Here is a 56718-nt window from a genome sequence, read left to right as displayed (position 1 = left end):
CGGACGGCCTGGCCGTCTTCGGGGTGACGGGCGACCGCCTGACGATCATCGGCCACCACGGCCACCAGCCCGGCGACGAGGGCCCCTTCTCCCACATGGCTCTGGACACCGACTACCCGGCCGCCGAGGTGGTCCGCACCGGTCGTGCCGTCTACCTGTCCACGCCCGAGCAGTACAAGGACCGCTACCCGGTCACCTGGCCGCTCGCCGCGCCCTTCGACCGGCAGTCCTGGGCGTTTCTGCCGCTGACCGTGGCCGGCCGCACCATGGGCGCCTGGATGGCGGCGTTCACCTATCCGGTGGCGTTCACGCCCGACGAACGGTCCGTGCTGACGACGGTGGCCCGCATGCTCGCCCAGGCCCTGTCGCGCGCCGAGGCCGCCGAGTCCGCGCGGGAGCTCACGGACGGCCTCCAGCGCTCGATGCTGCCGCAGCTCGGCCCCGAGATACCGGGCATGAGCGTCGCCGCACGCTATGTGCCGACCGGGGGCGGGCTCCAGGTCGGCGGCGACTGGTACGACATGATCCCGCTGCCCAACGGCCGGTTCGCCCTGGTCATCGGTGACGTCCAGGGCCATGACGTACGGGCGGCGGGCCTGATGGGCCAGCTCCGGATCGCGCTGCGGGCCTACGCCTCCGAGGGCCACCGCCCCGACGCCGTGCTCTCCCGCGCCTCCCGCTTTCTGCACGGCATGACGTTCGGCTCCCTCGACGAGGACCCGTCCGAACTGCGCTTCGCGACCTGCCTGTACGTCGAGGTCGACCCCACGACCGGCCTGCTGGACATCGCCCGCGCCGGTCACCCGGACCCGGCGATCCGCATGAGCGACGGCACGGTGCTGGCCCGCCCCACGGCCGGCGGCCTCCCGCTCGGCATCGACCCGGACGCCGACTACCCGACGACGAGGATCACCCTGGAACCCGGCGAGACCATGCTGATCTGCACGGACGGCCTGATCGAGACCGGCGGCCATGACCTGGAGACCGGCTGGAAGCGCATCCGCGCCATCCTGGAGGACCACGACGGCGACCTGGAGGCCCTCGCCGACGCCCTCGTCCAGGCCGTCCACGGCCCGTCCTCCCACCACTCCACCGGCCCGCTCGCCGACCGGCGCGAGGACGACATCGCGGTGCTGCTGCTGTGCCGGGAGGGGGAGGGCTGCGGCTGCGGTGACACGGTGGCCGTCCGGCCCACGATCCGGCGCACCATGCTCACCGTCGCGCAGGACGAGCCGGAGCGGGTCGCGGTGGCCCGTCAGCAACTGCGGGAGCTGCTGCACGACTGGACCTCCGAGGACCAGGTGGACTCGGCGGTCCTGCTCCTGTCCGAGATGCTCACCAACGTCCTCGTCCACACCGACGCCGACGCCCTGCTCCTCGCCGAGGTACGGGGCGCCTCCGGGGACCGCCGGATACGCGTCGAGGTCACGGACACCAGCGACGACCTGCCCCACAAGCGCCGCCCCGGGGAACTGGCGTCCTCCGGCCGGGGCCTGATCCTGATCGAGATGCTGGCTCAGGCGTGGGGCGTGGATCCGCGGGGCGAGGGGAAGAGCATCTGGTTCGAGCTCTACGAGGCGGAGGGCGCCGTGGGGGGCGTGGGTGAGGAGGGTCCGGACGGCTCGGACGGCGCCGGGGGTTCGGGGCGCTCCGGGGTGGCGTAGCGCTCCCTGAGTTCGTTGACGACGCCGAAGACGGCGGCGGTCAGGGGTACGGCGAGCAGCATGCCGAGGACGCCGGCCACGGAGGCTCCCGCGGTGATCGCCACCATGACGACGGCGGGGTGCATCTGCACGGTCCGGCTCTGGATCATGGGCGTCAGGACATGCCCCTCGAGGATCTGCACGGCGAGCACGATGGCAAGCACCCACAGCGCGATGACGAACCCCCGGTCGGCGAGCGCGACCAGCACCGCGACGGCACCCGAGATGAAGGCGCCGAGGTAGGGGATGTACGCCCCGACGAAGACGAGCGCGCCGAGCCCGACCGCGCCCGGCACGTCGAGGAAGACCAGTCCGACGGTGATGCAGAGGGCGTCGATGAGGGCGACGACGGTGGTCCCCCGCATGAACCCCTCCACAGCCAGGAACGCCCGCCGCGCGATGGCCTCCGCGACGTCCCCGGACCGGCCCGGGACGACGGCCCGCAGGGCACCGGCGGCCCGGTCGGAGTCCCGCAGGAAGAAGAAGACCAGCAGCAGCGCGAGTACGGCCATGGCGATGGTCTCGGCCACGACGCTGACCCCGCTGAGGACGCCGGAGGCGGCCGTGCCGCCGAACTTGGTGAGCAGTTCCCGGGCGTTGGAGGCGACGTCGTCCAGCGAGGTGCCGGCCGCCCCGAAGTGGTCGGCGAGATCCTGGGCCGCCTGCTTGAGCGCGGCGACGATCTGGTCGCCGGTGTCGACGATCGCGGCGACGACGATGTACACCGCCCCGCCGACCACAGCCACGACGGCGACGCAGGTGAGCCCCGCGGCGACGGACCGGTTCACCTTGGCCCGCACCAGCCGTCGGTGCAACGGCCTCAGTAGTGCCGTCCCGAGCAGCGCGAGCAGCACGGGCACGACCGCCGTACGGAACTCGTCGGCCAGCCGGATCCCGACGTAGACCACCCCGGCGACGAGCAACACGACGGCACACCAGGCGGCGAGCCGCCGGACGGGGTCGGGGAGCAGCGGGGTGGGGGCCTGCACGGTTCCAGCGGATCACGGACGGGGCGGGCCTGTCGTGTGCGGGCGGACCGGGCGGGTGACGGGCGGCGAAAGGCCCGGGGCCGCATCTCGAGGCCTTCCGTCCGTTCCAGCGCTCGTCGCAACACCCCGGTTCAGACCGGGCTCGTCCCCATCCGGCCCCGGCGAACCCCTACATTCCGCCCTCAGACATCCCGTGCACCGCCGGGATCGTGCCCAGCCGCCCCTTCTGGAAGTCCTCGAACGCCTGCTGAAGCTCTTCCCTGGTGTTCATGACGAACGGGCCGTAGTGAGCCATCGGCTCACGGATCGGCTGCCCGCCCAGAAGCACGACCTCCAGGTCCGGCGTGTGGGAGTCCTGCTTCTCGTCGGCGCGGACGGTCAGGGAACCGCCCTCACCGAACACCGCCGTCTGGCCCAGGTGGATCGGACGGCGCTCGGCACCGACCGAGCCCTTGCCCGCCAGCACGTACGCCAGCCCGTTGAAGTCCTCCCGCCACGGCAGCGTGACCTCCGCACCCGGCGCCACCGTCGCGTGGATCATCGTGATCGGCGTGTGCGTGATGCCAGGACCGGCGTGCCCGTCCAGCTCACCGGCGATGACGCGCAGGAGCGCGCCGCCGTCTGGGGTCGTGAGCAGCTGCACGTTGCCGCCGCGGATGTCCTGGTAGCGCGGCGCCATCATCTTGTCCTTGGCCGGCAGGTTCACCCACAGCTGCAAGCCGTGGAACAGACCGCCGGACACGACCAGCGACTCCGGCGGCGCCTCGATGTGCAACAGGCCCGAGCCGGCCGTCATCCACTGGGTGTCGCCGTTGGTGATGGTGCCGCCGCCGCCCTGGCTGTCCTGGTGGTCGAAGATCCCGTCGATGATGTAGGTGACGGTCTCGAAGCCGCGGTGCGGATGCCAGGGGGTGCCCTTGGGCTCGCCCGGCGCGTACTCCACCTCGCCCATCTGGTCCATCATGATGAACGGGTCCAGATGGCGGTAGTTGATCCCGGCGAACGCACGGCGCACCGGGAAGCCCTCACCCTCGAAACCGCTCGGCGCGGTCGTGACGGCGAGCACGGGACGGGCCACTGCCTCCGCGGGCGCGGCGACACGGGGCAGCGTCAGCGGGTTCTCGACGGTCACTGCAGGCATGTCGGTACCTCCTTGTGCGGCCAGTTTAGTTGAGCATTGAACTTTCTGCCACCCTCAACCGGAAAAGCCCACAGGGCATTCCCTCCGGGCACAGCCGAAGGCCGGCACCGCGGTGGGCGCCGGCCTTTGTCACGAGGACCCGGTGTTTCGGGAGCGGCTCAGTGTGCCAGGAAGATCCTGGCCACGGGGGTCAGACGGCGAGTTCGTGCTGCTCCTCGGGATTGCGGGCCGCCTCTGCCGGCTTGCGCCGGTCGTCCCGCATGACCAGCGTCGCCAGCAGCGCCGCCACCGCGACTCCGATCGCGCTGACCGTGAAGGTGGTGGACATCGAGGCGGTGAAGGCCTCGCGGGCGGCGGCGATCAGACCGGCGTCGCCACCGGCCACCGCACCGGCGATCGAGTGCCTCGCCGCCTCCGGCGTCCCCTCGGGCATCCGGTCGGCGAAGCCGCTCGACAGCAGCGAGCCGAGGATCGCGATGCCCAGCGCGGTGCCGGTCTGCTGGACGGTGTCGTTCAGGGCCGAGCCGACGCCCGCCTTGTCCTCGGGGATGGTGCCCATCAGCGCGCCGACCGCGGCCGGCATCGCCAGACCCGCGCCGAGGCCGAGGAGACCGAGCGCGACCGCCGGGACCGTGAAGCCGGAGCCGGCCGAGACCGTGGTCAGCAGGGCGAAGCAGGCCACCATCACCAGCATCCCCGCGAGGATCACCCACCGGTTGCCGTACCTGGCGGCGAGCTTGACGCCCACGCCGTTGCCGACCAGCGCCGCGATCGCCAGCGGCAGGAAGGCGAGGCCCGCCTTGAGGGGCGAGTAGCCGAGCACGAACTGCAGGTACTGGGTGAGGACCAGCAGCAGACCGCCGTTTCCGATCTGGACCAGGGCCAGGGACAGCGAACCGCCGCTGAAGTTGCGGTGCTTGAAGAGCACGAGCGGGACCATGGGGGACTTGGTGATGTTCTCCCAGACCACGAAGCCGGCCAGGGAGGCGAGCGCCACGGGCAGGGCAGGCGTCCACACCCCGTGCTGCGGGAGCTCGATGATCCACCACACCAGGGCCGTCATCCCGGCCGCCGACAGCACCGCGCCCAGCGGGTCGGCCTTCTGCCAGGGCGCCTTGGACTCCGGCATCAGCGTCAGACCGGCGACGACGGCGAGCGCCACGATCGGCACGTTGACGAAGAAGATCGACTGCCAGGAGAAGTGCTCGATCAGGACACCGCCGAGCACCGGGCTGCCGACCAGGCCGAGCATCGACACCGAGCTCCAGGCGGCCATGGCCTTGCCACGCTCCTCCTCGTCGAAGACGGTGATGAGGATGGACAGGGTGGACGGCATGATCAGGGCGCCGCCGACACCCATCGCGACGCGTACGGCGATGACCTCACCGGGGTTCGCGCACCAGGCCGCCGCCAGCGAGGCCGCCCCGAAGAGCAGCAGCCCGATCAGCATCACCTTCCGGCGGCCGAACCGGTCGCCCAGGCTGCCGGAGGTCAGCAGCAGGCCGGCGAAGACCAGGATGTAGGAGTCCAGGATCCACTGGGTCTGCTGGGCGCTCGCCCCGATGTCCCCGGTCATCACGGGCACCGCGACGGTCAGCGCCATGCTGTCGACGACCAGCACCAGTGTGCTCAGGCAGAGCACGATCAGGATCCACCAGCGGCGTGGATCACGCGTTCCCTTGACGTCCATGACGTTCCCCTCCCGAGTTCGTGAACACCGTTCCTTCGATGCGAACACTGTACGCACAGCGGAACAACGTTCGCAAGTCTTGATTCCTGTACGCTACTTGCGAACGACGTACGCAGAGAGTCGGACCTCAAGAAGCACGAGGGAGCACGATGGCCGCCAAGACCACGAAGCCGAGCCCGATCCCCTCCGTCTGGGCCCGCCCCCGGCCCGAGCCCGACCAGCCCACGCTGAACCGCGCCACGATCGTGCGCGAGGCGATCGTGATGCTGGACGCCCAGGGCGTGGAGGCACTGAGCATGCGCAAGCTCGCCACCCGGCTGAACGCCGGCGCCGCCTCCCTCTACCGGCACGTCGCCACCAAGGACGAGCTGATGGAGCTGGCCGTCGACGAGGTCGCCGCCGAGATCCACGTACCGCCGGCCGACGGCTCCGACTGGCGCGCGGCCGTCAGCGAGTCCGCGCACTCCTTCCGTACGACGGCGCTACGGCACCCCTGGCTGTCCTCGCAGCTCGGCCAGGCGGGGCTCGCCTACCTGGGCCCCAATCTCATGACCTACTCCGAGCGGCTGGCCGCCCTGTTCACGACGGCCGGATTCCCGGATCCCAACGGCGCGATCGACGCCGTTCTGTCGTACGTGATCGGGATGAGCACCACCGAGGCCGCCTGGCTCACCACGGTCGCCCGCTCCGGCGAGACGGAAGCCGGCTTCATCGCGCGGCTGATGCCCGCCGCGCAGCAGGCCGCCGCGGGCCACGAGCATCTCGCGCAGGGCTACGCCGGCACACAGCAGACGGCCACCACGGACCCGGCCGCCCTGCGGGACGCCAAGTTCGCCGCGGCCCTGGACATCGTCCTCGACGGACTGGCGCTACGGCTGGCGCGCTGAGGTCAGCCGTACATCCGGCGCATCGCGAACTCGACCATCTGCTCCACGGCCTTCGCGTCGAAGACCATGCGGTGTTCGCCCTCCATGTCGAGGACGAAGCCGTAGCCGGTGGGGAGGAGGTCGATCACCTCGGCGCCGGTGATGACGAAGTACTTGGACTCCTTGCCCGCGTACCGGCGCAGCTCCTTCAGCGAGGTGAACATCGGGATCACCGGCTGCTGGGTGTTGTGCAGGGCGAGGAACCCCGGGTTGTCGCCGCGCGGGCAGTAGACCTTCGACGTCGCGAAGACCTGCTGGAAGTCCTCCGCGGACATCTGCCCCGTGGTGAACGCCCGCACCGCGTCCGCGAGCGAGGGCGGGGACGGCTCGGGGTAGAGCGGCGGCTGCTGGCCGTATCCGCCGACTCCGCCGGCCATGGGCTGCTGCGGCGGGGCGTACTGCTGCTGTGCACCGACGTTCTGGTCGTAGCCGTACATGGGCGCAAGCGTACCGAGATCGGGGAGGACGGCGGGCGGCTACGGGGACGACGGCAAACCGACAGTGACCTGACAGCGACTCGACAGTCCACGCGCTGGTTTCCCACAGCTGCCGCTCCTAGCGTCTTTCCATGCGCCGAGACCACGCCGAAGAAGTCCACGAACACGACCGCGGCCTCTCCCACGACCTGCCGGTCCTCGCCCGCCGCCGCATGATCCGGCTGGTGGCGGGGGCGGGACTGATCCCGCTGGTGGGGTGCAGCTCGCAGGACGAGACCGCGGCCGCCCCCTCCTCCAAGGGTTCCGGGAGCGCCTCGCCGTCCGCCGGGTGCGCCACCATCCCGGACGAGACCGCGGGGCCCTTCCCCGGCGACGGCTCCAACGGTGTGAACGTCCTCAAGGAGAGCGGCGTCGTCCGCAGCGACATCACCCAGAGCTTCGGCGACTCCGCGGGCGGCACCGCCGAGGGCGTGCCCCTGACCCTCACGCTCACGGTCGTGGACGCCGCCTCCGGCTGCGGGACGCCGAAGAAGGGCGCCGCCGTCTACCTCTGGCACTGCGACCGGGAGGGCAATTACTCCCTGTACTCGGACGGCGTCACGGACGAGAACTACCTGCGCGGCGTCCAGGAGACCGACGACAAGGGACAGGTGACCTTCAGGAGCGTCTTCCCGGGCTGCTACGCGGGCCGCTGGCCGCACATCCACTTCGAGGTGTACGGCGGCCTGGCCGACGCCACGGCCGCCACCTCCATCACCAGCACCTCACAGCTCGCCTTCCCGAAGGACGTCTGCGACACGGTGTACGCCTCGGACGGCTACGAGGCGAGCGTGCGCAATCTGAGCGGCCTCTCCCTGGAGACCGACGGCATCTTCAGCGACGGATACGACCGGCAGCTGGCCGCGATGGAGGGGAGCGTGGCGCGGGGATACACGGCGACGCTGACGGTTCCGGTGTGACCTGTCACAGATTGCGGATCGGGGTTGCATCTTATTACTGGCGGGTAGCATCATCGTAGCTACTTGTTGGTACGTGAACTAGCGCGAGGATGCACACCCAGTGCCTCGCCGATCTCTCTAACGGAGCCGTCGCCATGGGGCACTACAAGTCGAATCTCCGCGACATCGAGTTCAACCTCTTCGAAGTACTCGGGCGCGACAAGCTGTACGGCACCGGCCCGTTCGAGGAGATGGACACCGAGACCGCGAAAAGCATCCTCGACGAGCTGACCCGCCTCGCCGAGAACGAGCTGGCGGAGTCCTTCGCGGACGCCGACCGCAACCCGCCGGTCTTCGATCCCGAGACGAACACCGCGCCGGTCCCGCCGTCCTTCAAGAAGAGCTACAAGGCCTTCATGGACTCCGAGTACTGGCGGCTGGGGCTTCCCGAGGCCATCGGCGGCACCACCGCCCCGCCGTCGCTGATCTGGTCGTACGCGGAGCTGATCCTCGGCTCGAACCCGGCTGTGTGGATGTACTCCTCCGGCCCGGCGTTCGCCGGGATCCTCTACGACGAGGGCAACGACGTACAGAAGAAGATCGCCCAGATCGCGGTCGAGAAGACCTGGGGCTCCACCATGGTCCTCACCGAGCCCGACGCGGGTTCGGACGTGGGCGCCGGCCGCACCAAGGCGGTCCAGCAGGAGGACGGCTCCTGGCACATCGAGGGCGTCAAGCGCTTCATCACCTCCGGTGAGCACGACATGGAGGAGAACATCCTTCACTACGTGCTCGCGCGCCCGGAAGGTGCCGGTCCGGGCACCAAGGGCCTGTCCCTCTTCCTCGTCCCGAAGTACCTCTTCGACTTCGAGACCGGCGAGCTGGGCGAGCGCAACGGCGTCTACGCCACCAACGTCGAGCACAAGATGGGCCTGAAGGCCTCCAACACCTGCGAGATGACCTTCGGCGACCAGCACCCCGCCAAGGGCTGGCTGATCGGCGACAAGCACGACGGCATCCGCCAGATGTTCCGCATCATCGAGTTCGCTCGCATGATGGTCGGCACGAAGGCGATCTCCACGCTGTCGACGGGCTACCTGAACGCGCTGGAGTACGCCAAGGAGCGCGTCCAGGGTTCCGACCTCGCCGCCTTCGGCGACAAGACCGCACCCAAGGTCACCATCACGCACCACCCCGACGTGCGCCGCTCGCTGATGACGCAGAAGGCGTACGCGGAGGGCATGCGCGCCCTGGTGCTGTACACCGCCTCCATCCAGGACGCGATCGCCGTCAAGGAGGCCGCCGGCGAGGACGCCAAGGCCGAGCACGCGCTGAACGACCTGCTCCTGCCGATCGTCAAGGGCTACGGATCCGAGAAGGGCTACGAGCAGCTCGCCCAGTCGCTCCAGACCTTCGGCGGCTCCGGGTTCCTCCAGGAGTACCCGATCGAGCAGTACATCCGCGACGCCAAGATCGACACCCTGTACGAGGGCACGACCGCGATCCAGGGCCAGGACTTCTTCTTCCGGAAGATCGTCCGCAACCAGGGCGCGGCCCTGAACTCGCTCGCCGAGGACATCAAGAAGTTCCTGGCGCTCGGTGAGGGCGGCGAGGAGCTGGCCGGCGCCCGCGAGCACCTCGCGAAGGCCGCCGTCGAGCTGGAGGCGATCGTCGGCCTGATGCTGACCGACCTCGCGGCCACCGAGCAGGACGTCAAGAACATCTACAAGGTGGGTCTGAACACCACCCGCCTGCTGCTGGCCTCCGGCGACGTCGTCGTCGGCTACCTGCTCCTCAAGGGCGCCGCGGTCGCCGCCGAGAAGCTGCCGACGGCCTCCTCGAAGGACAAGGCGTTCTACCAGGGCAAGATCGCGGCGGCGAAGTTCTTCGCGGCCAACGTCCTGCCGGGCGTCACCGGTGCGCGCAAGCTCGCCGAGGGCATCGACCTGGACCTGATGGAGCTGGACGAGGCGGCGTTCTAGGCCCCGGTTCCGGGCGCTCCTACCAGTCCGTTCCAGTCACTCACGGACAATCCACATCGCCCTTGCGAGGGCCCGCTCCCCTTCACCGGGAGCGGGCCCTCGCACGTCGTTAAGGTGAACCCCATGAGCGAACCCCCCCGCTTCGACCGCGGCCACACCGACGACCTCATGTCCTTCCTGGCGGCGAGCCCGTCGCCGTACCACGCCGTGGCGAACACCGCCGAAAGGCTGGAGAAGGCCGGATTCCGGCAGGTCTCGGAGACGGACGCCTGGGACGGGACGAGCGGCGGCAAGTACGTGCTGCGCGGTGGCGCGATCGTGGCCTGGTACGTCCCCGAGGGCGCGGCGCCCCACACGCCGTTCCGGATCGTCGGCGCGCACACGGACTCCCCGAACCTGCGCGTGAAGCCGCTGCCGGACGCCGGGGCGCACGGCTGGCGCCAGGTGGCCGTGGAGATCTACGGCGGACCCCTGCTCAACTCCTGGCTCGACCGCGACCTGGGCCTGGCCGGCCGGCTGACCCTGCGGGACGGTACGACCCGGCTGGTGAACGTGGACCGCCCGCTGCTGCGTGTCCCCCAACTCGCCATCCACCTGGACCGTTCCGTGTCCGCCGAGGGGCTCAAGCTCGACAAGCAGCGTCACCTCCAGCCCATCTGGGGCCTCGGCGACGATGTGCGCGACGGCGACCTGATCGCCTTCCTGGAGGAGACGGCCGGGCTGCCGGCGGACGAGGTCACCGGTTGGGACCTCATGGTCCACTCCGTGGAGCCGCCTGCCCACCTGGGCCGGGACAAGGAGCTGGTCGCGGGCCCGCGCATGGACAACCTGCTGTCGGTCCACGCGGGCGTGGCGGCGCTGACCGCGGCGGCGGCATCGGGCGCGGCCCTGCCCTCCATCCCGGTGCTGGCCGCCTTCGACCACGAGGAGAACGGCTCGCAGAGCGACACCGGCGCCGACGGGCCGCTGCTGGGCGGCGTCCTGGAGCGTTCGGTGTTCGCGCGCGGCGGCTCGTACGAGGACAAGGCGCGTGCCTTCGCGGGCACGGTCTGTCTGTCCTCCGACACGGGCCACGCGGTCCACCCCAACTACGCCGAGCGCCACGACCCCACGCACCACCCGCGCGTCAACGGCGGCCCGATCCTCAAGGTCAACGTCAACAACCGCTACGCGACCGACGGTTCGGGCCGGGCGGTCTGGGCGGCGGCCTGCGAGAAGGCGAACGTCCCCTTCCAGTCCTTCGTCTCCAACAACTCCATGCCCTGCGGCACCACGATCGGCCCGATCACCGCGGCCCGGCACGGCATCAAGACCGTCGACATCGGTGTGGCGATCCTCTCGATGCACAGCGCCCGAGAGCTGTGCGGCGCGGACGACCCGCATCTGCTGGCGAACTCCCTGGTGGCTTTCCTGGAGGGGTAGTTCCGCCGGGCGGGTAGTTCCGGCCCGGCGGGGTACCCGCCTCCGACCGGAACCACCGGACCAGGGAGGCGACACCTATGGGCCTCGGCGGATGCATCATCCTCATCGCCGCGGGAGCCATCCTCACGTTCGCGACCGACTGGGACATGGAGGGAGTCAATCTCGACCTGGTCGGCATCATCCTGATGATCGTCGGGCTGATCGGCGTCACGACGTTCAGCAGCATCGCCAGGCGCAGGCGCGTGGTGGTACCGCCCGCGACGCCGGTCGTCGGCGACGAGCCCCACCATCATCGGCGGGACGGGTACAGCGACGGTTACGGGGTCTAGGACCCAGGAGATTCGTTTCAGCTCGTCAGAAAAGCTCCGCGGCCGGGCGGGGCTTTTCGGGCAGGACTCACACAGCTTGGTAACTAACTCAGTAATGTACTGAGTTATGGACTTCACCGTTATCGCGCACGCCGTCGAGGTCGATCACGGGATCAAGCGGCTCTCCATGCGCTTCATCAAGAAATATGCCGCGCCGGAACGCCAGCGGCTGAGCGCGGAGTTGTGCGAGGAGATCACGAACGAATTCGAGAAGCTCGGCCTCATCACCTTGCCGAGACGGCTGCCGACCTCGGAGAACGAGTTCGTGTTCGTCATCGAGAAGAACAGCGCCCTGGGGCAGACCGTGGCGGTCGCGACGGCCTTCGCCCTTCTCGACAAGCTGGGCCAGGGGCCACTGCCACAGCTTTTCGACAACTACCCCGACGCGCGAGGCAACTTGATCCCGTAGCACCCATTCCCGGCGCAATTCGATCGCGATCGGGCCGGATCGAATGCGGTTCTGATCAAGTCCGATCCGATCGCACTATTCCTTTCCTCGGCCGAGCTCATGGCCAGTAACGTCTTAGATGCGTGACGCAAGGGGTTCCTGCAACGCGCGAGCACCGCCGTTGCCGCGGACGCTCCATCACATCTCTTGCTGTGCCATGGAGTAACCCATGAACACCTTCGCGAATCAGCCCCCTGCCCATGCCGCCGGCGGCGACGATCTACCCATATTTGCTAGAGCGAATACTCGTCCCGTCGGCGTCTATGTCGCCGCCCTCTCCGGGGACCGGAACCTGACCATGGCCGGGTGGCTGCGTATCGGCTTCGACGCCTTCGAGTCCAAGGCGGTCGCCGCCGCCTGGGCCGAGTTCCGCGAGCAGCTGCACACGGACCCCGCCCTGAACATCCGGCGCGGTGACACCCTTCGCGCCAGGAAACTCGCCGCCGGGCAGGGCAGGCCGCTCCCCCTCTCGACCAGGCGCGGACCCAACAGGGCCGAGCAGTGGAGATACCGGCAGGTCCTCCGGCGCGGACTGGCGACGATCGCCGAACTGCCCGACACCACGGTCGGCACCGCCCACGGACCGCACACGACCGGCGGAGCCGCTGCCAGGGCCCTCATCGAGCGTCTGTCGGCCCGTCACACCGCGGACGGCACGTCCGCGCTCGCGGTCATCCGTAGGAACACCGTCGCCACCTGGTACGACCTCGCCGCCGCCCCGTCGCCGACGTCCCCCGAAAGCCTGCCCTGCGCCGCGGCCGACACCGACGGCCTCCTGGAGGCCGCGGAGTTCGTCGCGTACTGCGCGTACCGGCACCATGCCCAGCAGCGCAACCGCCGTTTCCTGTCCGGCTGGTTCGCGGAGCTGCACCCCGGAGCCGAAGAGCCCCTTCTGCTCTGACCTCGTCTGCTCTGACCTCGCGTCACCGGGCCGCCGAGCGGCCGGGCTCCCAGGGCGGACTCCCCTCGCCGCGCCGCCCCCCGGCCGCTCCGTTCTCCCACCTCTCTCCCTCCTCGTTCATCGTCCCTCGCCCCGCTCTGCCCTCTCCTGCCTCACTCGTCCCTTGGAGGACGTCCCATGCCTTCCCAGGCCCCCCGCTCCTTCCCCGTGCAATGGGGCACCGAGTCCGTCCTGGTGTCCAACGTCGATCCCGTACTGCCGTCCACCTCTTCGGACGCCGACATCACGAAGGTCGTCGACGCGGGCAACGCCAACCCCATGGCCCTGCTACCGGAAGCCGCTTGGCAGGCCATCGCCCGCGCCACGACCGGCCCCGACGCGGTGGCCGTACAACTGCGACCCACCAGCGAGGAGCCCGCCGGGCTGTTGATGGTGGAGAACGTCGACGGTGCGACGCTGCGCTCGGTCGTCACCCGGGTCCATCTGAGCGAGTTGCTGCCCGGTATCCAGCCCCGTACCGGAATGGAGGTGATGGAGATCCCGGACCCCCAGGTCCAGGGGGTCACCGACGAGGGCCGGCCCTGTGCGATCGTCCGCTACCGGTATCAAAGCCCCGCGCACCTGCGGGACCACGTGTGGCAGACCATCCACGGGACCCTCTCGCTCAACAGCTACGCGCCCTCCGTCCTCTCCCGCAAGGTCACCCGCAGTCTGATCACCCACCCCGTCGAGATCGCCTTCGAGGACGGCACCGAGTCCTTCCATGCCCTGGTCGTCCGGGACGGCATCACCAGGCTCGCGAGCGCCTGGGCCGTGCTCGCCGGCCCCGGTGCCGAAGCCTCGGAGGCGGCGGCGCTCGCGGTGGACTCGCTGTTCGGCAGGACCGGGGCCGTCCGGCCCGCCGCGGGCACCGTCCCGCTCGGGCAGCAGCTGGCCGCAGCCAGGGAGAAGTGGCGCCGCACGCTCGCGGAGGAGTTCGCGCGGGAGATCGCGGTCGAGGAACCGGGGCTACGCGCGGCCCAGATCGCCCAGACCTATGTCCTGCCGGCCCAGATCGCCGTCGGCGCGGAAGGACACCCGGGCCACCTCCTTGCCGCCGAGGACATCTTCGACGACGCCATCCGCTCCGTACTGGCCTCGGTCCACGTGGAGTTCAAGCAGTGGGACGCGGCCGCCCAGAACGTCGAGGTCGCCACGCGTGCCCTCAAGCGCGTGATCCAGCTGGGAAGTTCGCAGGTGCGCAAGGACGATCTCCAGGTGGTGTACGGCGTGGCCGTGGGCCGTATCCCGGTGGCCGAACTCCCCGACATGGTCCCTGGAGACACGCCCCCGCCCGGCACAGCGCTCTGGCGCAGCGTCTACCTCGTGTACTGGCTGACCCGGCCGGAACTCCTGGACCACCTCAAGGACCAGGCCAAGGCCATCAAGGGTGGCAAACGCATGGGTCTGAAGGGGTTCGCCGAGCTCCTCGGTCCGTTGATCGACCTCCCGTGGCGCTCGCACAAGAAGCAGGTCACGACACAGGCCCGCAACGCCTGGAACAACGGTGGCGTCCTCACCTCCGACGTCCTCCAGGAGTGGACTCCCTGCCCGACGGAGGACTTCACCGACCTTGTGGCGCCGGCCATGGCAGGCGACATCGACGCCCGCTGCACCCTGGCCGTGGCCGGCGGTGTGGCGCTGATCGCCGACAAGCTACTCACCCGGAACGTCGGTTCGGCCCTGATGGCCCCCAAGGAAAAGGGCGGCGTCCCCTTCCGCGCCGACGTCAACCAGATCGTCGAGGACCTCTCGCAGCGGCACAACGAGCTGGGCCTGTGGACCCTCGCGCTGGCCGCGAACGGGTTCCGCAGCGACGCCCTGCCGGAGAACGCCGTCACCGCACGCCAGCTCATCCGCCAGGAGCGGACAGGGGACGTGGCCGAACCCCCCTACGTCCACTTCAAGGTCGACCTCGGCAGCGACGACAAGATCGAGCGCGACGGCGACGGTGTGCCCGTGACCCTGCACCAGTGGGACGTCGTGTGGGCCTCCAATCCCGAACGCGCGATCAAGGCTCACCCTCCGAAAGCACCCGTCGTCCCGTTCCCACACCCGACGTTCGAGACCGGTACGTCGGCCGCCACGCCGGACGCCACAGAGGCCGGTGCGGAGGCCGGTGCGGAGGCCGAAGCCCCAGGAACGGGCGCCGAGGCGGCAGGCGAGGCGGAGGCTGTCGAGCTGCCCCCGGCCGCGTCCGGGTACCTGGCCGGGCAGCAGGACGCCGCGCGGACGCCCCGACCCCCCAGCCAGCTCGCCGCCGAACAGCGACAGGTGCTGCGCCACAGCGTGACGGCCGCCCGGGACGCCCTCGATCGGCTGCACCTGCTCGAACCCGAGGTCGGCGCCCACACACCGATCGTCCCGCTCCCCGTCCTCGACGACCTCCACAAGCTGCTCATCGGCTTGCAGACGGACGTCGAGAACCTCCGCCGGAAGATCACCCACGACGTGGAGACCGACCTGGAAGGCGAGGACGCCCCGGTGGAAGCCGGAGTGTGAGCCCGAATCCCGCTGTCGGGCGTCCGCCGTGCACTGACAGTCAGGTCAGGGCGCGTCCGGTGGTCGCGTCCACATGGGCCGGTACCTCGTCGTGGCGGTCGCCGACGGTCAGGGTGCCGGTGGGTTCGAAGACGAGGATGGCGGCGGGGACGGAGGCGTACGGCTTGTGTTCGGTGCCGCGGGGGACCGTGAAGACGGAGCCCTCGGGGAGGACGACCGTGCGCTCGACCTGTGCCTGCACGTCGTACGGAGGGACCATGGCGCCGAGGTCGCCAACGCGGTCTCCCGGCGGCTGGTGTTCGCCGCGCACCGGGACGGCGGGCAGAGGCAGTTCGTGGAGCGGCCGGTGCCGGACGTACCGGACGAGTCGCCGGCACCGCTGCCGACCTGGGCGCAGGAACGACTGGGGGAGCCGCTGACGGTGGCGGACCTGGCGGCGCGGGCGGCGGTGTCGCCGGCCACTCTGCACCGCCGCTTCCGGGCGCAGCTGGGGGCGACGCCGCCTGCGTGGCTGACGGGGGAGCGGGTCGCGCCGGCGTACCGGCTGATCGAGCGCGGGGAGGAACGGCTGGACGTGGTCGCGGCCAGAAGCGGACTGGGCACCGCGGCGAACCTCCGCGCGCGCGTGCGGCGCGAGACGGGGCTCAGTCCGTCGGCCTACAGGCGGCGTTTCGGAGCGGGCGGCGGGGAACGCCTCGTGTCATGAGATTTCTCGTACGCGACCGGCTTCTCGGCTTCGGTGACGACTACTGGATCGAGGACGACCGGGGCAACAAGGTGTTCCTCGTCGACGGCAAGGCGATGCGGCTGCGGGACACCTTCGAGCTGAAGGACACCCAGGGGCGCGTCCTCATCGACATCCACCAGAAGATGTTCGCCCTGCGCGACACGATGGTGATCGAGCGGGACGGCGGGCCGCTCGCGACCGTCCGCCGCAAACGGCTGTCCCTGCTGCGCAACCACTACCGCGTGGCCCTGGCCGACGGCAGCACGGAACTCGACGTCAGCGGCAAGATCCTCGACCGGGAGTTCGCCGTCGAGTACGACGGCGAACTGCTGGCCGTCGTCTCCCGGCGATGGCTGCACGTCCGGGACACCTATGGCGTGGACGTCGTGCGGGACGACGCGGATCCGGCGCTGCTGATCGCGGTGGCGGTGTGTGTGATCCACCTCGCGGAGAAGGAGCGGGGGGACGGCTGAGGGCCCTGCGAGCTCAGCGGCGCGGTGCCGCCAGCCCCAGCATGCGGTCCTTGAGCGCCGGGAACTGATCCCGCGTCACCGTGACCTTCCCCGGGTCGAACTCCACGGTGAGCACCTGCTCCTCCGCGTCGGCCTGCGCCAGCACGTCGCCCCACGGATCGACCACGATCGAGTGACCGGCCTGCGGAACTCCGGAGTGTGTACCGGCCGTTCCACAGGCGAGCACGAACGCCTGGTTCTCCACCGCCCGCGCCTGAGCCAGCAGCGTCCAGTGCGCCCGGCGGCGCTCCGGCCAGCCCGCCGAAATGACCAGGGTCTCGGCGCCTGCGTCGACGAGGCCACGGAAGAGTTCGGGGAAACGGAGGTCGTAACAGGTGGCTACGCCCAGGGTGGTCCCGGGCAGACGGACCGTCACCAGCTCCTCGCCCGCGCCCATCAGCACGGCCTCGCCCTTGTCGAATCCGAAGCGGTGGATCTTGCGATACGCGGCCACCAGGTCGCCGGAAGGAGAGAAGACGAGAGACGTGTTGTACAGCGGCCCCTCAGGGTCCCGTTCCGGAATCGAGCCCGCGTGCAGCCACACGCCCGCGTCACTCGCGGCCTTCGCCATCGCCTCGTACGTCGGCCCTTCCAGCGGCTCGGCCTCGCGCCCGAACGCCTCGTACGCGAACGCCCCGGTGGTCCACAGCTCCGGCAGCACGACCAGATCGGCGGCCCCCGCCTGATCCCGTACCAGCGAGGCAATCCGCCTCCGACGCGATTCGACCGATTCGCCCTCGTCTACGGCAATCTGGAGCAAAGAGGCGCGCACACTACCACCGTCCTGGCATTCGAACCGTACATACGGGCCTACGATCGTCACACGAAAGCACTGCCGGGGTGCCTCACAGCAGCGTAACTTAGCGTTTCAAGACACCCGCCGACAGCCGCCGCCTCCCGCTGGCAACGCCGCCACCACCTGCCCGTGTACCGACCGCCGAGGGGTCCCGTTCCGTGAGTCTGCATCCCACCCTCCAGCCCTACGCCGACGCCTGGACCCACTCCATCGAAGCGATATCCGAGCTGGTGACACCGCTGGTGGAGGGCGAGTGGAACCGGCGCACCCCGTGCCCGGGCTGGTCGGTCCGCGACATCGTGTCGCACGTCATCGGCCTGGACTGCGAGATGCTCGGCGACCCGCGCCCCATCCACACCCTTCCGCGCGACCTGTTCCACGTCACCAACGACCACCAGCGCTACATGGAGATGCAGGTCGACGTCCGCCGCCATCACACGGCGCCGGAGATGACGTCCGAGCTTGAGTACACGATCATCCGCCGCAACCGGCAGCTGCGCAACGAGTCCCGTGACCCCGGCACGAAGGTGCGCGGCCCGCTGGGCGCGGAGCTCACCCTCGAAGAGTCCATGCGGGGCCACGCGTTCGACGTCTGGGCCCACGAACAGGACCTTCGCACCGCCCTCGGCCGCCCCGGCAACCTCGACTCCCCCGGCGCGCACGTGGCCCGCGACGTCCTGCTCGCCAAGCTCCCCGAGATCGTCGCCACCCAGGCCGCCGCCCCCCGCAGCTCGGCGATCGTCCTCGACGTCCACGGCCCGATCGAGTTCCTCCGCACGATCCGCGTCGACATCCAGGGCCGCGGCACCCTCGAAACGGCCCCCGCCCTCGGCCCCGCCGCCACCCTCACCCTCGACTGGGAGACCTACGTCCGCCTGGCCTGCGGCCGCGTCACACCGGAGGCGGTGGCGGACCGGGTGAAGGCGGAAGGGGATCCAGACCTGACAGCGGCGATCCTGCGGAACTTCCCGGTTACGCCGTAAGCAGCGCGAGCCGCGGGCCGAGGGGCGGCCGCACACCGTACGACGAAGGGGCCGGCCGCTGGGGAGCGGCCGGCCCCTTGTGGTGTGCGCCATCACGTACGCACCGATGCGTCGTCCTGGTAACTAGGCCCAGCAGCCGTTCACCGTCGCCGCCAGGCCGTCCAGGGCGTCCTTGGTGTCGGTCGGGTTCGCCGTGGAGCCGTTCTCGACGAAGGAGAACACCCTCCACTGGCCGTCCTCGCTCTGCGTCAGGCCGCTGAGAGCGACCGCGCCGGTGAGGGTGCCGGTCTTCGCACGGACCTTGCCGACGGCGCACTTGGAGTTCGCGTCGTCGAAGCGGCCGAACTCGGGGCCGAGGGTGCCGCCGGCCTCGCCGGAGACGGGCAGGCCGTTGAGGATGGAGCCGAGGGTGTGGAGGTTACGGGGCTGCGTCAGCAGCTCGAGGATCTGCGCGAGCGTGGCGGCGGGGATGCGGGTGGCCCGGGACAGGCCGCTGCCGTCGTACATCTCGAAGTTGTCGAGCGAGACGCCGTACCGCCGGCTCAGCACCTCGCGTACGACCTGCGTGCCGCCCTCGAAGGTGGCCGGGCGTCCCGCGCCCAGGGCGGTCATCCGCAGCAGGGTCTCGGCGATGTTGTTGCTGCTGGTCTTGAGCATCGTGTGCACGATCTCCGACAGCTTCGCCGAGGTGTGGCGTGCCACCGGTACGTCGGTACGGCTCGCCTTGGCGCGGGTGACGTCGCCGTCGACGGTGACCCCGCTCGCGGCGAGCTTCTTGGCGAAGACCTGCCCGGCGTCGATGGAGGTGTCCTGGACGCCGTGTCCGTCGACGACGAGGGCGCGCACCGGGGCGACGGAGTCGGGGTAGTAGCCGGCATTCCAGCCCTTGGCCAGAGTCGGTTCGGGGAAGAGGCTGTCGTCCACGGCGACCTTCACGGTGGTCAGGCCCGCGGCCTTCAGCCCGGCGACCGCGCTCTTCGCCATGTCGGCGAGGTCGTCGCTGGTCAGCGTACGGTCGCCGCCGCCGACGAGCGTGAGGGTGCCGTTGCCGTAGACAACGTTCGTGGTGAACCGGTGATTGGGGCCGAGCACGGTCAGGGCGGCGGTCGCGGTGGCGAGCTTGGTGTTGGACGCCGGCATCAGCGCGGTGGAGGCGTTGTGGTCCCACAGGGTGGTGTCCGTGCCCGCGTCGAGCACCACACCGCTGACATTGTCGCCGAGCCGCTGGTCGGCGACGCGGGTGTCGAGGTTCGCGACCATCTTCTGCTCGGCGGCGTCGAGGCCGCCGGTCTGGTCCGCGGCCGACGCGGCGGTGTTCTTGCCGGCGGCGAAGGCCGCGGGAGCGGCGAGTGTCGCCGAGGCGACGGGCACGGTCATGGCGAGCACGAGGGCCCGGCGGGTGCCCGTGCCGAGCTGCTTGGGCTTGCGGTGGCGGCGTCGGCCGCCGGGAACGAAAGCATTCGCCGCCTGCGGGGTCCGACGAGGCGCCTCCTGTTCGGGGAGCTCTCTGACGTCTGCGTGGGACATACGTGGTTCTCCAGGTGCTTCGGTGTGCAGGAAGCCGGCTGTGCAGCGCGGTCGACGGGGGGTGGATGCCCTCGATCCGGGACACGCGCGCGATGGGCATCGGCACCCCGCGGCCACGAGGTCGACCGACGCCACGGACGAGGCTCACACCTGGGGAATTGTTTGGCACGTGGTTCTCATCAGCGAAATCAATGGATCGGCCATCGGCGCCACCGGTGCTGAAAATCAATGCACGGCACCGGCACCGGGTGGCTAACGTGCCCACCATGACCACCACCGACATGGCAACCACCACCCCGGACGCCGCCGCCGGGCCCCCGCGCCTGACCCGCCTGGCCTTCCACAGCCCCTTGTCGGAGACCCGCGCGGACGCTCTCGTCCAGCGCCTCACCCGCACGACCCCCGCAACCGTCCTCGACATCGGATGCGGCTGGGGCGAGTTGATGCTGCGCGTCCTGGCCGCCACTCCGAACGCGACAGGGACCGGCATCGACATAAACGCCGACGACGTCGCCCGCGCCCGCCGCAACGCAGCGGACAGAGGGCTCCAGGAAAGGGCCGAGTTCGTCGAGGAATCGGCGACGAAAACCACCCGCGGCCCCGCCGACCTGGTGCTGTGCACCGGAGCGAGCCAGGCCCTGACCACGGCCGAACCACCCGGCCACACCCCCGAAGCCCTGAGCGAACTACGCCGCCTGGTGACCGACAACGGCCGTGTCCTGCTCGGCGAGGGCTTCTGGCAACGCATCCCGACCCCCGCCGAACTCGAGGGCATGTGGCCGGGAGCAGCCGCGACCGACCACCACGACCTCGCCACCCTTCTCGACCTCGCCGTCGCCGCGGGCTTCCGCCCGGAGTGGACGGAGACCGCGAACCTCGACGAGTGGGAGGAGTTCGAGTCGGCGTACCAGGCGGACGTCGAGGTGTGGCTGGCCCAGAACCCCGGCCATCCCCTCGCCGCCGAGACCCGCGACCGCCTCGACCGCCACCGCGCCCAGTGGATGAGCTACCGCGGGGTGCTGGGACTGGCGTACCTCACACTCGTCCCGGCCCTGTAGTACCGGAAGCCGCCGCCGGATCAGGCGGGAACGTGCACCGTCTCCACCCTGCTGGCGACCAGCCGTTCCCGCTCCCTGCGCGCCGCCCGCTTCCGCAGCCGCAGGATCTGGCTCACGCCCAGTGCCTGGAGGACGAACACCACCGAGAAGGCGACGGCGTAGTCGTCCCCGGTCGCGTCCAGCAGCACTCCGATCGCGAACAGCGTCGTCATCGAGGCCACGAAGCCGCCCATGTTGGTGATGCCGGACGCCGTGCCCTGCCGTTCCGGCGGGTTCGCCGGCCGGGCGAAGTCGAAGCCGAGCATCGAGGCCGGTCCGCATGCCCCGAGCACCGTGCACAGCACGATGAGCAGCCACATCGGCGCCGTCTCACCGGGCCAGGCCAGCGTCGTCGCCCAGAGCACCGCGGTCGCGCCGACCGTGCCGAGGGCCAGCGGCAGCCGCGCCTCGTGGTGCCGGGCGACGACCTGGCCGTAGACCAGGCCGAAGACCATGTTCGACAGGACGACGAGGGTGAGCAGTTCACCGGCGGTCGCCCGGGACAGCCCCTGCGCCTCCACCAGGAACGGCATCCCCCACAGCAGCAGGAACACCATCGCCGGGAACTGCGTCGTGAAGTGGACCCACAGCCCCAGCCGCGTGCCCGGCTCCCGCCAGGAGGCGGCGATCTGACGTCGTACGTATGCCGCGCCCTGGTGCGGAAGCGGCTCGGGCTCGTGCCCCTCGGGGTGGTCCTTCAGGAACAGCAGCAGCAACACGAACACCACGGCGCCCGCGCCCGCGCTGCCGGCGAACGCGGCCGTCCAGCCCACCCCGTGCAGCAGCCGTGCCAGCACCAGCGTGGAGACGAGGTTGCCGGCCATGCCCGCGAGGCCCGCGAGCTGTGCGATCAGCGGGCCGCGGCGGGCCGGGAACCAGCGGCTGCCCAGCCGCAGAACGCTGATGAACGTCATCGCGTCGCCACAGCCCAGCAGGGCGCGCGAGGCGAGGGCCATGCCGTACGACGGTGAGAAGGCGAAGCCGAGTTGGCCCGCTGTGAACAGCACCACGCCGAGGCCCAGCACCTTCTTGGTGCCGAGCCGGTCGACCAGCAGGCCGACGGGTATCTGCATGCCCGCGTAGACGAGCAGTTGGAGGATCGAGAACGTCGACAGGGCCGAGGCGCCCACGTCGAAGCGGTCCGCGGCGTCGAGGCCGGCTACTCCGAGGGACGTACGGAAGATGACGGCGACGAAGTAGACCGAGACGCCGATGCCCCACACGGCGACGGCGCGGCGGCCGCCGGGAGGGTCGCCGGGCAGTGCGGTGGCCCTCATCGCTCTTCACCGCGCGCGAGGTGCGAGAACCAGCCGATGTGCCGGTGAACCAGCCCGACGGCCGCTTCGGCGTCCCCGGAGCGCAGGGCCTGAAGGATCTCCTCGTGCTCGACCAGGGTCTTGGCGATCCGGTCGGGGTGGGAGTGCAGGACGGCGACGCCCATGCGCAGTTGCCGGTCACGCAGTTGGTCGTACAGCCGGGACAGGATCTCGTTGCCGCCGCTGCGGACGATCTCGGCGTGGAAGCAGCGGTCGGTGACGGCGGCTCCGGCGAGATCGCCGGCGGCGGCCTGTGCCTTCTGCTGCGCGAGCAGCTCCTCCAGGCGCTCGATGAGCCCGGGGGGCGCGGGGACGGCCTTGCGCGCCGCGTGCTCCTCGACGAGCATCCGGGTCTCCACGACGTCCTTGATCTCCTGTGCGGAGACCGGCAGGACCAGGGCGCCCTTCTTCGGGTAGAGCTTGATCAGCCCCTCGGCCTCCAGCCGCAGCAGCGCCTCCCGTACCGGGGTGCGCGAGACGCCGACGGCCTCGGCGAGTTCGCCCTCGGTGAGGAGCGTCCCGCCCTCGTAACGGCGGTCCAGGACGCCCTGCTTGACGTGGGTGTAGACGCGGTCGGCGGCGGGTGGCTGCTTGAGGGGCGCGGGCGGGGCGGAGGGCATGCCCACAGCATAGATACAACACGTACGCATCGCGGCGGTCATTCCAGCATGCGGACCTCACGGCGGAATCTGTGCGGTCTGCGGAATCTTCCGGCAAAGAAGCACCATCCGCCCCACGCGCTGCACAACCTTCTGTGCTAATTACGTGTCACACACGTGCGGCCCCACTTTCTTTCCCCTCTCATTCGGCCGCACTTTCGGGGCATTAGACGTAATCGGGGTATTTCAGTTGATAAGTGCCATCAAGGGCATGCGTGTCCGCAGAGCCGCAGCCGTCGTGCTCACGACCGGCGCCGTCCTCGCCTCCGGAGCGATCACCGCGGCGCCCGCGCAGGCCGTCACCACGCCCTCGATCAGCGCCAAGGGCGGGTTCCTGATGAACAGCGCGAACGGCAAGACGCTGTTCGCCAAGTCCGCCGACACCAAGAGGCTGACCGCCTCCACCACCAAGATCATGACCGCGAAGGTCGTGCTCTCGCAGTCGAACCTGAACCTGGACACCAAGGTCACCATCAGGAAGGAGGTCAGCAACTACATCGTCTCCAAGGGCGCCTCGTCGGCCAACCTGATCGTCGGCGACAAGGTCACCGTCCGTCAGCTGCTGTACGGGATGATGCTCAAGTCGGGCTGCGACGCCGCGATGACCCTCGCCGACAAGTTCGGTTCCGGCTCGACGGTCTCGGCCCGCACCAAGAACTTCATCGGCAAGATGAACACCATGGCCAAGAGCCTGGGCATGACGAACACGCACTTCGACTCGTTCGACGGCATAAGCAACGGCTCCAACTACTCGACGCCGCGCGACCTGACCAAGCTCGCCCGCAGCACGATGAAGAGCTCCACGTTCAAGACCGTCGTGAAGACCAAGTCGTACACGGCGAAGACGATCACGAAGACCGGCGCCACCCGCACCATGGCCGCGTGGAAGAACACCAACACGCTGCTCGGCTGGAACGGCACGCTCGGCATCAAGACCGGCTCCGGCACCGAGGCCAAGTACTGCCTCGTGTTCGCCGCCACGAAGGACGGCGAGTCGGTGATGGGCACCGTCCTCACCGCGCCCAATGAGGCCAGCCGCACGACCGACGTGAAGAAGCTGATCAACTACGGCTACGCCAAGATCTGACGCTGACGCCCGCTGAGGCTCACGCTCGACGCAACGGGGCGGCCACTCGACAGTGGCCGCCCCTTTCGCTGCTCCCGCTCGCCGCCCCTACGGGCTCACGCCCAGGTGATCAGCCGCTTCGGCTGCTCCAGGATCGCCGCCACGTCCGCCAGGACCTTCGAGCCCAACTCCCCGTCCACGAGGCGGTGGTCGAAGCTGAGCGCCAGCGTCGTGACCTGACGCGGCTTCACCTTGCCCTTGTGGACCCACGGCTGGAGCTTGATCGCGCCCATCGCGAGGATCGCGGACTCGCCGGGGTTGAGGATCGGGGTGCCGGTGTCGACGCCGAAGACGCCGACGTTGGTGATGGTGACCGTGCCGCCCTGCATCGCGGCGGGCGTGGTCTTGCCCTCCCGCGCCGTCGACACCAGCTCACCGAGCGCCTCCGCGAGCTGCGGAAGCGTCTTGGCGTGGGCGTCCTTGATGTTCGGGACGATCAGACCGCGCGGGGTCGCCGCCGCGATGCCCAGGTTGACGTAGTGCTTCTGCACGATCTCCTGGTTGGCCTCGTCCCAGGACGCGTTGACGTCCGGGTTCCGCTTGATCGCCACCAGCAGGGCCTTGGAGATCAGCAGCAGGGGGTTCACGCGCAGGCCCGCGAACTCCTTGTCCGCCTTGAGCTCCTCGACCAGCTTCATCGTGCGCGTCACGTCCACCGTCACGAACTCCGTGACATGCGGCGCCGTGAACGCCGAGCCGACCATCGCCGCCGCCGTCGCCTTGCGGACGCCCTTGACCGGGATACGGGTCTCCCGGGCCGTGTCGTACGCGAGCACCGGCGCCGGGGTGGCGGGCGCGGCGACCGGGCCGGCCGGGGTGGCCTGCGACGCCGGTTCGGCGGCCGGGGCCTCAGGAGCCACCGCCGCGTGGACGTCCTCGCGGGTGATGATGCCGTCGGGGCCGGTCGGCGTCACCGTGGCCAGGTCGACACCCAGGTCCTTGGCCAGCTTGCGCACCGGAGGCTTGGCCAGCGGCCGGGAAGGCGTCACGGCTTGCGCCGGGCCGTGACCGTTCAGCTCGGACTGCATGGCCTGGGCCGCGGGCTCCTGGCGCGGGACGTCGGCTCCCTTGCGCGGGCGGCGCTTGGTGGAGGACGCGGCCACGCCGTACCCGACGAGCACCGGCTGGCGGCCCTGGGGCTTGGCCTCCTCCGGCGCCGGCTCGGCGGGAGCCTCGGCCGGGGCCGGTGCCGCGGCGGCCGGGGCCGCCCCGCCCGCCAGGTCGACCGCGATGATCGCCGTGCCGACGTCCACCGTGGTGCCCTCGGGGAAGTGCAGCTCGCGGACCACCCCGTCGTACGGGATGGGCAGCTCGACGGCCGCCTTGGCGGTCTCGACCTCGCACACCACCTGGCCGTCGGTGACCGTGTCGCCCGGCTGGACGTACCACTTGAGGATCTCGGCCTCGGTGAGTCCCTCGCCCACGTCGGGCATCTTGAACTCGCGCACGGACGCTTCCGTCATCGTCGTCACGACCCTCTCCTCAGTACGCCAGGGCACGGTCGACGGCGTCGAGCACCCGGTCCAGGCCCGGCAGGTACTCCTCCTCCAGACGCGCCGGCGGATACGGGGCGTGGTAACCGCCCACCCGCAGCACCGGGGCCTCCAGATGGTAGAAGCAGCGCTCCGTGATGCGGGCGGCGATCTCCGCGCCCGAGCCGAAGAACACCGGGGCCTCGTGGACCACGACCAGACGGCGGGTCTTCTCGACGGAGGCCTGGATGGAGTCGAAGTCGATCGGGGAGACCGAGCGCAGGTCCAGGACCTCCAGGCTGCGGCCCTCCTCGGCGGCCGCGTCGGCGACCTCCTGGCAGAGCTTCACCATCGGTCCGTAGGCGGCCAGGGTGAGGTCGGAGCCCTCGCGGACGACCCTCGCCTTGTGCAGCGGGCCCGGGATCGCCTCGGTGCTGACCTCGCCCTTGTCCCAGTAGCGCCGCTTGGGCTCGAAGAAGATCACCGGGTCGTCGCTCTGGATGGCCTGCTGCATCATCCAGTACGCGTCCGACGCGTTGGACGGCGAGACGATCTTCAGGCCCGCCACGTGCGCGAAGAGGGCTTCCGGCGACTCCGAGTGGTGCTCGACCGCGCCGATGCCGCCGCCGTAGGGGATCCGGACGACGACCGGGAGCTTGACCTTGCCCAACGAGCGCGCGTGCATCTTCGCCAGCTGCGTGACGATCTGGTCGTACGCCGGGAAGACGAAGCCGTCGAACTGGATCTCCACGACCGGACGGTAACCGCGCAGGGCGAGACCGATCGCCGTGCCGACGATGCCGGACTCCGCGAGCGGGGTGTCGATGACCCGGCTCTCGCCGAAGTCCTTCTGGAGGCCGTCCGTCACCCGGAAGACGCCGCCGAGCTTGCCGACGTCCTCGCCCATGATGAGGACCTTGGGGTCCGTGTCCAGGGCGCGGCGCAGCGACTCGTTGATCGCTTTGGCCAGAGCCATCTTGTCCGCCATGTCAGGCCCCCTCTACGTCCGTGAACGACGCCTGGTAGGCGGCGAACTGGGCGCGCTCCTCGTCGACGAGCGCATGCCCGTCCGCGTACACGTTCTCGAAGATGGCGAAGTGGTCCGGGTCCGGCATGGCACGGACCGCCTCGCGCACTCGTTTGCCCAACGCCTCGCTCTCGGTCTCCAGTTCCGCGAAGAATCCCTCGTCCGCGTGGTTTGAAGCCTCGAGGTACCGGCGAACGCGCAGGATCGGGTCCTTCGCCTCCCAGGCCTCGCGCTCCTCGTCGGCCCGGTACTTCGTCGGGTCGTCGGAGGTGGTGTGGGCGCCCATGCGGTACGTGTACGCCTCGACCAGCGTCGGTCCCTCGCCGGCGCGGGCACGCTCCAGCGCCCACTTCGTCACCGCGAGGCAGGCCAGGACGTCGTTGCCGTCGACCCGGACGCCGGGGAAGCCGTAGCCCTGTGCGCGCTGGTACAGCGGCACCCGGGTCTGCTTCTCGGTGGGCTCGGAGATCGCCCACTGGTTGTTCTGGCAGAAGAACACCACAGGCGCGTTGTAGACCGCGGAGAAGGTGAAGGACTCGGCGACGTCGCCCTGGCTGCTCGCGCCGTCGCCGAAGTAGGCGATGACCGCGCTGTCGGCGCCGTCCTTGGCGATGCCCATCGCGTAGCCGGTGGCGTGCAGCGTCTGGGAGCCGATGACGATCGTGTAGAGCTGGAAGTTGTTGCTGTTGGGGTCCCAGCCGCCGTTGTTCACGCCGCGGAACATGCCGAGCAGGTTGGTCGGGTCGACCCCCCGGCACCAGGCGACGCCGTGCTCGCGGTAGGTCGGGAAGACGTAGTCGTCCTCGCGGGTGGCCCGGCCGGAGCCGATCTGGGCGGCCTCCTGGCCGAGCAGCGAGGCCCACAGGCCCAGCTCGCCCTGGCGCTGTAGGGAGGTGGCCTCGGCGTCGAAACGCCGGGTGAGCACCATGTCGCGGTACAGGCCGCGGAGCTCTTCGGGGGTGATGCCGGCGACGTACTTGTCGTACTCGGCGTTCTTGACGCGCTTGCCCTCGGGCGTCAGCAGCTGCACGAGCTCGGGGTCCGTGCTCGGCGATTTCCTTGCGGTCGTCTTGCCGGCCGTGCTCTTGGTACCGGCGCTGCGTCGCGGCTTTCGCGCGGCAGTGCTCTCCACGGTCACGTGTGCTCCTCCGTCGGTCCGGCTACCCGGGTTCGCCGGGTGCCAGTGCGGCTCGCCTGAAGCCCTACAGACGCACAGGGTGGGTGCGGCTCGTTGGGGACAGGCGTGACAGGTGCCCCGGCGAGCGCCCTGCAAAAGGCACGTTACCCAGTGCTCCACATTTCTGTGAAACCCCTCCTGACCTGCGTTTTTGCTTGGATTTCCAAGTAAATCGCGAAAGTCCGGAACAACTCCTGGTCACAGCCTTGCAGGGGGCCGGAACAACGGCACGTTATATCGGTGACCCAGGTCACGGGAAGAGTGACAGAGGTCGAGGTCACGGAACCGGTGTGAGGCTGGTCTCGTCCGCGAAAGCGGATAAATCAGGTTATGCCTACAGAACGATCCGGCCACCCGCCGTAAACGACCCGCGCGCGTGGAGCCCGTTTCCGGGCCGCACGCGCGCGGGTGGTGGGTTGTCGGCGGAACCGTGCCGCCAGGCCGGTCCGGTCAGGCGCCGCCGCCCCCGATGGCACCGCCCGTGGGCGCCGTCGGGTCCCCCGTCGGCTCCTGCGTGGGATCCTCCGTGGGCTCCTCCGTCGGATCCTCGGTGGGCTCCTCCGTCGGCTCGACCGTGGTCGGATCCTCGGTGGGCTCGTACGTCGGGTCCTCGGTCGGCTCGTACGTGGGATCCTGCGTCGGCTCGTAGGTCGGGTCGGTGCCCGTGCCGCTGCCGTCGTCGGTGACCGCGTCGGTCGGTTCCTCGGTCACCTCGTCCGTGGGCTCGTCGGTCGTCTTGTCCTCGGTGGTCTGGGACGTGGTCGGCGTCGGCGTGGTGTCGCCGCCACCGCCGCCACCGCCGCCACCGCCCCGCAGCGCCAGCGCGACGCCGGCCGCGATGGCGATCACCGCGAAAACGGCGAGGATCCACAGCTTGCCGCGGCCGCCGCCCTTGTTCCCGTGCCCCTCGAAGCCGCCGTCGTCACCACCGCCCCCGTACCTGTTCGGCAGGATCGGCTGCGGGATCTGCGTCGTGCCGGAGGCCGGGGTGCCCGGGTGCCCCATGACGGTCGTGTTCGCGAAGCCCGCCGACGGGGTGTGCCGGCCGTCGTGCATGGTCACCGGGCCGGTGTTCCAGGTGCCGGTGTGGCCGCCCTGGTCGTACAGCATTTGCAGGCCGTACTGGACGAGGCCGCGCATCTCCTCGGCGGTCTGGAACCGGTCGTCCGGCTCCTTGGCGAGCGAGCGCATGACCAGGCCGTCGAGCTCCGGCGGCACGGCGTCGGAGGCCTCGGACGGCGGGGTCGGGATGTCCTGGACGTGCTGGTAGACCACCGACAGCGGGGTCTCGCCGGTGAACGGCGGGCGCAGCGCGAGGAGTTCGTACAGGAGGCAGCCCGTCGCGTACAGGTCGGAGCGGTGGTCGACGGCCTTGCCGAGCGCCTGCTCGGGCGAGAGGTACTGCGGGGTGCCCATGACCATGCCGGTCTGGGTCATCGTCGACTGCGCGCCGTGCAGGGCGCGGGCGATGCCGAAGTCCATCACCTTCACGGCGCCGTTGTGCGTGATGATGACGTTGGCGGGCTTGATGTCGCGGTGCACGATGCCGTGCTGGTGCGAGTAGGCGAGCGCCTCCAGGACACCGGAGACGATGATCAGGGCCTGCTCGGGGCCGGGCGCCTCGGCGTTGAGGAGGAGGTCGCGGATGGTGCGGCCCTCGACGATCTCCATCACGATGTACGGCACGCTGTGGGCGCCGACGACGTCCTCGCCGGAGTCGTACACGGCGACGATCGCGTGGTGGTTGAGGCCGGCCACCGACTGGGCCTCGCGCGTGAAGCGGGCCTTGGACACGGGGTCCTCGGCGAGGTCGGCGCGCAGCAGCTTGACCGCCACGGTGCGTCCGAGGCGCACGTCCTCGGCCGCGAAAACCTCGGCCATGCCGCCCCGGCCGAGTCTGCGGGTCAGCCGATAACGGCCGTCCCCGACAAGCCCGCCATTACCCCACATTTCCGGCGCGTCTGACATACCGCCGCCAGCCGCCTCGGGGTCGGACGGGCCCTGAGCGCGCTGCTGCTGTGCCATCAGTCCTCGCCGTCGTTTCTGCCCGCGGTGCGCGCGGTGTTGTTACGGTCTCCGTCGGCCACGCTACAGCCTCCGCGCAAGCCGTCGGTCCGAGACGGCCGCCCCAACCGGAAGGAGACGGACCGGCCATCAAACCCGTACCCCGTCCACTCGTGCAAATTCTGTGCACCGGCCGTACGACCCTTGTAACGCTTCCGCGACTCTCCCTTCGCGTACGGTCACGGAACGGGCACCGCGCTTGACCTGTCAGTGCCGTGGGGCAGACTTGGCCGGGAATAGCACATTGGATCACTCGGGACTGCCGGTCCAGCGCAATCGCAGGCGCCCGAGAGGCTACGGGGGACGCAGAACATGAGCCAGGACGGCGCACAGGGCCGATACGCGGGGCGGGCGCTGGCCGGCGGCCGCTATCAGCTGCGCGACTTGCTCGGCGAGGGCGGCATGGCCTCGGTGCATCTCGCGTACGACTCCGTGCTCGACCGGCAGGTCGCGGTCAAGACCCTGCACACCGAGCTCGGCCGCGAGCAGGCGTTCCGCGAGCGCTTCCGCCGCGAGGCCCAGGCCGTGGCGAAGCTCACGCACACCAATATCGTCTCGGTCTTCGACACCGGCGAGGACGATGTCGACGGCATGACGACGCCGTACATCGTCATGGAGTACATCGAGGGCCGCCCGCTCAGCTCGGTCTTCGACGCGGACGTACAGCAGTTCGGTGCGATGCCCGCCGACAAGGCGCTGAAGATCACCGCGGATGTGCTCGCGGCGCTGGAGATCAGCCACGAGATGGGCCTGGTCCACCGGGACATCAAGCCGGGCAACGTGATGATGAACAAGCGCGGCGTCGTCAAGGTCATGGACTTCGGCATCGCGCGCGCCATGCAGTCCGGTGTGACGTCCATGACACAGACCGGCATGGTGGTCGGCACCCCGCAGTACCTCTCGCCGGAACAGGCCCTCGGCCGTGGTGTGGACGCCCGCTCCGACCTCTACTCGGTCGGCATCATGCTGTTCCAACTCGTCACCGGTCGGCTGCCGTTCGACGCCGACTCCCCGCTGGCCATCGCATACGCGCATGTGCAGGAGGAGCCGGTGGCTCCGTCCTCCATCAACCGCGCCCTGCCGCCGGCCGTGGACGCGCTGGTCGCCCGTGCCCTGAAGAAGAACCCGAACGAGCGTTTCCCCAGCGCCGAGTCCATGCGCGACGAGTGCCTGCGCGTGGCCGCGTCCTTCCAGGCCGCCCCGCCCAGCATCGTGCCGGGCGCTCAGACGCAGCACGGCCAGGGTGTCGGCGCCTCGGTGTTCCCGCCGGTCGGCCAGACGCCCCCGCCCTCGGGCCCCGTCCAGACGCCGTACCAGCAGGCCCCGCAGACCCCGGCCCCGAACCCGTACGGCACCCCGCCGCCGTCGATGCCGTCGCCCGCGTACGGCTACCCGCAGCAGCCCGGCTTCCAGACGCCTCCCCCGGCCTCGTACTCCCCGCAGCCGGGCCACGCGACGCCGCCGCCGTACACCATGTCGCCCCAGCAGCGCCCCGGTTCGGGCGGCGGCAAGAGCAACCGGCCGGTGATCATCGGCTCGATCGTCGTGTCCGTCCTCGCGGTGGGCGGACTGATCGCGGCCCTGACGCTGCCCGGTGGCGGCACCGAGGAGACCGGCGGCACCGGTGGCTCGACCGCCACGGCTTCGGAGACGAAGTCGAAGGCGCCCGGATACCGGGCGGGGGACAGCGGTGACACGGTCGAGACGACCGAGTGCACCGAGCCGCGGGAGTCGTACCGAGACCCCGAGCAGGTGCAGATGCCGGACTTCTCCTTCAAGTACTGGCCGTCCGTGGTCAAGTGCCTCGATGCCGCGGGCTGGGACTACAAGAAGGTCGACGTCAACGAGAACACGTTCGGCGACGGCACCATCATGCGGCAGTCGCCCTCGGCGCGTACGGACATGGACCCGGACGACCCGCCGGAGCTGGAGTTCCAGGTCTCCACGGGCAATCCGGAGTGATCGCAGCGCGTTGAAAGGGCCCGGCAGCAGCGGCTGCCGGGCCCTTCGCGTATGTGTCGGACGTCTTGTGTCTTACGGGTGTCTTACAGGTACGGCCCGCCCTGGCGGTGTTCGCCGCCCTCCTCGTGACCGCCGACACCCGGCGGAAGAGCGCGGCGCATCTGCTCCAGCTGGGCGCGCGCGGCCATCTGCTGGGCGAAGAGCGTGGTCTGGATGCCGTGGAAGAGGCCCTCCAGCCAGCCGACCAACTGGGCCTGCGCGATCCGCAGTTCCGCGTCGCTCGGGGTCGCCTCGTCCGTGAACGGCAGGGAGAGCCGCTCCAGCTCCTCGACGAGCTCCGGGGCCAGGCCGTCCTCCAGCTCCTTCACCGAGCTGGCGTGGATCTCCTTCAGCCGGACCCGGCTCGCCTCGTCCAGCGGAGCCACGCGCACCTCTTCGAGCAGCTGCTTGATCATGCTGCCGATCCGCATGACCTTCGCCGGCTGCTCGACCTGCTCGGTCACCGGGATCTCGCGGGAGTCCTCGTCTCCGTTGCCGCCGCTGAGCGCCATCCCGTCCTGGCCCACGACCAGGATCTGGGGGTTCTCGGACGGCCTTTCGTTCCTCGGCATCTCCATGCCGCCATTCTCTCGCACCCGTACAGCTCATCATCGTGGTGCCCCCTGTGTGGGGTGATCCACCTTTTACGCCGGAGCGGATTCCGTGGGCCGGTGGGTCGCCGCCGTATCGACGTATCCGGTCGTGCGCCCGGTTCGGTCGAGTGGCGCAGTCCGGAATGCCGGGTACGTCCTGTGCTGTGACGCTTGTTCCATGACTTCATGGCTGGCGGTGGTACGCGGGGGGCGGGGGCGGCCGCGAGCCGGCCGCAGCGACCGGTGCGGCTTGTCGAGGGGGGCGCTGCGGACGGCCGGGACGCTGGGTGTGCTGGTGGCGGGGCTGGTCGTGGGGCCGTACGGGGTGGCCGGGGCGGCGTACTGCTTCGAGGGCCCGCGTGGGCCGACCCCACCCGGGGCTTCCTCCAGCTCCCCGGCTGCTGCGCGGACCCCCTCCGCCCCCTCCGCCGCGCCCTCGGGTTTCCCTACGGCTGGCTCTGAGACCTCCTCCAGCTCCAGCCCGAGCCGCCCCAGCCCCACGGCCGAGTCCCGGCCGTCCGCCGGCACCACCGGTCCGTCCAGGTCCCCTTCGGCCTCCTCTGCCGGGTCGGGGGAGCCCGGGAGGCCCGGAAAACCTGGCAAGCCCGACAGGTCCGCGGAATCCCGGCCGGACAGGCAGGACACGCAGGACGGGCAGGGCAGGAAGGACAGGCATTCCGGGGCGTCCCCCACCTCCAGCGCTCACGGACCCGGCGCCTCCCGTCCCACCCCGTCCGACGGGCCCTCCCGGGCCGGGAGCCGGGCTGGTGAGGGGCGGGAGCGGCCGGGGCGGGAGAAGGGACCGCTGGAGGACGAGGAAGCGGCGGCGCACCACGAGCCGTACGGGCGGGAAGCCGACCGCGAGGGGAACGAGGAGGGAGACGGCGACGTGGGAAGGCCGCCGCCCGAGAGTCCGGACGGTGCCGACGAGGCCTCCACGGCCCCCCTCGCCCCGGCCGACCCGCCCGTACGGCAGCCCGTCGCGCATGCCGAGGACCCCGCCGAGCCCGTGCTCCAGGTCCTGCCGCTCGGGACCGGCCTGGTCCTCATCGGGCTCGGTCTGGGCCTCGCCTTCGTCGGTCTCCGGCTGCGACGCGGCCAGAGGGTGTTCTGAAAGTCCCGTGCGGTACCCGCGCCCGCCGCGGCAGCGGCTGGTGTCGCAGCCGGGGCGTGCCTTCGGCGTGGCGGACGAAGGCCCTCGATGGAAGCTACTTGGGCCTTTGGCCGGTGCGGCGAGGGCGCGTGCCGGGCGCCGCGGGTGCTGTGCGGGACTTTCAAAACACCCCTAGGACTGCACGGCGGGTCGGCGGGTCGGCGGGTCGGCGGGTCGGGCGATCGGGGCTATGGCACCACGAGGAGCACCTTGCCGACGTGACCGCTCTCCTCCAGCACCCGGTGTGCCTCGGCCGCGTCGTTCATCGGTACCTCGCGGTCGACGACCGGGCGTACATGGCCGGCGTCCAGCAGGGGCCAGACGTGCTCGCGTACGGCCGCGACGATCGCCGCCTTCTCGCCGAGGGGGCGGGCGCGCAGCGAGGTCGCGCTGATGGCGCCGCGCTTGGCCAGGAGCGCGCCGATGTTGAGCTCGCCCTTGACGCCGCCCTGCATGCCGATGATGGCGAGGCGGCCGCTGACGGCGAGGGCCTGGACGTTGCGGTCCAGGTACTTGGCGCCCATGTTGTCGAGGATGACGTCGGCGCCGGCCCCGTCGGTGGCCTTCTTGACCTCGGCGACGAAGTCCTGTTCCCGGTAGTTGACGAGGATGTCGGCGCCCAGTTCGGCGCACCGGTCGAGCTTCTCCTTGCTGCCCGCCGTGACGGCGACCTTGGCGCCGACAGCTTTGGCGAGCTGGATGGCCATGGTGCCGATGCCGCTGGAACCGCCGTGCACGAGCAGGGTCTCGCCGGGGCGCAGATGGGCCACCATGAAGACGTTCGACCAGACCGTGCACACCACCTCGGGCAGGGCGGCGGCCTGAGTGAGGCTCACGCCCTTGGGCACGGGCAGCAGTTGGCCGGCCGGTACGACGACCTTCTCGGCGTAACCGCCGCCGGAGAGCAGCGCGCACACCTCGTCGCCGACGGCCCACCCGGAGACTCCGGGACCGAGCTCGGCGATCCGGCCGGAGCACTCCAGGCCCGGGTAGGCGGAGGCGCCGGGCGGCGGGTTGTAGAAGCCCTGCCGTTGCAGGAGGTCGGCGCGGTTGACGGCCCCGGCCGCCACCTCGACCAGTACCTCGCCCTCACCGGGCACGGGATCGGGGACCTCGTCCCACACCAGCGCCTCGGGCCCACCAGGTTCGGGAATCGTGATCGCATGCATGGGACGGACGCTACTCCCCGGCCCGCACACCCCGGTGGGCGTACTCCCATCGGAGCCGTTCGTCCGGACGCCTGTACCGCATGCGCGCCCGCCGCCTCGGTCCGCGGTCCCATGTCCCTCGGTCCTTCGTCGGGTCCGTTCCAGAATCCCTGTGCGGCACCGATGAGTCTGCGCGACCGTAAAAGTCTCCCCATGCGTAGCCCAAGAACGCGGACGGCCACTCGGAAGGACCCCGAAGCATGAGCACGCAGACGACGTCCGGTCTCGCGATCGAGACCGCGGGCCTGGTGAAGACGTTCGGTGAGACGCGGGCCGTCGACGGCGTGGACCTCGCGGTTCCGGCCGGCACGGTCTACGGCGTCCTCGGCCCGAACGGCGCCGGCAAGACGACCACGGTGAAGATGCTCGCCACCCTCCTACGGCCCGACGGCGGTGAGGCCCATGTCTTCGGCCACGACGTCGTCCGCGAGGCCGACGAGGTGCGCGGCCGGGTAAGCCTGACCGGCCAGTACGCCTCCGTCGACGAGGACCTGACCGGCACCGAGAACCTGGTCCTGCTGGGCCGCCTCCTCGGACACGGCAAGCACGCAGCCCGCGAGCGGGCCGGGCAGCTCCTGGAGGCCTTCGGGCTGTCGGACGCGGCCGGGAAGCAGGTCAAGAACTACTCCGGTGGCATGCGGCGCCGTATCGACATCGCCGCGTCCATCCTGAACACCCCCGACCTGCTGTTCCTCGACGAGCCGACGACCGGTCTCGACCCGCGCAGCCGCAACCAGGTGTGGGACATCGTGCGCGCGGTCGTCGCCCAGGGCACCACCGTGCTGCTGACCACGCAGTACCTGGACGAGGCCGACCAGCTGGCGTCCCGGATCGCCGTCATCGACCGCGGCAAGGTGATCGCCGAGGGGACCAAGGGCGAACTCAAGGCGTCCGTCGGCGCCGGTTCCGTCCATCTGCGGCTGCGGGACGCGGCGCAGCGGCCGGATGCCGAGCGTGTGCTGCGGCTGGCCCTGGACGCGGACGTGGCGTTGGAGCCCGACCCCGTCGCGCTCACCGCCCGCGTCGGCTCCGGGGCGAGCAACGGCCAGGGCGCGGCGGAACAGGCCGCCCGCGCGCTCGCCGAGCTGGCCCGCACCGGCATCACCGTCGACAACTTCTCGCTGGGCCAGCCCAGCCTGGACGAGGTGTTCCTCGCCCTCACCGGCCACGACACGCACGACGCCGAGAACGCCGAGAACGCCAAGGACGACAAGGACGACAAGGACGACAAGGACGAGGTGGCGGCATGAGCACCGCGACGCAGACCGAGAGCAAGGAACTCGCCCCCGTCAGCGCCGAGTCACTCGCCGCGCTGCTGGTCTCCGGGGAACGGCCGCCGCGGCCCAGCGCCTGGTCGGCCTCGATGACCTTCGGCTGGCGGGCGATCCTGAAGATCAAGCATGTGCCGGAGCAGCTCTTCGACGTCACCGCGTTCCCGATCATGATGGTGCTGATGTACACGTACCTCTTCGGGGGCGCCCTGGCCGGGTCCCCGGAGGAGTACATCCAGTTCCTGCTGCCGGGCATCCTGGTGATGTCGGTCGTGATGATCACGATGTACACCGGCGTCTCGGTGAACACCGACATCGAGAAGGGCGTCTTCGACCGGTTCCGGTCCCTGCCGATCTGGCGGCCGTCGACGATGGTCGGCTATCTGCTGGGCGACGCCCTGCGCTACACGATCGCGTCCGTGGTGATGCTCACCGTCGGCATCATCCTGGGCTACCGCCCGGACGGTGGCGTCGGCGGGGTGCTGGCCGGGATCGCGCTGCTGGTCGCCTTTTCGTTCGCGTTCTCGTGGATCTGGACGATGTTCGGGCTGATGCTGCGCTCCGAGAAGTCCGTCATGGGCGTCAGCATGATGGTGATCTTCCCGCTCACCTTCCTGTCCAATGTCTTCGTCGACCCGAAGACCATGCCGGGCTGGCTCCAGGCCTTCGTCAACAACAGCCCGATCACCCATCTGTCGTCGGCCGTCCGCGGGTTGATGGGCGGCGACTGGCCGGCGGACGAGGTCGCCTGGTCGCTGGGCTGGGCGGGATTGTTCGTGGCGGTCTTCGGGCCGATCACGATGCGGCTGTACAACCGCAAGTAGCCGCGCCGGGCGCCGAGGGCGCCTCAGGCCCCCGGGGGAGTCATGGGCTTCAGCCCCGGGGGCAGACGCCGCTCATCAGGTGTGACCTGACTGCCCGGCGTCGCCCGCACGATCGTGATGAGCCGGTCCGTCAACTCCAGTGTCCCGACGGCCGGATCGTCGTATCCGAGCACCCGGTGTCCGCGTACGACACTCACCACGAGGTCGTCCGTCTGCCGCGGGCTCTTGCCCACCTCGGCCTTTATGACCGGCCGTTCGACGATGTCGAGCCCGCTGCCCTGCTGGATCAGGTCCTCCAGGACCATGCCGGCGGCGGGGCTGAGCACGGAGAGGCCGAGCAGCCGGCCGGCGGCGCTGGCGCTGGTGATGACCGCGTCGGCACCGGACTGCTTGAGCAGCGGGGCGTTCTCCTCCTCGCGGACCGCGGCCACGATCTTCGCGCCACGGTTGAGCTGCCGGGCCGTCAGGGTCACCAGGACGGCGGTGTCATCCCGCTGCGTGGCGATGATGATCTTCCGCGCCTTGTGCACCTCGGCCCGCATCAGCACCTCGCTGCGCGTCGCGTCCCCCGTGACCCCGGCGTATCCGTCGGCGACGGCCGCGTCGATCACCTTGGAACTGGGGTCGACCACGACGACCTGGTCCTTCCTCAGTCCGGTCGCGCAGACGGTCTGGATCGCCGATCGCCCCTTCGTGCCGAAACCGACGACGATCGTGTGGTCGCGCAAGGTGGACCTCCAGCGGTTCAGACGCCATTCCTCCCGGGTCCGTTCGGTGAGGACCTCGAGCGTGGTGCCGACCAGGATGATCAGGAACAGCACCCGCATGGGCGTGATGACGAAGATGTTGGTGAGCCGGGCGGCGTCACTGACCGGGGTGATGTCGCCGTATCCGGTGGTGGAGAGGCTGACGGTCGCGTAGTAGAAGGCGTCGAGCAGGTCGACGGAACCGTCGGAGTTGTCGTTGTAGCCGTCGTGGTCGGCGTAGACGATCAGCGCGGCCGCCACGAGCAGCGACAGGGCCAGCAGGACCCGCTTGGCGACCTGCCGGAACGGATGCTCCACGATCTTCTTCGGGAGTTTGACCCGATAGGTCGCGACTCTCTCGTCCGCCCCGCGGGCAATCGCGTCCTGGCCCGGAAGTTTCACGTGAAACACACCTCGATGCCGGCGAGCGCCCAGGGCAGGTCGAGCAGTTCGGCCTCCTGGCCGGCACGAATGCCGCCCGGCGGGACGACGGCGACGGCATCGGCCGCCGCCATGCCTCGCAGCATGGCCGGACCGTGGTAGTGCAGCGGCACGGCATGGTCACCGCGCAGGACGACGGGGATGAGCCGGGTGTCGTACGGATGCCCGTGTGCCGCGTCCCTCAGGGGCAGCGTGTAGGGCTCCGGTGCGGGGCGCGCGGCCAGCGTGCGCAGCAGGGGTTCGGCGAGCGTGAGCAGGCCGGAGACGGCGGCGAGGGGATTGCCGGGCAGGCCGACGAGGTGCTGGTGCTCCTTGATGCGGGCCAGCAGCATGGGGTGGCCGGGGCGCACCTTGACGCTGTCCACCAGGAGTTCGGCGCCGATGCGGCGCAGGGTGGGGTGGACATGGTCGACGGGTCCGGCCGCGGTGCCGCCGGTGGTGACGATGAGGTCGGCGCGGGAGGTCGTGAGGGCCTTGTGCAGGGCCTTGGCGTCGTCGCCGAGTCGGCGTACGGCGGTGACCTCGGCGCCGAGTGCCCGCAGCCAGGGCGGCAGCATCGGGCCGAGGGCATCACGGATCAGCCCGTCGTGCGGCAGCCCCTTGGTGAGCAACTCGTCGCCGAGGACGAGGACTTCGACGCGGGGGCGGGGCACGGCGCTGAGGGTGTCGTATCCGGCGGCGGCTGCCAGGCCGAGCACGGCCGGGGTCACGAGGGTGCCGACGGCGAGCAGGTGATCGCCGTTACGGCACTCCTGGCCGCGCGGGCGGATGTCCTGACCGGGCTGGACCTCCCGGGTGGCGTGCAGTTGGCCCTTGGAGTCGGTGCGGCCGTGCTCACTGCGCAGAACGGCGGTGGTGTCCGGCGGGATACGGGCGCCGGTCGCGATCCGGACGGCCTCGCCGTCGGTGAGCGGCTCGGGCTCGCCGTGCCCGGCCAGAACGCCCTCTTCCCGTACGGCCCAGGGGCCGGGGCCCGCGATGGCCCAGCCGTCCATGGCCGAGGTGTCGAAGGAGGGCAGGTCGGTGAGTGCGGTGAGGGGGGCGGCCAGGGCGAGGCCGAGGGCGGCGTCGAGCGGGACGGAGACGGGAGCACGGCCGGCGGCCCGGGCGGCGGCCAGAGCGGCGCGGGCGGCGATCTCGCGGGCCTCGGGCCAGGGGGTGGCCTTGTGGTGGCGGTCCGACGTGGGCTGGTCGGGCTGGTGGCGGTCCGACGCGCGCCGGTTCGACGTGTGCCGGTTCGACGTGTGCCGGTCCGGCTGGTCGGGGCCCGTCGCGGGCGGGGTGGGTGCGGGCACGTGGTCGCCAGGGGTGTGGTGGCCGTTGTCTTCGTTCACGAGGGCGAGCACCTCCTCGACGTCGAGGTCCTCGGCGTCCTCGTCCGCCCGGGTGCCGCGGGGGGTCATCCGGCGTCCGGGCGGGTGCCGGGGGTGGCGTCGGGGGCCGCGTCGGACTGGGCGGCGGCCTCCTCCGCCCAGCGCAGGGCGAGCGCGGCGGCCTTGCGGGAGGCCTCGGCGACGGCCTCGGGGCCGCCCTGGCCGCCCTTGGCCTGCGCTGCCGCGTACCCGACGAGGAAGGTGGTCAGCGGGGCCGCGGGCCTGGCCACGCCGTGGGCGGCGTCGCGGGCGAGGTCCAGCAGCAGCTTGGTGTCGACGTCGAGGTCGAGGCCGAGTTCGTCCTTGACTGCGGAAATCCATTCATCCAACACGTGCCCATGCTCCCTGATGCGTGCCCTGGCGGTGGCGATGTCGTCCCAGGTGTCGCAGTCGAAGGACGCGACGGGGTCGGGGACGCGGGTGAGACCGAGTGCGCCGGTCAGCCGGCGCAGGGGGAGGCCGGTGAGGCCGTCGTTCCCCCGGGTGAGCGCGGCCAGTTCGCGGCGCAGCACGGGCGCGCGGTACGCGGCGACGAGGGGCTGGTCGCGGCCGTCGGCGTCGGTGAGCAGCGCGCCGTCGGCCTCGCCGGTGAGCAGCGCGGTCAGCAGCCGCCGTACCGTGCGCTCGTCGAGGAAGGGCAGGTCGGCCGAGAGGACGACGACCTGCTCCGCGGTGGTGTGCCGCAGCCCGGCGTCCAGGGCGGCGAGCGGGCCGCCGCCGGGCGGGTCCTCACGGGCCCAGGTCACCGGCCGCACGGTCGGCCGGGGCTCGGCGACGACGACGGTGGTCCGCGCGTCGGCGCAGGCGGCGAGCACCCGGTCCAGCAGCGGGCGCCCGCCCACGCGCACGCCGGGCTTGTCCACACCGCCGAGCCGCCGCGCGCCGCCCCCGGCGAGGACGACGGCGTCGTAGGCGACGTCATGTCCGGCAGTGGCGGCGTCTTGTGCGCCCGTCGGTTCGTACGCGGTCACCCCCCGAGTATGCGTGCCTCCACGATCACAGGGAACGCAGGGGAAGCGGCAGGCCCCGGGGGATCCGTCACAGCGTGCGCAGCAGCACCGCCGGGTGTTCGACGCAGTCCGCCACATAGCGCAGGAAGCCGCCCGCCGTGCCGCCGTCGCAGACCCGGTGGTCGAAGGTGAGCGAGAGCTCGACGACCTGCCGGACCGCGAGCTCGCCCTCGTGCACCCATGGCTTGGGGATGATGCGGCCGACGCCGAGCATCGCGGCCTCGGGGTGGTTGATGATCGGTGTGGAGCCGTCGACGCCGAACACGCCGTAGTTGTTCAACGTGAAGGTGCCGCCGGTGAGTTCCGCGGGCGTGAGGGTGCCCGTGCGGGCCGCCTCGGTCAGCCGGGCGAACTCCGCGGTCAGCGACTCCGCGTCCCGCGCGTGCGCGTCCCGTACGACCGGGACGACGAGTCCGCGGTCGGTCTGCGCGGCGAATCCGAGGTGCACCTGGTCGAGTTGGACGACTTCCCTGGCCTCCATGTCGACCGTGGAGTTGAGCTCGGGGAACCGGGCCAGGGCGGCGGTGCAGATCCGGGCCAGCAGGGCGATCAGGGAGATCTTCGGCCCGCCGGCGGCGTTCATCGCGGCGCGCGCCCGCATGAGCTCCGTCGCGTCGGCGTCCACCCAGCAGCTGGCGTCCGGGATCTCCCGACGGCTGCGGGAGAGCTTGTCGGCGACGGCGCCTCGGATGCCCTTGAGGGGGACCCGGATGCCGGCCGGGGCGGCGGAGGAGCGGACGGGGGGCTGCGCGGGCGGCACGGCTGCGGTGGGCGCCGGTGTCACGCGCGGGTGCGGTTCGGCGGCCGGCTGCGCGGTGCGGCCGTGCACCTCGGCGGCGCGCAGCGCGTACTCGACGTCGGCCCGCAGGATGAGCCCGTCGGGCCCGGAGCCGTGCAGCTCCCGCAGATCCAGGCCGTGCTCGCGGGCGAGGCGGCGCACGAGCGGGGAGATCACGGGCACGGGTCCCTCGCCCCGGGTCTCCTCGTCGGCCGGTGCGGCGTCACGGCCGTGACCTGCGGGGCCATGCCCTGCGGGGCCGTGGCCCGCGGCGCTGTGCCCGGCCGCCGTGCCGACGGGTCGCGCCACGCTCTCGGCGGGCGGTGCGGCCTCACGCGTGGCGGCGCCGTTCGCCGACTGGGCGGCCGACGGCGTCGGGGCGGCCGGCCGCACCCTGCGGCGCCGGGCCGGTGCCTCGGAGGTGCCGTACCCCACCAGCACGTTCCCGGAGCCCTCGGACTCGGAGCCCTCGGACTCGGAGCCGGAGGCGGGGGCGCCGACGGCCACCGTCAGCAGCGGCGCGCCCACGGGAAGCTCCGTGCCCTCCTCGCCGAACCGAGCCGTGACCACACCGGCGTAGGGGCAGGGGATGTCCACCATCGCCTTGGCCGTCTCGACCTCGACGACCGGCTGGTCGACGGCGACGACGTCACCGACCTCGACCAGCCAACGGACGATCTCCGCCTCGGTGAGTCCCTCCCCGAGATCGGGGAGCTTGAACTCGAGCACCTGGGCCATCAGCTCTCCGCCTCCCATTGCAGACGCCCCACGGCGTCCAGGATCCGGTCCACGCCGGGCAGGTGGTGACGCTCCAGCATCGGCGGCGGATAGGGGATGTCGAACCCGGCCACACGCAGCACCGGCGCTTCCAGGTGGTGGAAGCAGCGCTCCGTGACCCGGGCCGCGATCTCCCCTCCCGGTCCGCCGAACCCGCCCGACTCGTGTACGACGACCGCCCGTCCGGTCCGCCGTACCGAGGCGCTGACCGTCTCGTCGTCGAACGGCACCAGCGAGCGCAGGTCGACGACTTCCAGGTCCCACCCCTCGTCCCGGGCCGCCTCGGCGGCTTCGAGGCAGACGGGCACGGACGGTCCGTACGTGATGAGCGTGGCGCTCCTCCCCGAGCGCCGCACCACCGCGCGGCCAATCGGTTCAACGCTCGGCGGGTCCTCCGGGTTCCAGGTGTCCTTCGACCAGTACAGCCGCTTGGGCTCCAGGAAGACCACCGGGTCGTCGGAGGCGATGGCGGCGCGCAGCAGCCCGTAGGCGTCGGCGACGGTCGCGGGCGTGACGACATGGAGCCCCGGAGTCGCCATGTAGTACGCCTCGGAGGAGTCGCTGTGGTGCTCGACGCCGCCGATGCCGCCGCCGTAGGGGACGCGGATCGTGATCGGGAGCGGCATCTTGCCGCGCGTGCGGTTGCGGGTGCGGGAGACGTGCGAGATCAGCTGCTCGAACGCCGGGTAGGCGAACGCGTCGAACTGCATCTCCACGACCGGGCGCAGGCCGTACATGGCCATGCCCACCGCCGTGCCCAGAATCCCCGCCTCGGCGAGCGGCGTGTCCGTGCAGCGGTCCTCGCCGAACTCCTTGGCGAGTCCGTCGGTGACGCGGAAGACGCCGCCGAGGGCGCCGACGTCCTCGCCCATGACATGCACGGACGGGTCGGCTGCCATGGCGTCGCGCATCGCGCGCGTGAGGGCCTGCGCCATGGTGGCCGGCTTGACGGCGACGGTGGTCATCGGTGCGACCCTTCCGACTCGGCCTCGAGCTCGGCCTTCAACTGGGCCTGTTGTTCGCGCAGTTGCGGGGTGGGCTCGGCGTACACGTGGGTGAACAGGTCCATCGGGTCGAGCGCCGGGTCCTGGTTCATGCGTTCGCGCAGGTCGGCGGCCATGGTCTCGGCGGCATCGCGGGCGGCCTGGATGCCGGTCTCGTCGATCAGGCCGCGCTCGGTCAGCTCGTGCTCCAGGAGGGCGATCGGGTCGTGCCCGCGCCAGGTCTCGACCTCGGAGTCCCCGCGGTAGCGGGTCGCGTCGTCGGCGTTGGTGTGGGCGTCGATGCGGTAGGTGACCGCCTCGATCAGCGTCGGGCCGCCGCCCGCGCGGGCATGCCGTACGGCGTCGCTCAGCACCTCGTGCACGGCGGCCGCGTCGTTGCCGTCGACCAGGCGGCCGGGCATGCCGTAGCCGACGGCCTTGTGGGCCAGCGACGGGGCCGCGGTCTGCTTGGCGAGCGGGACGGAGATCGCGAAGCCGTTGTTCTGGACGAGGAAGACGACCGGCGCCTGCCATACGGCGGCGAAGTTCAGCGCCTCGTGGAAGTCACCTTCGCTGGTGCCGCCGTCGCCGACCATGGCGAGCGCGACCACGTCGTCGCCCTTGAGGCGGGCGGCGTGTGCGAGGCCGACGGCGTGCGGGAGCTGGGTGGCGAGCGGCGTGCACAGGGGGGCCACGCGGTGCTCGTACGGGTCGTAGCCGGTGTGCCAGTCGCCGCGCAGCAGGGTCAGGGCCTGCACGGGGTCCAGTCCGCGCGCCACGGCGGCGAGGGTGTCGCGGTAGCTGGGGAACAGCCAGTCGCGGTCCTCGAGCGCCAGCGCCGCGGCGACCTCGCAGGCCTCCTGCCCGGTGCTGGACGGGTACACCGCGAGGCGGCCCTGCTTGGTGAGCGCGGTCGCCTGCGCGTTGTACCGGCGGCCCCGCACCAGCTCGGCGTACAGCCTGCGCAGCAGGTCCGGGTCGGCCTTCGTGGCCGCCTCGGTGCCGAGGACGCGGTAGGGCTCGGCGTCGGGCAGCAGCGGCGCGGGGTCCATACGGGGCTGCCAGGCGGGCGGCGGCGATGGCCGGTACGCGCCTCGCTGCTCCATGACCGTCATGACGGCACCTCCTCGTGGGAGTGGCTACGGGAGGCGCGTCGACTGTGAGGCGCCTCACCTACCGATTGTTCGGTCGTCGGCACATTTTGGCTACAGGCACCCTCAGGCTGTGGACAAACGGTTCTCCACAGCCTCCAATGAACGCAGTACGTCCACGGGAGGAAGGTGGGGGGACATGGTGCCTGAACAAATGGCCGAAAGCCCGGACGGCAGCGCCCCCCTGCCACCGGCGCGCCCGCTCGACGCCATCGATCAGGACATCCTCCAGATGCTCCAGGCGGACGGCCGCGCGTCGATACGGTCGGTCGCCGAACGGGTCCATGTCTCCCGCGCCAACGCCTACGCCCGCATCAACCGTCTCGTCGAGGACGGCGTCATCCGCGGTTTCGGCGCCCGCGTCAACCACGAGCGCGCGGGTCACGGGACGTCGGCGTACATCACCCTCAAGATCGTCCAGAACACCTGGCGCACGGTCCGCGAGCACCTCCGCCAGCTGCCCGGCGCCTCGCACATCGCCCTGGTGGGCGGCGACTTCGACGTGCTGCTCCTGGTGCACACCCCCGACAACCGGGCGCTGCGCGAGCTGGTCCTCACCCGGCTCCAGGCGATCCCGGAGGTGCTCAGCACCCGCACCCTGCTGGTGTTCGAGGAGGAGGACCTGGAGCCGCAGGGCTGAGCATCCGTCCCGGCCCCTGAGTCAGCCGGAGGCCCGTCGTGGCTGGTCGCGCCCACGCGGCGGGCCGCATGTCGATACAGCCCCGCGCCCCTTGGGGCGCCGGCACACCGCAGCTGATTTCGCCTCGGTCGATGCCGGAGGCATCCATCAGCCGGCCTGCGGAGTCCTCAGTGCTCCTTGCGCAGCCCTCCGAACACCAGCCGCACCACCGTGTCGGCCACCTCGCGCTCGTTCATCCCGCGGCCGTCCGGGCGGTACCACTCCACGATGGAGTTGATCATCCCGAAGACGAGCCGGGTCGCCAGGCGGACCTCCACGTCGGCGCGCACCTCGCCGTCCGCGGCGGCGGCCTTCAGGAGTCCGGCGACCTGGTGGTCGAAGTCGCGGCGGCGTTCCAGGGCCCACCGCTCGGTGTCGGTGTTGCCGCGGACGCGCAGCAGCAGCGTGACGTACGGCAGGTCGGTTATGAGCACCTCGACCATGCGCCGGACGACGTACTCGAGGCGGTCGGCGGCGTGGCCCACGCGCGCGTGCTCCTCGTCGAGGATTCCGAAGAGCCCGTCGAGCGCCCGGCTGACGGCGCGGCGCAGCAGCTCCTCCTTGCCCGTGACGTGGTGGTAGATCGACGACTTGGAGATGCCGGCCGCCTTGGAGAGGTGCTCCATGGACGTGCCGTCGTAGCCGCGCTCGTTGAAGACCCGCACGGCTACGGAGAGCAGCGTCTCCGGGGTGTACGTGTCGCGCTTGGCGGTGGTCATGAGGTGTTGCCCTCCCGCTTGTCGGAGGCGTACGCGTGGCGGTACAGCGCGAGGGACGGCGCGTAGCGCCCCGAGGGGTCGCGCAGGTGCAGGTCGTCCAGGAGGGCGTACGCCCAGTTGCGTCCGAGCCTGCGGCTCCACTCGAAGGGGCCGAGCGGGTAGTTCACTCCCAGGCGCATCGCGGTGTCGATGTCCTCCTCGGTGGCCACGCCCTTGGCGACGGCGTCGTGCGCCAGGTCGACGATCCGGGCGACCGTGCGGGCGACGATCATGCCGGGGACGTCGCCGATGACGCTGACCTGCTTGCCGAGCGCCTGGAAGAGGCCGGTGGCCTCGGCGAGGGTGTGCGGCGAGGTGTCCTGGGAGGCGGACAGAGCGATGCGGGTGGCCCGGCGGTAGTCGAGGGCGAGGTCGAAGTAGACGACGTCCCGGAACTCCACCGACGTCTGGCCGTCGGCGAGCGCGAGCTGGCCGCCGCTGGGCAGCACCAGGCGGCTGCCGTGGTCCTCGTCCTCCTCGCGGACCGGGATGCCCGCCTCGCGGATCAGCGCGAGCACCTCGGAGGCCGGGCCCAGGTCGCCCTCCGCGACGACATAGGCGGGCGGGGAGGCCTTCTCCGCGGTGTGCGGTTCGTCCGGCTCGACGTCCTCGGCGTAGTCGTACCAGCCCTGCCCGCTCTTGCGGCCGAGCCGGCCGGACTCGACCAGGCGGCGCTGGGCGAGCGAGGGCGTGAAACGCACGTCCTGGAAGAAGGACTGCCACACGGAGTGCGTGACGGACTCGTTGACGTCCTGCCCGATGAGGTCGGTCAGCTCGAAGGCGCCCATCTTGAAGCCGCCGCACTCGCGCAGCACGGCGTCGATGGTGGCCGGGTCGGCGCCCTGCGCCTCGTGGACGGCGAAGGCCTCGGCGTAGAAGGGCCGGGCGATGCGGTTGACGATGAAGCCGGGGGTGTCGGCGCAGGCGACCGGCGTCTTGCCCCACGCCCGTGCCGTCTCGTACGCGCGCGTGGCGTACGTGACGTCCGTGGCGAACCCGGAGACGACCTCGACGAGGGGGAGCAGCGGGGCCGGGTTGAAGAAGTGCAGGCCCACGAAGCGGCCGGGAAGCCGCAGGGCGCCGCCGATGGCGGTGACGGACAGGGACGAGGTGTTGGTGGCGAGCAGGCAGTCCTCGCCGACGATGCCTTCCAGCTCCCGGAACAGCTCCTGTTTGACGTCCAGGCGCTCCACGACGGCCTCGACGACCAGGGCACAGTCCGCGAGGTCGGCGAGGGCCTCGGCGGGCAGCAGCCGGGCGCGGGCGGCGTCCCGGTCGGCGCCGGTGAGCCGGTCCTTCTCGACGAGCCGGTCGAGCCGGGCGCCGATCGCGTCGGAGGCGGCACGGGCGCGCCCGGGAGCGGCGTCGTACAGCCGTACGGGATGGCCCGCGACCAACGCGACCTGGGCGATGCCCTGGCCCATGGTGCCGGTGCCGACAACGGCCACGGGGCTGCTGAGGTCGAGTGCTGTCATGTGCGCGATCCTCCCGCACGGGGTTTTCCACAGATGCGGCGGACCCCCTTGAACCGACCGATCGTTCGGTTACTCTAACTCTGACCGCCTGTTCCTGCCCATGTTTCTGCCCAGGTCATGAGCTCGACGGAGAGCTCTGGAATCGAGGAGTTGGTCCCGCATGGCCGCCGAACTGACCGCCCACGAGCTGATCGCCAAGCACCGGCCCACCCTCGACCAGGCGCTGGAGGCGATCCGCACCCGCGCGTACTGGTCCCCGCACCCCGAGCACCCCAAGGCCTACGGCGAGAACGGCAGCCTGGACATGGCGGCGGGCAAGGCCGCGTTCGACGCCCTCCTCGGCACCCGCCTCGACCTCGGCCAGCCCGGCACCGACGGCTTCGTGGGCGGCGAGGTCTCCCCGTACGGCATCGAGCTGGGCGTCGAGTACCCGCACGCGAACATCGACGAGCTGCTTCCGGCCATGAAGTCCGGCATGCGCGCGTGGCGGGGCGCGGGCGCGGAGATCCGCGCGGTGGTCTGTGTGGAGATCCTCAAGCGGATCAGCGACCGGACCCACGAGTTCGCGCACGCGGTCATGCACACCTCCGGCCAGGCCTTCATGATGGCCTTCCAGGCGGGCGGCCCGCACGCGCAGGACCGCGGCCTGGAGGCGGTGGCGTACGCGTACGTCGAGCAGGTCCGCACGCCCGAGACCGCGGAGTGGACCAAGCCGCAGGGCAAGCGCGACCCACTCGCGCTGAACAAGCAGTTCACGCCGGTCCCGCGCGGCATCGCGATGGTCATCGGCTGCAACACCTTCCCGACGTGGAACGGCTACCCCGGCCTGTTCGCGTCCCTCGCCACCGGCAACGCGGTCCTGGTCAAGCCCCACCCGCGCGCGGTGCTGCCGCTCGCGCTGACCGTGCAGGTCGCACGGCAGGTGCTCGCCGAGGCGGGCTTCGATCCGAACCTGGTCGCACTGGCCGCCGAGCGCCCCGGCGAGGGCATCGCCAAGACCCTCGCCACCCGCCCCGAGATCCGCATCATCGACTACACCGGCTCCACGTCCTTCGGCGACTGGCTGGAGTCCAACGCCCGCCAGGCGCAGGTCTACACCGAGAAGGCCGGCGTCAACTCGGTCCTCGTCGACTCCACCGACGACTACAAGGGCATGCTGTCCAACCTGGCCTTCTCCCTGTCCCTGTACAGCGGCCAGATGTGCACCACCCCGCAGAACCTGCTCGTCCCCCGCGACGGCATCCGCACCGACGAGGGCCCCAAGACCTACGACGAGGTCGTCGCCGACCTCGCCCGCTCCGTCGACGGCCTCCTCGGCGACGACGCCCGCGCGAACGCGCTGCTCGGCGCGATCGTCAACCCGGACGTGAAGGCCCGGCTGGAGGCTGCGGCGGGGCTGGGCGAAGTCGCCCTCGCCTCACGGGAGATCGCCAACCCGGAGTTCCCGGACGCGGTGGTCCGTACGCCGGTGATCGTGAAGCTGGACGGGGCGAAGCCGGACGACGAGGCCGCGTACATGAGCGAGTGCTTCGGGCCGGTGTCCTTCGCCGTGGCCGTCGACTCGGCGTCGGACGCGGTGGAGCTGCTGCGGCGGACCGTGCGGGAGAAGGGGGCGATGACGGTCGGGGCGTACACGACCGACGACGAGGTCGAGGGCGCGGTTCAGGAGGTCTGCCTGGAGGAGGCGGCGCAGTTGTCGCTGAACCTCACGGGCGGGGTGTACGTGAACCAGACGGCCGCGTTCTCCGACTTCCACGGGTCCGGGGGCAACCCTGCGGCGAACTCGGCGCTGTGTGACGGGGCGTTCGTGGCGAACCGGTTCCGGGTGGTGGAGGTTCGTCGGGAGGCCTGAGAGCTCGGGAGGTGTGGTGAGTGCGCGGCTGCCGGTTCGTTGTGGCTAGTCGCGCAGTTCCCCGCGCCCCTGAAAGGGCGCTCCCGTGCCGGCGCTCCAGTGGTACAGCGTCATCGCCACGCTCGTCGCCAAGTTGTAGCTGGAGACCTGGGGGCGCATCGGCAACGCCACCAAATGGTCGGCGCGCGCGCGTAGTTCGGCCGACAGGCCGCTTCGCTCCGAACCGAAAGCGAGGACGGCGTCGTCCGGGAGCTTGATGCCCCGGATGTCGTCGCCCTCCGGGTCCAGGGCGTACAGCGGACCTGGTGGCAGCTCGGGCACCGTCAGCCGCTCCACGGCCGTCGCGAAGTGCAGGCCCGCCCCGCCGCGTACGACCGTGGGATGCCAGGGGTCCAGCGTGCCGGTGGTGACCACCCCGGTGGCGCCGAAGCCGGCGGCCAGGCGGATCACCGCGCCCGCGTTGCCGAGGTTGCGGGGGTGGTCGAGGACCACGACGGGGGCGGTGCGCGGGATGTGCGCCAGCTTGTCGAGGTTGGCGGCGCGGGACGGACGTACCGCCAGGGCGGCCACGGCCGTGGGGTGCGGGCGCGGCACCAGGGACGTGTACGTCGATTCCGGGACCTCGGTCAGGAGCGCGTCCAGGGGGTCCCGTACGTCCGGCGCCAGTTCCTCGGCGAGGGCGAGCGCGGCGGCCCGGTCGACAGCGACCGCCACGGGGACCTCGGCTCCGAAGCGCACGGCGTGCTTGAGGGCGTGGAAGCCGTCGAGCAGCACCGAGGTGCCGGCGAGCCGGTTCCAGGAGGTCACGGTCATGCCGTGAAGCCTACGTGCGCGTGCTCCGGGTTCTCCGGGGTACGGGGTCCGGGGAGTTCCGTACGGTCGTCACCGCGCCGCAGCAGCCGCGACAGGCCGCCACGCGCGCGTGCCGCCCAGTCGCCGAGCCGGCGCAGGAACGTCGTCGGCAGGAAGACCGCGTCCGCCGCGATCATCGCCAGGGAGAAGAACGGCAGTCCGAGGACGACCGCGATCACGGCGTGCTCGGTGATCATCGCGGCGAGCAGGACGTTCTTGACCCGCCGGTTGAACAGCGTGAACGGGAAGGCGACCTGCACGATGACCGTGCCGTAGGTGATGAGCATCACCATGAGGCCGCTGGACGACAGCAGCTCGGCGAGGGCGGGCCAGGGCGAGAAGTAGTCGAGGTGCAGCGGGTAGTGGACGGCGGTGCCGTCCTGCCAGCGGGAGCCCTGGATCTTGTACCAGCCGGCGGTCGCGTAGATCAGACACGCCTCGGCCATGATCACCAGCAGCGCGCCGTTGTGCACGATGTTGCCGATGACGTCGAGCAGGATGCGGGGCTCGGCGGTCGACGCGCGGCGGCCCACGAGCCACCGCACGGCCTGCGCCAGCCAGACGCCCCAGAGGATCAGCGGCACGGTCAGGTCGCCGTCGAGGCGGCCCGTCGCGGTGACCGCGACCAGCGCGACGCCGAGCGCGCTCCACAGCAACGGGCCAACCCGGTCGGGCCGGTTCCGCTCGCCACGCGCGCGTGCCTCGCGCGCGAGCCTGGCCCGGCGCTCGTCCAGCGACCAGACCTGGCCGCACCGTGTGAACACGAGGTAGACGCACATCAGGTGCAGGACGTTGTCGCCGCCGTCGCCCATGAAGATGGAGCGGTTCTGTAGGGAGAGCACGCCCACCATGAACAGCAAGGACATCGTGCGGGTGCGCCAGCCGAGCAGCAGCAGAACGCTGGTCAGCACGGCGAGGGCGTAGACACTCTCGAACCAGAACTGGCCGCTCGACCAGATCAGGGCGGTGAAGGAGCCGTTCGTGCCGATCAGCTGCTGGGCCAGGTCGAAGTCCCAGGGGCCGTCGGGGCCGTACAGCTCCTGGCGGTGGGGGAACTCACGCAGCAGGAACAGCAACCAGGTCGCGGTGAAGCCGATACGGATGACGGCCGTCTGGTAGGGGCCGAGGGCGGCCTCGGTGACCCGGGCGATGGCCGCGGAGATCGCGAGGGCGTAGCGGTTCACCGGGCGCCCTCCTCGGTCCCGCGCAGGGCACCCGCCCCGCCCGCACCATCGGCTTTGTCCGCCTGCACGGACCACCAGGGCAGCATCCGATCGGTCGGCTTGTCCGAGACCTGCTCGTCGCTCCACTTCGGCGGCCGCACGTTGGTGGTGCGGGAGCGCACCTGGACGCGCTCGACGACGCCGCCGTCGCCGGCCGCGTTCGCCCGCTCGAGGCGCAGCTCCACTATGTGCCGCAGATAGGTCTCGGACAGCGCGCCGCGCAGGCCCACGGGACGGTTCTGGGCGTCGTGCGTGGCGACGAAGAAGTCCCAGGCCCGGCGCAGCTCGTTCTGCTGGGTGTGGCTGGGCAGCAGATTGCCGTCGATGGCCCGGCCGTCCTGGGCCGACAGGTCGTACCAGCGGGTGGTGCGGGTGCCGCCGTCCGCCGTGCCGACCTGGGCGCGGACCTGCACCGCGATGTTCTGCTGGAGCGGATTGGGGGCGAACAGCTTCCAGTTCTGTTCGAACTCCGGGTATATCCAGTCGTCGATCGCCTTGCCGTGCTGCTTGGTGACCGTGTTCGGCGGGGCGACGTGCAGGAAGACCATGCCTATATGGACACAGACGGCTATGGCCACGACCGCGAGGGCGAGCGCGGCGCCGATCTGGTACCGCAGGGAGAGGGCGGCCACGCCGGTGCGCGGCTCGGGGGGCGGCGGGACGGGAGCGGCGGCGACGCGGGGAGGAGCGGGCGGGGACGCGACGGCGGGCGGGGCGTCCTGCGGCTCCTCGTCCGGCCCGTGCCGGGCGGCCGAGCCTGCGTCGTGCGCGTCTGCCATTCCGCTTCGTTCCCCGATTCCGGTTCCGGTCCGTCTGCCCTCAGCTCTCGCACGGGAACGGTACTCAGGCCCACCCGCCGGGCACAGCCCCTTCCGGGCCGCCGTTGCCCACACCTTACGGGGGTCCTACGAGCCCGTACGCGGAGCATTCCCTTCTTCTAGAACCTGTTCTATCTTGACGCTCCGTCAGATCGACACTGTCAGATCGATACCGTCAGATCGCCGTGCGTGTGGAAGGGCAGGGACCGTGGACTTCACCTTCACCGAGGAGCAGCAGGCGGCGGCCGAGGCGGCGCGCGGGGTGTTCGCCGGGGTCGCGCCGGACGCGGTGCCCTCCCCCGCGCTCACGCCGGGTGCCGTCGCCGACGAATTCGACCGCGCGCTGTGGGGCCGGCTGGCGGACGCGGACCTGCTGAGCCTGCTGCTCGCGGAGGAGTACGGCGGGGCCGGCCTCGACGCCGTCGCACTGTGCCTGCTGCTGCGCGAGTCGGCGAAGGTGCTGGCCCGGGTGCCGCTGCTGGAGAGCAGCGCCGCGCTGGCCGCCGTCCAGGCATACGGCAGCCCCGAGCTGAAGGCCGGGCTGCTCGCGCGAGCGGGGCGCGGCGAGGTCGTGCTGACGGTCGCCGCGCACGGCCGCACCGGCCACGACCCCGCCGAGCTCGCGGTGACCGCCCGGCAGGACGGTGCCCGGTGGGTGCTGGACGGCGTGCAGACCGCCGTGCCCTGGGCGTACGACGCCGATCTCGTCGTCGTCCCGGCCCGTACGGTCACCGACCGGACCGTCCTCGCGCTGGTGCCGCGCGATACGGAGGGGGTCTCGCTCGGCGAGCAGTTCTCGACCAGCGGGGAACGGCTGGGGGAGCTGCGGCTGGACTCGGTGGGGCTCGCGGCGCGGGACGTCATCGACGCCGAGGGCGCCTGGGAGTGGCTGCGGGAGCTGCTGGCCACCGGAACGTGTGCGCTGGCGCTCGGGCTCGGTGAGCGGGTGCTGGGGATGACCTCGGACTACGCGAGCAAGCGGGAGCAGTTCGGGTATCCGATCGCCACGTTCCAGGCGGTCGCCGTGCAGGCTGCCGACCGCTACATCGACCTGCGCGCGATGGAGGCCGCACTGTGGCAGGCCGCGTGGCGGATCGCCTCGGGAGCGCCAGGCGCGCTGCCCGCATCCGCGGACGTGGCCGTGGCCAAGATCTGGGCCTCGGAGGGCGTACGGCGGGTCGTGCAGACGGCCCAGCATCTGCACGGCGGCTTCGGCGCCGACGTCGACTATCCGCTGCACCGGTACCACGCCTGGGCCAAGCACCTGGAACTGGCGCTCGGCCCGGCGGCGGCGCACGAGGAGGCGCTGGGGGATCTGCTGGCGGCGCATCCGCTGGCGTGACCCGCGGACCCGGGGTGCCCCTGCCCTACAGCACGTACCCGGACTGCACCCCTGCCCTACAGCACGTACCCGGACTGCCCCTCGTCGTTCACCACGGGGCGTCCCACCGCCGCCCACACCTGCATGCCGCCGTCGACGTTCACCGCGTCGATGCCCTGCTGGACCAGGTACATCGCGACCTGCGCCGAGCGGCCACCGGAGCGGCAGATGACATGGACGCGGGCGTCCTGCGGGGCGGCCTCGGTCAGCTCGCCGTAGCGGGCGACGAACTCGCTGATCGGGATGTGCAGGGCGCCTTCGGCGTGGCCCGCCTGCCACTCGTCGTCCTCGCGGACGTCCAGGAGGAAGTCGTCGTCCTTGAGGTCGGTGACCTCGATCGTGGGCACGGCAGATCCGAAGTTCATGGATCCGACGCTACCTGAACGCTGCGCCGGCTGAGCGGGGCTCCTAGGGGGAGAGTGGGGTCTGCCGTCTGGAGGGTGCGGGTCTCGGTGTGGCTGGGCGCGCAGTTCCCCGCGCCCCTGGGGGCGTTTCCGTGCCCCTGGCCCAATGGTGCCGGCAGCTCAGTTGCCGAATAGTCCCGGCCGCTCAGTTGCCGAGTAGTGCTGCCAGTTCTGCTTCCCGTTCCGCTACCTGCGCCAGGAGCTGCTCGGCGATCTCCTCGAGGAGGCGGTCGGGGTCGTCCGGGGCGAGGCGGAGCATCGCGCCGATCGCGCCCTCCTCCAGCTCCTTGGCGACCAGCGTGAGCAGTTCCTTGCGCTGGGCGAGCCATTCGAGGCGGGCGTAGAGCTCCTCGGCGGGGGTGGGGCCCTGCTCCTTGGGCACCGGTCCCGCGGCCCACTCCTCGGCCAGCTCCCGCAGCAGCGCCTCGTCGCCACGGGAGTACGCCGCGTTGACCCGGGTGATGAACTCCTCCCGCCGGGAACGCTCGGCCGGCTCCTGGGCGAGATCGGGGTGGGCCTTGCGGGCCAGCTCACGGTAGAGCTTGCGGGCCTCGTCGCTGGGGCGCACCCGCTGCGGCGGCCGTACCGGCTGCTCGGTGAGCATCGCGGCGGCCTCCGGGGACAGCCCTTCGCTGTCCATCCAGCCGTGGAACAGTTCCTCGACCCCGGGCATGGGCAGCACCCGGGCGCGGGCCTCGTCGGCCTTGCGGATGTCCTCGGGGTCACCGGTGCGGGCGGCCGTGGCCTCGGCGATCCGGGCGTCCAGCTCATCGAGGCGGGCGTACATCGGGCCGAGCTTCTGGTGGTGCAGCCGGGAGAAGTTCTCCACCTCGACGCGGAAGGTCTCCACGGCGATCTCGTACTCGATCAACGCCTGCTCGGCGGCCCGCACGGCCCGCTCCAGCCGCTCCTCGGGCCGCTCGGCCCCGCCTTCGGCCGTCACCTGCGCCTCACCACCCTGATCGGCTCCACCGACGGGCACCTCGGCACCGCCGCGCGTCCCCGCACCAGCGGGCTCGGCCTGGGACTGCTCAGCTTCGGGCGTCGTCACCCGACCAGCGTAGGCCACGTTGTGACTGCGTCAGCTGAGCCGGAACCCGGGTACCGCTGCCCGGGCGGCACCGGTGTTGTCGCGGGCCTGCTGGGGCTGCCGCCCCAGACCCCGCTGTCGGCCCTTCGGGCCTCGTCCTCAAACGCCGGAGGGGCTGAAAGACGTCACACCCCCACCTCCGCCGCGATCCGCCCCGCCCGGACCGCCCCCACCAGCGCGCTGTGGTCCGCCTCCGTGCGGTCGGCGTAGCTGACGGCGAACGTGGCGATCGCCTCGTCCAGTTCCTCGTTCTTGCCGCAGTAGCCGGAGACCAGCCGGGGGTCGGCGCTGTGGGAGTGGGCGCGGGCCAGGAGGGCGCCGGTCATGCGGGCGTAGTCGTCTATCTGGTCGGCGGCCAGGGCTGCCGGGTCGACGCTGCCCTTGCGGTTGCGGAACTGCCGCACCTGGAAGGGGAGCCCGTCGACCGTCGTCCAGCCCAGGAGCACATCGCTGACCACCTGCATGCGCTTCTGGCCGAGGACCACGCGCCGCCCCTCGTGCTCCGCCTCCGGCACCTCGAAGCCGGCCGTCACCAGGTGGGGGAGCAGGGCCGACGGACGAGCCTCCTTCACCTGGAGGACCAGCGACTCGCCCCGGTGGTCCAGGAGCAGGACGACATAGGAGCGGGTGCCCACGCTGCCCGTGCCGACCACGCGGAAGGCCACGTCGTGCACCGCGTGCCGGGAGAGGAGGGGGTGGCGGTCCTCGGAGAGCGTGGCGACGTAGCTCTCCAACGACGCCGCAACCGCGGCCGCCTCCGCGTCCGCGACCCGGCGCAGCACGGGCGGGGCGTCGACGAACCGGCGGCCGCCGTCCTCGGTCGGCTCCGTGGACTTCGCCGCGAAGCGACCGCTGGTGTTGGCCCGCGCCTTCTCCGCGACCCGCTCCAGCGTGCCGAGCAGATCATGGGCGTCGGTGTGGGAGACGAGCTCCTCGTCCGCGATGGCGTTCCACGCGTCCAGCACCGAGAGTTTGGCCAGCAGTCGCATGGTGCGCCGGTAGGCACCGACCGTGTCGTGCGCCGCCTTGCGGCACGCGTCCTCGTCGGCGCCCGCCTCCCGGCCGGCCAGCACCAGCGAGGTGGCGAGCCGCTTGAGGTCCCACTCCCAGGGGCCGTACAGCGTCTCGTCGAAGTCGTTCAGATCGATGATCAGGCCGCCGCGCGGGTCGCCGTACAGGCCGAAGTTGGCCGCGTGCGCGTCACCGCAGATCTGGGCGCGGATCCGGGTCATGGGCGTGCGGGCGAGGTCGTACGCCATGAGACCCGCCGAGCCGCGCAGAAACGCGAAGGGCGTCGCCGCCATCCGGCCGACCCTGATCGGGGTGAGCTCGGGAAGCCGGCCGAGGTTGGACTCCTCGACAGCTGCCACGGCGTCGGGACGCGCGGCGTCGACATCGAGAAGGGCGTGCTCACCGCGCGGCACCCGCCTGCGCAGCGCCTTGCCCTCCTCCTTGGGCGAGCCACCGCCTGGCCACTCGGCGAAGCCGCGCACCCGGGGCAGCCGACGCGCCGCGGATGCCGACAGCACCTCCGACGACGACTCCGACGCCACCGCGGCCGCCTCCTCCGCCGCAGCACCCGCAGCACCCGCACCGACCTCGGTCATCTCGACCGCCTCCCCCGCTCACGCACGACCGTCACCACGAACATCGACACGAACATCAACTCGTGCCGACGTTACAGCCGGTGGCCGAAACGCGTCAGACCCTGTGGACAACTCCGCGGCGCCGGACGCACCGGCTGTGGAAAACCCGACCGGCAACCGGGCTGGAAACCAGGCTGGAGAAGTCGGCTGGAGAAGTCGGCTGGAGAAGTCGGCTGGAGAAACCGCAACGGAAAAGTCCTCCCGCAGAACCGACCTCAGCAGCCCCCAGACCCCGCCCCGCCCCCCAGATACGTCTTCGCCC

Annotated in this window: 48 protein-coding genes and 2 pseudogenes (1 of these 50 only partly in view); 21 read left to right on the top strand and 29 right to left on the bottom strand. The window is 71.0% G+C overall.

All coding sequences use genetic code 11. The features are described from left to right. Positions 1-1664, top strand: the 3' portion of a protein-coding gene (locus KUM44_RS04780) for a SpoIIE family protein phosphatase (RefSeq protein ID WP_217206473.1). 532 nt of this gene lie to the left of the window's left edge; only the last 1664 of its 2196 coding nucleotides appear in the window; the start codon falls outside the window, past its left edge; its stop codon occupies positions 1662-1664. Here KUM44_RS04780 and KUM44_RS04775 read toward each other — a convergent pair. From KUM44_RS04775 to KUM44_RS04765, 3 genes are all read right to left on the bottom strand, one after another. After that, positions 1571-2692 (bottom strand): AI-2E family transporter, encoded by a 1122-nt coding sequence (locus KUM44_RS04775; RefSeq protein WP_217206472.1) that lies wholly within the window; start codon positions 2690-2692, stop codon positions 1571-1573. The two genes, KUM44_RS04780 and KUM44_RS04775, sit on opposite strands and share 94 nt — an antisense overlap. A 169-nt stretch (positions 2693-2861) precedes the next feature. After that, positions 2862-3833 (bottom strand): pirin family protein, encoded by a 972-nt coding sequence (locus tag KUM44_RS04770; RefSeq protein WP_217206471.1) that lies wholly within the window; start codon positions 3831-3833, stop codon positions 2862-2864. A 190-nt stretch (positions 3834-4023) separates the two neighbouring features. Further along, positions 4024-5523 (bottom strand): MFS transporter, encoded by a 1500-nt coding sequence (locus KUM44_RS04765; protein ID WP_217206470.1) that lies wholly within the window; start codon positions 5521-5523, stop codon positions 4024-4026. A gap of 149 nt (positions 5524-5672) precedes the next feature. Between KUM44_RS04765 and KUM44_RS04760 the strand changes: the two genes are divergently transcribed. Then, the gene (locus KUM44_RS04760) at positions 5673-6410 is read left to right on the top strand and encodes a TetR/AcrR family transcriptional regulator (RefSeq protein WP_217206469.1); all 738 of its coding nucleotides are present in this window, start codon (positions 5673-5675) and stop codon (positions 6408-6410) included. 2 nt (positions 6411-6412) lie between these two features. On the opposite strand, the gene KUM44_RS04755 is transcribed toward KUM44_RS04760, so the two are convergent. Beyond that, positions 6413-6886, bottom strand: coding sequence for an SseB family protein (locus tag KUM44_RS04755; protein ID WP_217206467.1), 474 nt, complete (start codon positions 6884-6886; stop codon positions 6413-6415). A gap of 131 nt (positions 6887-7017) precedes the next feature. On the opposite strand from KUM44_RS04755, the gene KUM44_RS04750 reads away from it, so the two are divergent. From KUM44_RS04750 to KUM44_RS04720, 7 genes are all read left to right on the top strand, one after another. Continuing rightward, positions 7018-7845 carry an intradiol ring-cleavage dioxygenase gene (locus KUM44_RS04750; protein ID WP_217206465.1) on the top strand — a complete coding sequence of 276 codons (828 nt, stop codon included), beginning with the start codon at positions 7018-7020 and terminating at the stop codon, positions 7843-7845. Between the two features lie 134 nt (positions 7846-7979). Then, complete coding sequence (locus tag KUM44_RS04745; protein ID WP_217206463.1) at positions 7980-9806, top strand: acyl-CoA dehydrogenase; 1827 nt, start codon at positions 7980-7982, stop codon at positions 9804-9806. Between the two features lie 123 nt (positions 9807-9929). Further along, complete coding sequence (locus tag KUM44_RS04740; protein ID WP_217206461.1) at positions 9930-11228, top strand: M18 family aminopeptidase; 1299 nt, start codon at positions 9930-9932, stop codon at positions 11226-11228. A 77-nt stretch (positions 11229-11305) separates the two neighbouring features. After that, positions 11306-11557 carry a DUF6458 family protein gene (locus KUM44_RS04735; protein WP_217206460.1) on the top strand — a complete coding sequence of 84 codons (252 nt, stop codon included), beginning with the start codon at positions 11306-11308 and terminating at the stop codon, positions 11555-11557. Between the two features lie 106 nt (positions 11558-11663). After that, a complete protein-coding gene (locus KUM44_RS04730; RefSeq protein ID WP_217206459.1) occupies positions 11664-12005 on the top strand; it encodes a hypothetical protein in 342 nt (113 codons plus the stop codon). A gap of 208 nt (positions 12006-12213) precedes the next feature. Continuing rightward, positions 12214-12945 carry a hypothetical protein gene (locus tag KUM44_RS04725; protein WP_217206458.1) on the top strand — a complete coding sequence of 244 codons (732 nt, stop codon included), beginning with the start codon at positions 12214-12216 and terminating at the stop codon, positions 12943-12945. Between the two features lie 177 nt (positions 12946-13122). Next, complete coding sequence (locus KUM44_RS04720) at positions 13123-15486, top strand: hypothetical protein (protein WP_217206457.1); 2364 nt, start codon at positions 13123-13125, stop codon at positions 15484-15486. A gap of 40 nt (positions 15487-15526) precedes the next feature. On the opposite strand, the pseudogene KUM44_RS04715 reads toward KUM44_RS04720, so the two are convergent. Next, a pseudogene (locus KUM44_RS04715) lies at positions 15527-15712 on the bottom strand (cupin); the annotation flags it as partial. Between KUM44_RS04715 and KUM44_RS04710 the strand changes: the two are divergent. Next, positions 15707-16192: pseudogene (locus tag KUM44_RS04710) on the top strand (helix-turn-helix domain-containing protein); the annotation flags it as partial. The pseudogenes KUM44_RS04715 and KUM44_RS04710 overlap by 6 nt on opposite strands. Beyond that, a complete protein-coding gene (locus KUM44_RS04705; protein ID WP_217206456.1) occupies positions 16189-16686 on the top strand; it encodes an LURP-one-related/scramblase family protein in 498 nt (165 codons plus the stop codon). The pseudogene KUM44_RS04710 and the gene KUM44_RS04705, both read left to right, overlap by 4 nt. Positions 16687-16699: 13 nt before the next feature. On the opposite strand, the gene KUM44_RS04700 is transcribed toward KUM44_RS04705, so the two are convergent. Then, entirely contained in the window at positions 16700-17497 is a 798-nt protein-coding gene (locus tag KUM44_RS04700) for a carbon-nitrogen family hydrolase (protein WP_217206455.1), read from the bottom strand. 182 nt (positions 17498-17679) lie between these two features. Between KUM44_RS04700 and KUM44_RS04695 the strand changes: the two genes are divergently transcribed. Continuing rightward, entirely contained in the window at positions 17680-18504 is an 825-nt protein-coding gene (locus KUM44_RS04695) for a maleylpyruvate isomerase family mycothiol-dependent enzyme (RefSeq protein WP_217206454.1), read from the top strand. Positions 18505-18627: 123 nt separating this feature from the next. On the opposite strand, the gene dacB is transcribed toward KUM44_RS04695, so the two are convergent. Then, positions 18628-20031 (bottom strand): D-alanyl-D-alanine carboxypeptidase/D-alanyl-D-alanine-endopeptidase, encoded by a 1404-nt coding sequence (gene dacB, locus KUM44_RS04690; RefSeq protein WP_217206453.1) that lies wholly within the window; start codon positions 20029-20031, stop codon positions 18628-18630. Positions 20032-20297: 266 nt separating this feature from the next. On the opposite strand from dacB, the gene KUM44_RS04685 reads away from it, so the two are divergent. Further along, positions 20298-21089 (top strand): cyclopropane-fatty-acyl-phospholipid synthase family protein, encoded by a 792-nt coding sequence (locus KUM44_RS04685; protein ID WP_217206452.1) that lies wholly within the window; start codon positions 20298-20300, stop codon positions 21087-21089. A 20-nt stretch (positions 21090-21109) separates the two neighbouring features. Here KUM44_RS04685 and KUM44_RS04680 read toward each other — a convergent pair whose 3' ends face one another. Both KUM44_RS04680 and KUM44_RS04675 read right to left on the bottom strand, forming a co-directional pair. Beyond that, positions 21110-22405: a nitrate/nitrite transporter gene (locus KUM44_RS04680; protein ID WP_217206451.1), complete on the bottom strand. Its 1296-nt coding sequence runs from the start codon at positions 22403-22405 to the stop codon at positions 21110-21112. After that, positions 22402-23064 (bottom strand): GntR family transcriptional regulator, encoded by a 663-nt coding sequence (locus tag KUM44_RS04675; RefSeq protein ID WP_217206450.1) that lies wholly within the window; start codon positions 23062-23064, stop codon positions 22402-22404. The genes KUM44_RS04680 and KUM44_RS04675 overlap by 4 nt, the downstream gene beginning before the upstream one ends. A 250-nt stretch (positions 23065-23314) precedes the next feature. On the opposite strand from KUM44_RS04675, the gene KUM44_RS04670 reads away from it, so the two are divergent. After that, positions 23315-24190, top strand: coding sequence for a D-alanyl-D-alanine carboxypeptidase family protein (locus KUM44_RS04670; RefSeq protein WP_217206449.1), 876 nt, complete (start codon positions 23315-23317; stop codon positions 24188-24190). A 95-nt stretch (positions 24191-24285) separates the two neighbouring features. Here KUM44_RS04670 and KUM44_RS04665 read toward each other — a convergent pair whose 3' ends face one another. The 4 genes from KUM44_RS04665 to KUM44_RS04650 all read right to left on the bottom strand — a co-directional run bounded on the left by KUM44_RS04665 (position 24286) and on the right by KUM44_RS04650 (position 29930). Beyond that, positions 24286-25701 (bottom strand): dihydrolipoamide acetyltransferase family protein, encoded by a 1416-nt coding sequence (locus tag KUM44_RS04665; RefSeq protein WP_217206446.1) that lies wholly within the window; start codon positions 25699-25701, stop codon positions 24286-24288. Positions 25702-25711: 10 nt separating this feature from the next. Beyond that, positions 25712-26689, bottom strand: coding sequence for an alpha-ketoacid dehydrogenase subunit beta (locus tag KUM44_RS04660; protein ID WP_217206443.1), 978 nt, complete (start codon positions 26687-26689; stop codon positions 25712-25714). A gap of 1 nt (position 26690) precedes the next feature. After that, positions 26691-27866, bottom strand: a complete 1176-nt coding sequence (gene pdhA / locus KUM44_RS04655; RefSeq protein WP_217206442.1) for a pyruvate dehydrogenase (acetyl-transferring) E1 component subunit alpha — start codon at positions 27864-27866, stop codon at positions 26691-26693. Positions 27867-28355: 489 nt separating this feature from the next. Further along, on the bottom strand, positions 28356-29930 hold the full coding sequence (locus tag KUM44_RS04650) for a protein kinase (RefSeq protein ID WP_217206441.1): 1575 nt from the start codon (positions 29928-29930) through the stop codon (positions 28356-28358). A gap of 351 nt (positions 29931-30281) precedes the next feature. Between KUM44_RS04650 and KUM44_RS04645 the strand changes: the two genes are divergently transcribed. Next, a complete protein-coding gene (locus KUM44_RS04645; protein ID WP_217206440.1) occupies positions 30282-31931 on the top strand; it encodes a protein kinase in 1650 nt (549 codons plus the stop codon). An 83-nt stretch (positions 31932-32014) separates the two neighbouring features. Here the strand turns inward: KUM44_RS04645 and KUM44_RS04640 are convergent, their stop codons facing one another. Next, positions 32015-32548, bottom strand: coding sequence for a bacterial proteasome activator family protein (locus KUM44_RS04640; protein ID WP_217206439.1), 534 nt, complete (start codon positions 32546-32548; stop codon positions 32015-32017). A 904-nt stretch (positions 32549-33452) separates the two neighbouring features. Between KUM44_RS04640 and KUM44_RS04635 the strand changes: the two genes are divergently transcribed. Then, on the top strand, positions 33453-33677 hold the full coding sequence (locus KUM44_RS04635; RefSeq protein ID WP_217206438.1) for a hypothetical protein: 225 nt from the start codon (positions 33453-33455) through the stop codon (positions 33675-33677). A gap of 227 nt (positions 33678-33904) precedes the next feature. Here the strand turns inward: KUM44_RS04635 and KUM44_RS04630 are convergent, their stop codons facing one another. Continuing rightward, entirely contained in the window at positions 33905-34885 is a 981-nt protein-coding gene (locus tag KUM44_RS04630) for an NAD(P)H-quinone oxidoreductase (protein WP_217206437.1), read from the bottom strand. 239 nt (positions 34886-35124) lie between these two features. Between KUM44_RS04630 and KUM44_RS04625 the strand changes: the two genes are divergently transcribed. Further along, positions 35125-36174, top strand: coding sequence for an ATP-binding cassette domain-containing protein (locus KUM44_RS04625; protein ID WP_217206435.1), 1050 nt, complete (start codon positions 35125-35127; stop codon positions 36172-36174). Then, positions 36171-37019, top strand: a complete 849-nt coding sequence (locus KUM44_RS04620; protein ID WP_217206434.1) for an ABC transporter permease — start codon at positions 36171-36173, stop codon at positions 37017-37019. Before KUM44_RS04625 ends, KUM44_RS04620 begins: the two co-directional genes overlap by 4 nt. A gap of 23 nt (positions 37020-37042) precedes the next feature. Here KUM44_RS04620 and KUM44_RS04615 read toward each other — a convergent pair whose 3' ends face one another. The 6 genes from KUM44_RS04615 to pdhA (KUM44_RS04590) form a co-directional block, all read right to left on the bottom strand. Then, positions 37043-38167, bottom strand: a complete 1125-nt coding sequence (locus tag KUM44_RS04615) for a TrkA family potassium uptake protein (protein WP_217206433.1) — start codon at positions 38165-38167, stop codon at positions 37043-37045. Further along, entirely contained in the window at positions 38164-39609 is a 1446-nt protein-coding gene (locus tag KUM44_RS04610; protein WP_217206432.1) for a molybdopterin molybdotransferase MoeA, read from the bottom strand. The genes KUM44_RS04615 and KUM44_RS04610 overlap by 4 nt, the downstream gene beginning before the upstream one ends. Next, the gene (locus KUM44_RS04605) at positions 39606-40550 is read right to left on the bottom strand and encodes an NTP transferase domain-containing protein (protein WP_308402488.1); all 945 of its coding nucleotides are present in this window, start codon (positions 40548-40550) and stop codon (positions 39606-39608) included. Before KUM44_RS04605 ends, KUM44_RS04610 begins: the two co-directional genes overlap by 4 nt. A 67-nt stretch (positions 40551-40617) precedes the next feature. Continuing rightward, positions 40618-42105, bottom strand: coding sequence for a dihydrolipoamide acetyltransferase family protein (locus tag KUM44_RS04600; RefSeq protein WP_217206430.1), 1488 nt, complete (start codon positions 42103-42105; stop codon positions 40618-40620). Beyond that, the gene (locus KUM44_RS04595; protein ID WP_217206429.1) at positions 42105-43109 is read right to left on the bottom strand and encodes an alpha-ketoacid dehydrogenase subunit beta; all 1005 of its coding nucleotides are present in this window, start codon (positions 43107-43109) and stop codon (positions 42105-42107) included. Before KUM44_RS04595 ends, KUM44_RS04600 begins: the two co-directional genes overlap by 1 nt. Next, positions 43106-44242, bottom strand: a complete 1137-nt coding sequence (pdhA, locus tag KUM44_RS04590; RefSeq protein ID WP_217206427.1) for a pyruvate dehydrogenase (acetyl-transferring) E1 component subunit alpha — start codon at positions 44240-44242, stop codon at positions 43106-43108. The genes KUM44_RS04595 and pdhA (KUM44_RS04590) overlap by 4 nt, the downstream gene beginning before the upstream one ends. A 190-nt stretch (positions 44243-44432) precedes the next feature. On the opposite strand from pdhA (KUM44_RS04590), the gene KUM44_RS04585 reads away from it, so the two are divergent. Beyond that, on the top strand, positions 44433-44918 hold the full coding sequence (locus tag KUM44_RS04585) for an Lrp/AsnC family transcriptional regulator (protein ID WP_217206496.1): 486 nt from the start codon (positions 44433-44435) through the stop codon (positions 44916-44918). Positions 44919-45085: 167 nt separating this feature from the next. Here KUM44_RS04585 and KUM44_RS04580 read toward each other — a convergent pair whose 3' ends face one another. Continuing rightward, on the bottom strand, positions 45086-45676 hold the full coding sequence (locus tag KUM44_RS04580) for a TetR/AcrR family transcriptional regulator (protein ID WP_217206426.1): 591 nt from the start codon (positions 45674-45676) through the stop codon (positions 45086-45088). Beyond that, positions 45673-47190: a 3-hydroxyacyl-CoA dehydrogenase gene (locus KUM44_RS04575; RefSeq protein ID WP_217206425.1), complete on the bottom strand. Its 1518-nt coding sequence runs from the start codon at positions 47188-47190 to the stop codon at positions 45673-45675. The genes KUM44_RS04580 and KUM44_RS04575 overlap by 4 nt, the downstream gene beginning before the upstream one ends. A 160-nt stretch (positions 47191-47350) precedes the next feature. On the opposite strand from KUM44_RS04575, the gene paaN reads away from it, so the two are divergent. Then, positions 47351-49042, top strand: coding sequence for a phenylacetic acid degradation protein PaaN (gene paaN / locus KUM44_RS04570; protein ID WP_217206424.1), 1692 nt, complete (start codon positions 47351-47353; stop codon positions 49040-49042). A 45-nt stretch (positions 49043-49087) separates the two neighbouring features. On the opposite strand, the gene KUM44_RS04565 is transcribed toward paaN, so the two are convergent. From KUM44_RS04565 to KUM44_RS04555, 3 genes are read right to left on the bottom strand one after another with little or no spacing between them, the layout of a single operon-like run. Continuing rightward, a complete protein-coding gene (locus tag KUM44_RS04565) occupies positions 49088-49855 on the bottom strand; it encodes an RNA methyltransferase (RefSeq protein WP_217206423.1) in 768 nt (255 codons plus the stop codon). Beyond that, a complete protein-coding gene (locus KUM44_RS04560) occupies positions 49852-51078 on the bottom strand; it encodes an HTTM domain-containing protein (protein ID WP_217206422.1) in 1227 nt (408 codons plus the stop codon). The genes KUM44_RS04565 and KUM44_RS04560 overlap by 4 nt, the downstream gene beginning before the upstream one ends. Then, the gene (locus KUM44_RS04555) at positions 51075-51896 is read right to left on the bottom strand and encodes a DUF5819 family protein (protein ID WP_217206421.1); all 822 of its coding nucleotides are present in this window, start codon (positions 51894-51896) and stop codon (positions 51075-51077) included. Before KUM44_RS04555 ends, KUM44_RS04560 begins: the two co-directional genes overlap by 4 nt. Positions 51897-52143: 247 nt before the next feature. On the opposite strand from KUM44_RS04555, the gene KUM44_RS04550 reads away from it, so the two are divergent. Continuing rightward, positions 52144-53277: an acyl-CoA dehydrogenase family protein gene (locus KUM44_RS04550; RefSeq protein ID WP_217206419.1), complete on the top strand. Its 1134-nt coding sequence runs from the start codon at positions 52144-52146 to the stop codon at positions 53275-53277. 56 nt (positions 53278-53333) lie between these two features. Here KUM44_RS04550 and KUM44_RS04545 read toward each other — a convergent pair whose 3' ends face one another. From KUM44_RS04545 to KUM44_RS04535, 3 genes are all read right to left on the bottom strand, one after another. Next, a complete protein-coding gene (locus tag KUM44_RS04545; RefSeq protein ID WP_217206494.1) occupies positions 53334-53663 on the bottom strand; it encodes a rhodanese-like domain-containing protein in 330 nt (109 codons plus the stop codon). Positions 53664-53865: 202 nt separating this feature from the next. Further along, entirely contained in the window at positions 53866-54771 is a 906-nt protein-coding gene (locus KUM44_RS04540; RefSeq protein ID WP_217206418.1) for a J domain-containing protein, read from the bottom strand. A gap of 164 nt (positions 54772-54935) precedes the next feature. Next, positions 54936-56417, bottom strand: a complete 1482-nt coding sequence (locus tag KUM44_RS04535; RefSeq protein ID WP_217206417.1) for a DUF2252 domain-containing protein — start codon at positions 56415-56417, stop codon at positions 54936-54938. Positions 56418-56718: the final 301 nt, after the last annotated feature.

Origin of the sequence: Streptomyces sp. AC550_RSS872 (assembly GCF_019049285.1) — a bacterium.
GTDB lineage: Bacteria > Actinomycetota > Actinomycetes > Streptomycetales > Streptomycetaceae > Streptomyces.
Note: the sequence above shows the minus strand (reverse complement) of the source record. Positions and strands in the feature narration are given on the sequence as shown.

What these genes read in the sequence shown, in the direction of transcription:
- KUM44_RS04625 (WP_217206435.1), top strand. Translation starts at nt 35,125, where the DNA reads ATGAGCACGCAGACGACGTCCGGTCTCGCGATCGAGACCGCGGGCCTG.
- KUM44_RS04600 (WP_217206430.1), bottom strand. Translation starts at nt 42,105, where the DNA reads ATGGCCCAGGTGCTCGAGTTCAAGCTCCCCGATCTCGGGGAGGGACTC.
- KUM44_RS04755 (WP_217206467.1), bottom strand. Translation starts at nt 6,886, where the DNA reads ATGTACGGCTACGACCAGAACGTCGGTGCACAGCAGCAGTACGCCCCG.
- KUM44_RS04740 (WP_217206461.1), top strand. Translation starts at nt 9,930, where the DNA reads ATGAGCGAACCCCCCCGCTTCGACCGCGGCCACACCGACGACCTCATG.
- KUM44_RS04630 (WP_217206437.1), bottom strand. Translation starts at nt 34,885, where the DNA reads ATGCATGCGATCACGATTCCCGAACCTGGTGGGCCCGAGGCGCTGGTG.
- dacB (WP_217206453.1), bottom strand. Translation starts at nt 20,031, where the DNA reads ATGTCCCACGCAGACGTCAGAGAGCTCCCCGAACAGGAGGCGCCTCGT.
- KUM44_RS04725 (WP_217206458.1), top strand. Translation starts at nt 12,214, where the DNA reads ATGAACACCTTCGCGAATCAGCCCCCTGCCCATGCCGCCGGCGGCGAC.
- KUM44_RS04685 (WP_217206452.1), top strand. Translation starts at nt 20,298, where the DNA reads ATGACCACCACCGACATGGCAACCACCACCCCGGACGCCGCCGCCGGG.
- KUM44_RS04645 (WP_217206440.1), top strand. Translation starts at nt 30,282, where the DNA reads ATGAGCCAGGACGGCGCACAGGGCCGATACGCGGGGCGGGCGCTGGCC.
- KUM44_RS04680 (WP_217206451.1), bottom strand. Translation starts at nt 22,405, where the DNA reads ATGAGGGCCACCGCACTGCCCGGCGACCCTCCCGGCGGCCGCCGCGCC.
- KUM44_RS04705 (WP_217206456.1), top strand. Translation starts at nt 16,189, where the DNA reads ATGAGATTTCTCGTACGCGACCGGCTTCTCGGCTTCGGTGACGACTAC.
- KUM44_RS04575 (WP_217206425.1), bottom strand. Translation starts at nt 47,190, where the DNA reads ATGACAGCACTCGACCTCAGCAGCCCCGTGGCCGTTGTCGGCACCGGC.
- paaN (WP_217206424.1), top strand. Translation starts at nt 47,351, where the DNA reads ATGGCCGCCGAACTGACCGCCCACGAGCTGATCGCCAAGCACCGGCCC.
- KUM44_RS04565 (WP_217206423.1), bottom strand. Translation starts at nt 49,855, where the DNA reads ATGACCGTGACCTCCTGGAACCGGCTCGCCGGCACCTCGGTGCTGCTC.
- KUM44_RS04580 (WP_217206426.1), bottom strand. Translation starts at nt 45,676, where the DNA reads ATGACCACCGCCAAGCGCGACACGTACACCCCGGAGACGCTGCTCTCC.
- KUM44_RS04720 (WP_217206457.1), top strand. Translation starts at nt 13,123, where the DNA reads ATGCCTTCCCAGGCCCCCCGCTCCTTCCCCGTGCAATGGGGCACCGAG.
- KUM44_RS04650 (WP_217206441.1), bottom strand. Translation starts at nt 29,930, where the DNA reads ATGGCACAGCAGCAGCGCGCTCAGGGCCCGTCCGACCCCGAGGCGGCT.
- pdhA (WP_217206427.1), bottom strand. Translation starts at nt 44,242, where the DNA reads ATGACGGTCATGGAGCAGCGAGGCGCGTACCGGCCATCGCCGCCGCCC.
- KUM44_RS04745 (WP_217206463.1), top strand. Translation starts at nt 7,980, where the DNA reads ATGGGGCACTACAAGTCGAATCTCCGCGACATCGAGTTCAACCTCTTC.
- KUM44_RS04675 (WP_217206450.1), bottom strand. Translation starts at nt 23,064, where the DNA reads ATGCCCTCCGCCCCGCCCGCGCCCCTCAAGCAGCCACCCGCCGCCGAC.
- KUM44_RS04595 (WP_217206429.1), bottom strand. Translation starts at nt 43,109, where the DNA reads ATGACCACCGTCGCCGTCAAGCCGGCCACCATGGCGCAGGCCCTCACG.
- KUM44_RS04760 (WP_217206469.1), top strand. Translation starts at nt 5,673, where the DNA reads ATGGCCGCCAAGACCACGAAGCCGAGCCCGATCCCCTCCGTCTGGGCC.
- KUM44_RS04660 (WP_217206443.1), bottom strand. Translation starts at nt 26,689, where the DNA reads ATGGCGGACAAGATGGCTCTGGCCAAAGCGATCAACGAGTCGCTGCGC.
- KUM44_RS04535 (WP_217206417.1), bottom strand. Translation starts at nt 56,417, where the DNA reads ATGACCGAGGTCGGTGCGGGTGCTGCGGGTGCTGCGGCGGAGGAGGCG.
- KUM44_RS04770 (WP_217206471.1), bottom strand. Translation starts at nt 3,833, where the DNA reads ATGCCTGCAGTGACCGTCGAGAACCCGCTGACGCTGCCCCGTGTCGCC.
- KUM44_RS04585 (WP_217206496.1), top strand. Translation starts at nt 44,433, where the DNA reads ATGGCCGAAAGCCCGGACGGCAGCGCCCCCCTGCCACCGGCGCGCCCG.
- KUM44_RS04730 (WP_217206459.1), top strand. Translation starts at nt 11,664, where the DNA reads ATGGACTTCACCGTTATCGCGCACGCCGTCGAGGTCGATCACGGGATC.
- KUM44_RS04750 (WP_217206465.1), top strand. Translation starts at nt 7,018, where the DNA reads ATGCGCCGAGACCACGCCGAAGAAGTCCACGAACACGACCGCGGCCTC.
- KUM44_RS04610 (WP_217206432.1), bottom strand. Translation starts at nt 39,609, where the DNA reads ATGACCCCCCGCGGCACCCGGGCGGACGAGGACGCCGAGGACCTCGAC.
- KUM44_RS04670 (WP_217206449.1), top strand. Translation starts at nt 23,315, where the DNA reads ATGCGTGTCCGCAGAGCCGCAGCCGTCGTGCTCACGACCGGCGCCGTC.
- KUM44_RS04735 (WP_217206460.1), top strand. Translation starts at nt 11,306, where the DNA reads ATGGGCCTCGGCGGATGCATCATCCTCATCGCCGCGGGAGCCATCCTC.
- KUM44_RS04640 (WP_217206439.1), bottom strand. Translation starts at nt 32,548, where the DNA reads ATGGAGATGCCGAGGAACGAAAGGCCGTCCGAGAACCCCCAGATCCTG.
- KUM44_RS04620 (WP_217206434.1), top strand. Translation starts at nt 36,171, where the DNA reads ATGAGCACCGCGACGCAGACCGAGAGCAAGGAACTCGCCCCCGTCAGC.
- KUM44_RS04555 (WP_217206421.1), bottom strand. Translation starts at nt 51,896, where the DNA reads ATGGCAGACGCGCACGACGCAGGCTCGGCCGCCCGGCACGGGCCGGAC.
- KUM44_RS04765 (WP_217206470.1), bottom strand. Translation starts at nt 5,523, where the DNA reads ATGGACGTCAAGGGAACGCGTGATCCACGCCGCTGGTGGATCCTGATC.